The 56,543-nt window shown below is 64.1% G+C and carries 54 protein-coding genes and 1 pseudogene (2 of these 55 cut by a window edge); 21 read left to right on the top strand and 34 right to left on the bottom strand.

The features are described from left to right. A protein-coding gene (locus SO140_RS17070; RefSeq protein WP_498542869.1) for a lytic transglycosylase domain-containing protein crosses the window boundary here: on the top strand, positions 1 to 454 show its 3' end. It extends 1,745 nt beyond the left edge of the window; only the last 454 of its 2,199 coding nucleotides appear in the window; its start codon lies beyond the left edge, outside the window; it ends in the stop codon at positions 452 to 454. Positions 455 to 648: 194 nt separating this feature from the next. Here the strand turns inward: SO140_RS17070 and SO140_RS17065 are convergent, their stop codons facing one another. Together SO140_RS17065 and SO140_RS17060 are read right to left on the bottom strand one after the other, a co-directional pair. Then, positions 649 to 1,026, bottom strand: coding sequence for a hypothetical protein (locus SO140_RS17065; RefSeq protein WP_498542868.1), 378 nt, complete (start codon positions 1,024 to 1,026; stop codon positions 649 to 651). Then, positions 1,023 to 1,217, bottom strand: a complete 195-nt coding sequence (locus tag SO140_RS17060) for a hypothetical protein (RefSeq protein ID WP_449383279.1) — start codon at positions 1,215 to 1,217, stop codon at positions 1,023 to 1,025. Before SO140_RS17060 ends, SO140_RS17065 begins: the two co-directional genes overlap by 4 nt. Before the next feature lie 68 nt (positions 1,218 to 1,285). Between SO140_RS17060 and SO140_RS17055 the strand changes: the two genes are divergently transcribed. From SO140_RS17055 to SO140_RS17040, 4 genes are all read left to right on the top strand, one after another. Then, entirely contained in the window at positions 1,286 to 1,585 is a 300-nt protein-coding gene (locus SO140_RS17055) for a hypothetical protein (protein ID WP_449383278.1), read from the top strand. Positions 1,586 to 2,525: 940 nt separating this feature from the next. Beyond that, entirely contained in the window at positions 2,526 to 4,790 is a 2,265-nt protein-coding gene (locus SO140_RS17050) for a PAS domain S-box protein (RefSeq protein WP_449382346.1), read from the top strand. Continuing rightward, complete coding sequence (locus SO140_RS17045; protein ID WP_498542867.1) at positions 4,787 to 5,458, top strand: response regulator transcription factor; 672 nt, start codon at positions 4,787 to 4,789, stop codon at positions 5,456 to 5,458. The genes SO140_RS17050 and SO140_RS17045 overlap by 4 nt, the downstream gene beginning before the upstream one ends. A gap of 82 nt (positions 5,459 to 5,540) precedes the next feature. After that, the gene (locus tag SO140_RS17040) at positions 5,541 to 5,927 is read left to right on the top strand and encodes a response regulator transcription factor (protein WP_449382341.1); all 387 of its coding nucleotides are present in this window, start codon (positions 5,541 to 5,543) and stop codon (positions 5,925 to 5,927) included. A 146-nt stretch (positions 5,928 to 6,073) separates the two neighbouring features. On the opposite strand, the gene SO140_RS17035 is transcribed toward SO140_RS17040, so the two are convergent. The 17 genes from SO140_RS17035 to eno all read right to left on the bottom strand — a co-directional run bounded on the left by SO140_RS17035 (position 6,074) and on the right by eno (position 23,941). Next, positions 6,074 to 7,045: a tripartite tricarboxylate transporter substrate binding protein BugD gene (locus SO140_RS17035; RefSeq protein ID WP_498542866.1), complete on the bottom strand. Its 972-nt coding sequence runs from the start codon at positions 7,043 to 7,045 to the stop codon at positions 6,074 to 6,076. A gap of 70 nt (positions 7,046 to 7,115) precedes the next feature. Further along, on the bottom strand, positions 7,116 to 8,357 hold the full coding sequence (locus tag SO140_RS17030) for a threonine synthase (protein WP_498542865.1): 1,242 nt from the start codon (positions 8,355 to 8,357) through the stop codon (positions 7,116 to 7,118). A 128-nt stretch (positions 8,358 to 8,485) separates the two neighbouring features. After that, positions 8,486 to 9,907 (bottom strand): dihydrolipoyl dehydrogenase, encoded by a 1,422-nt coding sequence (gene lpdA, locus SO140_RS17025; RefSeq protein WP_498542864.1) that lies wholly within the window; start codon positions 9,905 to 9,907, stop codon positions 8,486 to 8,488. A 129-nt stretch (positions 9,908 to 10,036) separates the two neighbouring features. Further along, on the bottom strand, positions 10,037 to 11,374 hold the full coding sequence (locus SO140_RS17020) for a pyruvate dehydrogenase complex dihydrolipoamide acetyltransferase (RefSeq protein ID WP_498542863.1): 1,338 nt from the start codon (positions 11,372 to 11,374) through the stop codon (positions 10,037 to 10,039). 66 nt (positions 11,375 to 11,440) lie between these two features. Further along, positions 11,441 to 11,641: a hypothetical protein gene (locus tag SO140_RS17015; protein ID WP_449382336.1), complete on the bottom strand. Its 201-nt coding sequence runs from the start codon at positions 11,639 to 11,641 to the stop codon at positions 11,441 to 11,443. A gap of 2 nt (positions 11,642 to 11,643) precedes the next feature. Beyond that, on the bottom strand, positions 11,644 to 11,949 hold the full coding sequence (locus tag SO140_RS17010) for a DUF5076 domain-containing protein (protein WP_449382335.1): 306 nt from the start codon (positions 11,947 to 11,949) through the stop codon (positions 11,644 to 11,646). Between the two features lie 3 nt (positions 11,950 to 11,952). Further along, positions 11,953 to 13,338 (bottom strand): pyruvate dehydrogenase complex E1 component subunit beta, encoded by a 1,386-nt coding sequence (locus tag SO140_RS17005; protein ID WP_498542862.1) that lies wholly within the window; start codon positions 13,336 to 13,338, stop codon positions 11,953 to 11,955. 29 nt (positions 13,339 to 13,367) lie between these two features. Further along, the gene (gene pdhA / locus SO140_RS17000) at positions 13,368 to 14,390 is read right to left on the bottom strand and encodes a pyruvate dehydrogenase (acetyl-transferring) E1 component subunit alpha (RefSeq protein ID WP_449382333.1); all 1,023 of its coding nucleotides are present in this window, start codon (positions 14,388 to 14,390) and stop codon (positions 13,368 to 13,370) included. Between the two features lie 169 nt (positions 14,391 to 14,559). Beyond that, positions 14,560 to 15,033, bottom strand: a complete 474-nt coding sequence (locus tag SO140_RS16995; RefSeq protein WP_498542861.1) for a glycerophosphodiester phosphodiesterase family protein — start codon at positions 15,031 to 15,033, stop codon at positions 14,560 to 14,562. Further along, positions 14,954 to 15,949: a glycerophosphodiester phosphodiesterase family protein gene (locus tag SO140_RS16990; RefSeq protein ID WP_498542860.1), complete on the bottom strand. Its 996-nt coding sequence runs from the start codon at positions 15,947 to 15,949 to the stop codon at positions 14,954 to 14,956. The genes SO140_RS16995 and SO140_RS16990 overlap by 80 nt, the downstream gene beginning before the upstream one ends. A 138-nt stretch (positions 15,950 to 16,087) precedes the next feature. After that, complete coding sequence (gene adh / locus SO140_RS16985) at positions 16,088 to 17,605, bottom strand: aldehyde dehydrogenase (protein ID WP_498542859.1); 1,518 nt, start codon at positions 17,603 to 17,605, stop codon at positions 16,088 to 16,090. A 311-nt stretch (positions 17,606 to 17,916) separates the two neighbouring features. After that, positions 17,917 to 18,876, bottom strand: a complete 960-nt coding sequence (locus tag SO140_RS16980) for a helix-turn-helix domain-containing protein (protein ID WP_498542858.1) — start codon at positions 18,874 to 18,876, stop codon at positions 17,917 to 17,919. Between the two features lie 209 nt (positions 18,877 to 19,085). Then, on the bottom strand, positions 19,086 to 19,403 hold the full coding sequence (locus SO140_RS16975) for an FtsB family cell division protein (RefSeq protein ID WP_458150303.1): 318 nt from the start codon (positions 19,401 to 19,403) through the stop codon (positions 19,086 to 19,088). A gap of 241 nt (positions 19,404 to 19,644) precedes the next feature. Beyond that, positions 19,645 to 20,196 carry an NADPH-dependent FMN reductase gene (locus SO140_RS16970; RefSeq protein WP_449382329.1) on the bottom strand — a complete coding sequence of 184 codons (552 nt, stop codon included), beginning with the start codon at positions 20,194 to 20,196 and terminating at the stop codon, positions 19,645 to 19,647. Between the two features lie 183 nt (positions 20,197 to 20,379). Continuing rightward, a complete protein-coding gene (locus tag SO140_RS16965; RefSeq protein WP_449382328.1) occupies positions 20,380 to 21,378 on the bottom strand; it encodes an MBL fold metallo-hydrolase in 999 nt (332 codons plus the stop codon). Between the two features lie 112 nt (positions 21,379 to 21,490). Further along, positions 21,491 to 22,630 (bottom strand): zinc-binding dehydrogenase, encoded by a 1,140-nt coding sequence (locus SO140_RS16960; RefSeq protein WP_498542857.1) that lies wholly within the window; start codon positions 22,628 to 22,630, stop codon positions 21,491 to 21,493. A 27-nt stretch (positions 22,631 to 22,657) separates the two neighbouring features. Beyond that, positions 22,658 to 23,941, bottom strand: a complete 1,284-nt coding sequence (eno, locus tag SO140_RS16955; RefSeq protein ID WP_498542856.1) for a phosphopyruvate hydratase — start codon at positions 23,939 to 23,941, stop codon at positions 22,658 to 22,660. Positions 23,942 to 24,115: 174 nt separating this feature from the next. Between eno and SO140_RS16950 the strand changes: the two genes are divergently transcribed. Together SO140_RS16950 and queF are read left to right on the top strand one after the other, a co-directional pair. After that, positions 24,116 to 25,093, top strand: coding sequence for a Vgb family protein (locus tag SO140_RS16950; protein WP_498542855.1), 978 nt, complete (start codon positions 24,116 to 24,118; stop codon positions 25,091 to 25,093). Between the two features lie 49 nt (positions 25,094 to 25,142). Next, on the top strand, positions 25,143 to 25,595 hold the full coding sequence (gene queF / locus SO140_RS16945; protein WP_498542854.1) for a preQ(1) synthase: 453 nt from the start codon (positions 25,143 to 25,145) through the stop codon (positions 25,593 to 25,595). Here the strand turns inward: queF and SO140_RS16940 are convergent. The 7 genes from SO140_RS16940 to tpiA all read right to left on the bottom strand — a co-directional run bounded on the left by SO140_RS16940 (position 25,592) and on the right by tpiA (position 31,742). Beyond that, positions 25,592 to 25,996 carry a TfoX/Sxy family protein gene (locus SO140_RS16940; RefSeq protein ID WP_498542853.1) on the bottom strand — a complete coding sequence of 135 codons (405 nt, stop codon included), beginning with the start codon at positions 25,994 to 25,996 and terminating at the stop codon, positions 25,592 to 25,594. The two genes, queF and SO140_RS16940, sit on opposite strands and share 4 nt — an antisense overlap. Before the next feature lie 46 nt (positions 25,997 to 26,042). Beyond that, complete coding sequence (locus tag SO140_RS16935) at positions 26,043 to 27,251, bottom strand: MFS transporter (RefSeq protein ID WP_498542852.1); 1,209 nt, start codon at positions 27,249 to 27,251, stop codon at positions 26,043 to 26,045. Continuing rightward, positions 27,251 to 28,099: a 3-deoxy-8-phosphooctulonate synthase gene (gene kdsA, locus SO140_RS16930; RefSeq protein ID WP_498542851.1), complete on the bottom strand. Its 849-nt coding sequence runs from the start codon at positions 28,097 to 28,099 to the stop codon at positions 27,251 to 27,253. Before kdsA ends, SO140_RS16935 begins: the two co-directional genes overlap by 1 nt. Before the next feature lie 114 nt (positions 28,100 to 28,213). Beyond that, positions 28,214 to 28,540, bottom strand: coding sequence for an NIPSNAP family protein (locus SO140_RS16925; RefSeq protein ID WP_449382320.1), 327 nt, complete (start codon positions 28,538 to 28,540; stop codon positions 28,214 to 28,216). An 81-nt stretch (positions 28,541 to 28,621) separates the two neighbouring features. After that, complete coding sequence (gene pyrG, locus SO140_RS16920; RefSeq protein ID WP_498542850.1) at positions 28,622 to 30,253, bottom strand: CTP synthase; 1,632 nt, start codon at positions 30,251 to 30,253, stop codon at positions 28,622 to 28,624. Positions 30,254 to 30,419: 166 nt separating this feature from the next. Further along, positions 30,420 to 30,809: a preprotein translocase subunit SecG gene (secG, locus tag SO140_RS16915; RefSeq protein WP_449382318.1), complete on the bottom strand. Its 390-nt coding sequence runs from the start codon at positions 30,807 to 30,809 to the stop codon at positions 30,420 to 30,422. 177 nt (positions 30,810 to 30,986) lie between these two features. Beyond that, positions 30,987 to 31,742, bottom strand: a complete 756-nt coding sequence (tpiA, locus tag SO140_RS16910; protein WP_498542849.1) for a triose-phosphate isomerase — start codon at positions 31,740 to 31,742, stop codon at positions 30,987 to 30,989. 210 nt (positions 31,743 to 31,952) lie between these two features. Between tpiA and SO140_RS16905 the strand changes: the two genes are divergently transcribed. Genes SO140_RS16905 through moaC form a run of 4 tightly spaced genes read left to right on the top strand, consistent with a single transcriptional unit; the run spans position 31,953 to position 36,219 of the window. After that, positions 31,953 to 33,851: a peptidylprolyl isomerase gene (locus tag SO140_RS16905; protein ID WP_498542848.1), complete on the top strand. Its 1,899-nt coding sequence runs from the start codon at positions 31,953 to 31,955 to the stop codon at positions 33,849 to 33,851. A gap of 17 nt (positions 33,852 to 33,868) precedes the next feature. Further along, a complete protein-coding gene (gene trpD, locus SO140_RS16900; protein ID WP_498542847.1) occupies positions 33,869 to 34,882 on the top strand; it encodes an anthranilate phosphoribosyltransferase in 1,014 nt (337 codons plus the stop codon). Positions 34,883 to 34,889: 7 nt separating this feature from the next. Further along, positions 34,890 to 35,708: an indole-3-glycerol phosphate synthase TrpC gene (gene trpC / locus SO140_RS16895; RefSeq protein WP_498542846.1), complete on the top strand. Its 819-nt coding sequence runs from the start codon at positions 34,890 to 34,892 to the stop codon at positions 35,706 to 35,708. 1 nt (position 35,709) lies between these two features. After that, positions 35,710 to 36,219 (top strand): cyclic pyranopterin monophosphate synthase MoaC, encoded by a 510-nt coding sequence (gene moaC / locus SO140_RS16890; RefSeq protein WP_498542845.1) that lies wholly within the window; start codon positions 35,710 to 35,712, stop codon positions 36,217 to 36,219. A gap of 225 nt (positions 36,220 to 36,444) precedes the next feature. Here the strand turns inward: moaC and SO140_RS16885 are convergent, their stop codons facing one another. Further along, positions 36,445 to 37,038: a CGNR zinc finger domain-containing protein gene (locus SO140_RS16885; protein WP_498542844.1), complete on the bottom strand. Its 594-nt coding sequence runs from the start codon at positions 37,036 to 37,038 to the stop codon at positions 36,445 to 36,447. 96 nt (positions 37,039 to 37,134) lie between these two features. On the opposite strand from SO140_RS16885, the gene SO140_RS16880 reads away from it, so the two are divergent. Further along, positions 37,135 to 38,388, top strand: a complete 1,254-nt coding sequence (locus SO140_RS16880; RefSeq protein ID WP_498542843.1) for an MFS transporter — start codon at positions 37,135 to 37,137, stop codon at positions 38,386 to 38,388. Here SO140_RS16880 and SO140_RS16875 read toward each other — a convergent pair. Further along, the gene (locus tag SO140_RS16875; RefSeq protein ID WP_449382311.1) at positions 38,369 to 38,533 is read right to left on the bottom strand and encodes a Flp family type IVb pilin; all 165 of its coding nucleotides are present in this window, start codon (positions 38,531 to 38,533) and stop codon (positions 38,369 to 38,371) included. The two genes, SO140_RS16880 and SO140_RS16875, sit on opposite strands and share 20 nt — an antisense overlap. Positions 38,534 to 38,851: 318 nt before the next feature. On the opposite strand from SO140_RS16875, the gene SO140_RS16870 reads away from it, so the two are divergent. Further along, entirely contained in the window at positions 38,852 to 41,575 is a 2,724-nt protein-coding gene (locus SO140_RS16870) for a bifunctional diguanylate cyclase/phosphodiesterase (RefSeq protein WP_498542877.1), read from the top strand. 170 nt (positions 41,576 to 41,745) lie between these two features. Here SO140_RS16870 and SO140_RS16865 read toward each other — a convergent pair whose 3' ends face one another. After that, positions 41,746 to 43,083: a S41 family peptidase gene (locus SO140_RS16865; protein ID WP_498542842.1), complete on the bottom strand. Its 1,338-nt coding sequence runs from the start codon at positions 43,081 to 43,083 to the stop codon at positions 41,746 to 41,748. 295 nt (positions 43,084 to 43,378) lie between these two features. Here SO140_RS16865 and SO140_RS16860 point away from each other — a divergent pair, with 295 nt between their 5' ends. The 3 genes from SO140_RS16860 to SO140_RS16850 all read left to right on the top strand — a co-directional run bounded on the left by SO140_RS16860 (position 43,379) and on the right by SO140_RS16850 (position 45,515). Further along, complete coding sequence (locus SO140_RS16860; protein WP_449382308.1) at positions 43,379 to 44,512, top strand: alpha-hydroxy acid oxidase; 1,134 nt, start codon at positions 43,379 to 43,381, stop codon at positions 44,510 to 44,512. A 9-nt stretch (positions 44,513 to 44,521) separates the two neighbouring features. Then, the gene (locus SO140_RS16855; RefSeq protein WP_498542841.1) at positions 44,522 to 45,148 is read left to right on the top strand and encodes an HAD-IA family hydrolase; all 627 of its coding nucleotides are present in this window, start codon (positions 44,522 to 44,524) and stop codon (positions 45,146 to 45,148) included. Between the two features lie 133 nt (positions 45,149 to 45,281). After that, positions 45,282 to 45,515, top strand: coding sequence for a hypothetical protein (locus SO140_RS16850; RefSeq protein ID WP_449382306.1), 234 nt, complete (start codon positions 45,282 to 45,284; stop codon positions 45,513 to 45,515). A gap of 101 nt (positions 45,516 to 45,616) precedes the next feature. On the opposite strand, the gene SO140_RS16845 is transcribed toward SO140_RS16850, so the two are convergent. After that, a complete protein-coding gene (locus SO140_RS16845) occupies positions 45,617 to 45,793 on the bottom strand; it encodes a hypothetical protein (protein WP_449382305.1) in 177 nt (58 codons plus the stop codon). Between the two features lie 227 nt (positions 45,794 to 46,020). On the opposite strand from SO140_RS16845, the gene SO140_RS16840 reads away from it, so the two are divergent. From SO140_RS16840 to SO140_RS16830, 3 genes are all read left to right on the top strand, one after another. Then, positions 46,021 to 47,232 (top strand): molybdopterin molybdotransferase MoeA, encoded by a 1,212-nt coding sequence (locus tag SO140_RS16840; RefSeq protein WP_449382304.1) that lies wholly within the window; start codon positions 46,021 to 46,023, stop codon positions 47,230 to 47,232. 175 nt (positions 47,233 to 47,407) lie between these two features. Then, a complete protein-coding gene (lexA, locus tag SO140_RS16835; protein ID WP_449382303.1) occupies positions 47,408 to 48,106 on the top strand; it encodes a transcriptional repressor LexA in 699 nt (232 codons plus the stop codon). Between the two features lie 623 nt (positions 48,107 to 48,729). Beyond that, positions 48,730 to 49,167 (top strand): hypothetical protein, encoded by a 438-nt coding sequence (locus SO140_RS16830; protein WP_027522621.1) that lies wholly within the window; start codon positions 48,730 to 48,732, stop codon positions 49,165 to 49,167. 8 nt (positions 49,168 to 49,175) lie between these two features. On the opposite strand, the pseudogene SO140_RS16825 reads toward SO140_RS16830, so the two are convergent. The 4 genes and pseudogenes from SO140_RS16825 to SO140_RS16810 form a co-directional block, all read right to left on the bottom strand. Beyond that, positions 49,176 to 51,454 (bottom strand): annotated as a pseudogene (locus SO140_RS16825) (ComEC/Rec2 family competence protein). A gap of 93 nt (positions 51,455 to 51,547) precedes the next feature. Then, the gene (locus SO140_RS16820) at positions 51,548 to 51,781 is read right to left on the bottom strand and encodes a DUF2171 domain-containing protein (protein WP_027550707.1); all 234 of its coding nucleotides are present in this window, start codon (positions 51,779 to 51,781) and stop codon (positions 51,548 to 51,550) included. A 117-nt stretch (positions 51,782 to 51,898) separates the two neighbouring features. Then, positions 51,899 to 52,291 (bottom strand): YybH family protein, encoded by a 393-nt coding sequence (locus SO140_RS16815; protein WP_498542840.1) that lies wholly within the window; start codon positions 52,289 to 52,291, stop codon positions 51,899 to 51,901. A 29-nt stretch (positions 52,292 to 52,320) separates the two neighbouring features. Further along, a complete protein-coding gene (locus SO140_RS16810) occupies positions 52,321 to 54,000 on the bottom strand; it encodes a glutamine--tRNA ligase/YqeY domain fusion protein (RefSeq protein ID WP_474803498.1) in 1,680 nt (559 codons plus the stop codon). A gap of 155 nt (positions 54,001 to 54,155) precedes the next feature. On the opposite strand from SO140_RS16810, the gene gltX reads away from it, so the two are divergent. Then, positions 54,156 to 55,580 carry a glutamate--tRNA ligase gene (gltX, locus tag SO140_RS16805; RefSeq protein ID WP_449381627.1) on the top strand — a complete coding sequence of 475 codons (1,425 nt, stop codon included), beginning with the start codon at positions 54,156 to 54,158 and terminating at the stop codon, positions 55,578 to 55,580. Between the two features lie 142 nt (positions 55,581 to 55,722). Then, a protein-coding gene (gene gltA, locus SO140_RS16800; protein ID WP_449381628.1) for a citrate synthase crosses the window boundary here: on the top strand, positions 55,723 to 56,543 show its 5' portion. 481 nt of this gene lie beyond the right edge of the window; only the first 821 of its 1,302 coding nucleotides appear in the window; its start codon is at positions 55,723 to 55,725; the stop codon falls past the right edge of the window.

Raw genomic sequence — 56,543 nt, 5'->3', positions numbered from 1 at the left:
CGCGGTCGGGCTGATGCAGGTCACGCCGGAGGCAGGGCGCGACACCGCCAAGCGGTTCGGCGTCAGCTACGACTGGGATCGCATGGTCTCCGATCCCGTCTACAACACCCAAATGGGTGCGGCCGAGCTCAGCGCGCTACTGTCGGAATACCGCGGCAACCAGATCATGACCTTCGCCGGCTACAATGCCGGCCGTGGCCGGGTCAGGGACTGGGTGCAGGCGCACGGCGATCCCCGCGACCCCAAGATCGATCCGGTCGACTGGGTCGAGCGCATTCCGCTGTCCGAGACGCGGAACTATGTCCAGCGCGTGATGGAGAACGTCCTGGTTTACCGTGCCCGGTTCGAGAACGCCGGCGCGGTGGCAGCGAAGTCCGACGGGCGCGTGGTGACGCAGGAGGTCCGCGCAAGACCTGCAGCGGCAACGCCTGCGAGCTTCACCGGCGCGGATTGACTCTCGGATTGAGCCCTGCCTTGGATCGACTTTGATTGACTTTTGGAGCCGTGGGTGGGCTAGCGAAGCGTGACCCACCACGATGTGGAGGGGGCGTGGTGGTTACGCCATCTGCTAACCCACCCTCGCTGGTCGACGCCTCCGGGGCTGGACGAGGCGCCTCTCAGGTCTGGTGACTGCGGCCCCACGCGGGCTCAATTGCGTGGCTCGCTATCACCTCCTTCCATCGCCATCAGGTCGTGAGCGCCCAAACATGCGTCGGTCAATACTCGCGAGAAAGTCCACATCTGTATCGTAGAGCTCCAGCACGACACCGCCCCCAGGACTGCGAGGACTTCGACGACGCGACTGGCGACGGTCGCGATGTTTTCGGTGGCCCGCGTCCCTGTGAGACCGGGCATCGACCATTCCATCATCAGCGTCGCAAGCTCGTTTTGGCGGTAGCAATCATGGTCACAGTACCGGCGCTGCGTTCGCGCATGCCGGATATAGCCCGATTGGAGCGGCTGCGAGCAGGTGCTGCACGCGGCCTCGCGCGACGGCGGCTCGTGATTGACCACCACGAACTTCATGAGGCCGCCCTCGCGCGCTCCTGCCGCTCCGCCCCGGCCTCACGAAGCAGCGCGTAGCATTCATAGTCGCAATAGGGCAGACGTGTTCCGATCTCGCGCAGATAGCTGCCGCGGATGCGCTCGCAGCACTGCAAGCACCAGGTTTGCCGGAACGGCGTCCTATCGTTCACCAAGACGAAGGCGAACCTCATGTGGCACCTCCCAATGCGAAGCAGTAGACAGTATCCAGCGGAGAAAGCGCGGGAGGCGGCGCGCAAAGATGGTTGCGGCCATCCGGGTTGTCCCTGTTCCGCTCTACCTTCTGGGCAGGGACCGGGATGTATTTGCCGTCTTCCCGGCGGCGAGCGTAAAGCTTGCCGTCTTCGTACCTGATGTCGGTCGGGTAGCAGTCTGCGTTGTTGCAGCAGCTGAGCGCCGGGTTATCCGGCATGTGCCAGGTCGAATAGAACTTTTCGTGCAGAGCCTGATCCTGAGGAGGATGCTGGCGATGGGCCGCACCTTGCCCTACCTCCTGCGCCCGGACCGCCGCAGTGAGGCCAAGGAGGAGAACGCCCGATAAGAGAAGCTTGCACGATGGGTTCACACGCAGCCTCATGGATCAGAATTGCTGAACGGCCAACCTCTCCGGCTAAAACTTACGCCACTTGAGCTCGAAACAACCAACGGCGGTCGCGTTCGCTGCGCGCACGGAAACGATCGAGGCACTTCTTGGAACAAAGCGCGGTTCGCCAGGAATAGTATCGGATCAAGCCAAACTGCCTGTTGCAGACGGCACAGCTCTGGTCTGAAAGACGGCGGTCAGACTGCTCGCACTCAGACTGCTCGGACTTGTCGCACATTGTTCTCTCCCTCGTTCGTCGACCTGCTCCCTTCTCTGGACAGCAGACGCGTAATGGATCGCGGGAATCGCCGTTTCGTTATTGCGGCACGCACAGATGAAGCGCGGCGTAAGCGTCGTTGCGGTCCGCCAGATCCTGCGGAACGTACGGGCAGCGAACGCAGAGTTTCACTCTCATGGCGACATCCCGAGCAACGCAGCCGCTTGGCCTTTCGTCCTGCGTCCGTCGGTGAGACCGCTTGAACCCTGCGCCTGAGACCCGGTTCTTTCGCGATCGCCGCCAGCGGCAGCACCATCGACCTTTCCCGATCGGTCATGAGGCTAGTCCGTCAGCCACAACATTCTCAATTGTACGGAGGTAAATGACCGACATGACTAGGGATGGGCGAGCTATACCTAGGTTTGTCCCGTAGTCGCCCGGGGTTTGCGCCAATGCTCTTCGCAACGAGACGGCGCACGATGCGCCGGCTGCACGGCTTCCGCGAATCGCTGGCCAGCATAACCGCGCTTCGTTCGCGGCGGGCCGCATAGCGAGCCGCAGGTCCGAAGGCGACACGTCGTGCCCTTGCCATCGACCCGACTTTGGTCGGGGGGAATTGCCGACGTTGTTGCAACGTGGTCTACTTGCATTCACCGCAGAGATGACCCGAGACTGTCTGCGATGAAGCCTGGCCAGATAGCACAAATCTGGAAGTCAGCAGCGCAATTCGTCTTCGGTTGCGTTGTGCTGGCGCTGGTGACCGCGGCCTGTTTCTTCCTCCAGGTCGGGCTCGCCGCGACCGCGTTCTGCTATCTCGTGGTGATCCTGCTGTTCGCAGTCATGGACAGCTTCCTTGCCTCCGCTCTCCTCACTCTCCTCGCCGTTGCCGCGCTCGACTTTTTCTCCGCCCCGCCCCTCTTTGATTTCCGCATCTCCGATCCGCAGGATCGCCTGGTGATCGCTCCGTTCCTTTTCGCGTGCCTGATCGGGTCGGGATTGATCCAGCGGGCCCTCAGCGAACGGCGGACCGGCCGCTTCAGGCCGATCGTCAAATCCAGCAATGCCGATCTGCACGAGGCTATGACGCAATGGCAGCAGGTCTTCGAGCACAACCCGGTCATGTATTTCATGGTCGATCCTGCCGGAACCGTGGTGAACGTGAACACGTTCGGCGCTGCGCAACTGGGCTATACGGTAGCGGAGCTGATCGGCCAATCGGTGCTGGGTGTGTTCTTCGAGGAAGACCGCGGCTTCGTCCGCCAATGCGTTGCGCTGTGCCTTGGGACCGTCGGTCAGTCACATACCTGGGAAATTCGGAAGGTGCGCAAGGACGGCTCGGTCCTGTGGGTACGCGAGAACGCCAAGGCCATGCCGCAGGCTGGTGGCAAGCAGATCGTGCTGGTCGCCTGCGAGAACATCACCGAGCGCAAGGAAGCGGAGAATGCGCTGCGACAGAGCGAGGCTTACCTCTCGCAGGCGCAGGAATTGAGCCACACCGGCAGCTTCGGCTGGAAGGCCGCGACCAGCGAGATCACCTGGTCGAAGGAGACATATCGCATCTTCCAATGCGACGAGGCTGAGAAGCCCACGATCCCCTTCATGCTCCAGCGTATCCATCCGGACGACAGGCTCGCGGTGCGACGAACCACAGGGCGCGCGATGCGCGAGGGTTGCGATTACGACCACGAATACCGGCTCGTGATGCCCGACGGCGCCGTGAAATATGTTCGCGCGGTGGCCCGCGCCCTGCGAGACGCCGGTGGTAGCGTCGAGTTCGTTGGCTCGGTGAGCGATGTCACCCCGGCCAAGGAGGCAGAACGGCGACTCCGCGAAAGCGAGCAGCGCTTCCGCGACTATGCCGAAACCGCGTCCGACTGGTTCTGGGAGACAGGGCCCGACCATCGCGTCACCCGCGTCTCCGAACATCTCGAAACGGCCGGCATGGCCCCTTTCTGGGCGGTCGGGCTCAGACGTTGGGACATTGCTCCCGATGCCGCGCTCCAACCGGAGAAGTGGCAACAGCATCGGGCGGCACTTGACGCACACGCTCCGTTTCGCGACCTCGTGTACCGGAGCAAGGACCGGAACGGACAGCCGACCTATGTTCGCACCAGCGGCAAGCCGTTCTTCGACGCCAACGGCAATTTCCTCGGCTATCGTGGCGTCTGCACCGATGTGACCGCGGCCATCCGCGCCGACCAGGCCGAACAGGCGCTCCGCAAGGCGCAGACCGAGCTTGCCCATGTGACGCGCGTCACGACGCTCGGCGAGCTGACCGCCTCGATTGCTCACGAACTCAATCAGCCCCTCGCCGCCGTGATGGCCAATGCCGACGCGTGCATCGGCTGGCTGCAGCGTAGTCCCCCCGATCTGAAAGGGGCGCGCCGCTCGGTGGAATGGATCATCGAGGATGGCAACCGCGCCAGCGAGGTGATCCGTCACGTCCGAGCACTTGCCAAGAGAACCGACATCGAGATGGTTCCTCTCGACGTCAACGGGGTCGTTCGCGAGGCGGTCGCGCTCGTTCAGCGCGAGATGGCCAGCCACGCCGTATCGGTGCGAATGGAGTTGAGATCAGCACTACCCAACATTTTCGGCGACCGAATCCAGTTACAACAGGTGCTGATCAACCTGATCATGAATGGGATCGAAGCGATGGAAGGCGTCAAGGACCACCCGCGTGAGCTGTTGATCCGCTCCGGTCCGGATAAAAATGGATCAGTGCTGGTAAGCGTTACGGACCGTGGCGTCGGCATCTCTGCCGATGCGATTGATCGGATGTTCACACCGTTCTTCACCACCAAATCCAGCGGCCTGGGCATGGGCCTCTCGATCTGCCGCTCCATCGTCGAGGCACACGGCGGACGACTGTCGGTCTCGCCCAATGAGGGGTGCGGCGCGACGTTTCAGATCACCCTGCCCTTGCATCGGGAGGAAGCGTCGTGACCGATCGCCCCGCGCCCTCCTTGCCGCAGGCCGATAGCAATGAGCCGATAGTCCTGGTCGTCGACGATGACCCGTCGGTGCGCCGGGCGCTCATCAATCTCTTTGAATCGGTCGGCCTCAGGGCTGCTGCATTCGGCTCGGCGCAGGAGATCCTGCAAAGCAAACCGCCGGAGGTCCCCAGCTGTCTGGTGCTGGATATCCGCCTGCCGGGACTGAGCGGCCTCGACCTGCAGGCCGATCTCGCTAAGGCAAACATCCACACACCCATCATCTTCATCACCGGCCATGGCGATATACCCATGACCGTCCGGGCCATGAAGAGTGGCGCGGTCGACTTTCTGACAAAGCCGGTGCGCGACCAGGACATGCTGGACGCGGTCCAGGCCGCGATCGAGCGCGACCGCAAGCGCCGCGAGATTGAGAAAACGGTGTCGAACGTCAGGTCCCGCTTCGAGTCGCTCACCCCGCGGGAACGGGACGTGCTGTCCCTGGTCGCGTCTGGCTTGATGAACAAGCACGTGGCCGCCGAACTCGGATTGGCCGAAATCACCGTCAAGATCTATCGCGGCCAGATCATGCGGAAGATGGGTGCCAAGTCGCTGGCCGAGCTGGTGAAAATGAACGAGGCGCTCGGGATTCAGAATGCCAAGCGGGACGAACAAACCTAAGTATGAGTTCCAAATCTCGCTTGATGGGCCCACCTTGACTCCCGGCCGGCGCGCGGCGGCAGGCAGCTCGGGAGCGGACATCTTGTCAGCGCCTTCAGTGATTTCGGTGCTCGACGATGATCCCTATGTGCGGGCCGCGATCGACAATCTTCTGGCGTCGCGCGGATACGTTGTCCACACATTCGCCTCGGCCGAAGAGTTCCTGGGCTCGACCGATCTGAACGGCGCCAGTTGCGTGATCGCGGACGTGCAGATGCCGGTCATGTCCGGCATCGACCTGTTGACGCAGATGCGTACCCGGGGCTCGGCCACGCCGTTCATATTCATTACGGCCTTTCCGGATGAGAGCGTGCGCGCACGTGCGCTGAGGGCCGGCGCACTCTGCTTCCTTGGTAAGCCGTTCGTCGCCTCGGAGCTGATGCAATGCCTGGAGATGGCGCTCGGAGGACGGGCCGACGCCACGGCGTGATCTCTATCCTCATGGTGAGGAGGCCGCGAAGCGGCGTCTCGAACCATGAAGGCCCCCGCTGTCGCCAGCGGCCATCCTTCGAGACGGGCGCTCTGCGCCCTCCTCAGGATGAGGTCGGAACGTCAGGCAGCACGCTCAAGCCCGCCTCAATCCACCTTGATGTCGGCCGCCTTGATGATCGGCCACCACTTGGCGATCTCGGCCTTCTGCCGCACGCCGAGCGCTTCGGGGGTGAGCTGGTCCTGAGGCGGCATTTCGAGGCCGAGATTTTCCATCTGCTTCTTCACGGCGGCATCGCCGAGCGTCTCCACCACCGCGGCGTTGAGCCTGGATATGATCTCCTGCGGCGTGCCCTTGGGCACCCAAAGGCCTGACCACAGCGTCATCTGAAAGCCCTTCAATCCGGCCTCATCGGCGGTGAGGATTTCGGGCGCGGACGCCAGGCGCTTGTTGTCGCTGATCGCGTAGGCACGGATGGTGCCGGCGCGAACCTGGTTGATGGAGTTGGAGGTCTGGTCGACGATGATGTCGATCTGGCCGGCGACGAGGTCGTTCAGCGCCGGCCCCGTGCCGCGATAGGGTACATATTGCAGCTTGATGCCGGAAACGCTCTCGAAATAGACGCCGGCGATGTGGCTGCCGGAGCCCGCACCGGCCGTGCCTGCGGTCGCGGGCTCCGGGCGAGACTTCAGCCAGGCGAGCAGTTCCTTCAGCGATGTTGCCGGCACGGCGTTCTTGCTGACGACGATCATGGGATTGCTAGGTAGCAGCACCACCGGCTCGAGATCGGCGACGAGATCATAAGGAAGCTTGTAGACAGCGCCATTGGCCACGTGCGTACCAAGATGGCCGAAGGAGATGGTGTAGCCGTCAGGAGCCGAATGCACGGCGCGTCCCACCCCGATCGAGCCTCCGGCCCCGGTGACGTTCTCGACCACCACCGCCTGGCCGAGGCTCGCCCGCATGCGCTCGGCGAGCACGCGCGCCATCGCATCCGACGGCCCCCCGGCCGCGAACGGCACGATGATGGTGATCGGACGTGAGGGATAGGTGTCGGCGCGCGTGGCGCCGGTCGCGCTAAGGATTGCGAACAGAGCGGCCCAGATCATCTTTCGCATCTGCGTCTTCCTACAGCGTCTCTTTTCACCTCTTCCCGCTTGCGGGGAGAGGGAGAACTACGAGCCCGCGCTAGAACTGCGAGAAGTCGATCGGCTTGTGGCGGTCGAGCGTGCGGGTGACCGGCGGCAGCGGATATTTCAGGCCGGTCGCACAGTTGAACAGCATAACGCGATCGTTCTTGGTGACGCGGCCGTCTGCGAGGCTCTGCTTGTAGGCGGCGTAGGTCGCGGCACCCTCGGGACACAACAGCAACCCCTCCTCACGCGCGACCTCGCTCAGCGCCGACGAGATCTTGTCGTCATCGACCGCAATAGCAAAGCCCTTGCTCTCGCGCACGGCGCGCAGGATCAGGAAATCGCCGATCGCCTGCGGCACGCGAATTCCCGAGGCGATCGTGTGGGCATCCTCCCAGCGCGCTGCGTGCTCGGTGCCCTCCTCATAGGCCCGCACCATGGGCGCGCAGCCGGACGCCTGCACCGCAACCATGCGCGGGCGCTTCGATCCGATGAAGCCGATCTTCTCGAGCTCATCAAACGCCTTCCACATGCCGATCAGGCCGGTGCCGCCGCCGGTCGGATAGAAGATCACGTCGGGCACGTCCCAGCCGAGTTGCTCGGCGAGTTCCAGCCCCATCGTCTTCTTGCCCTCGATCCGGTACGGCTCCTTCAGCGTCGAGGTATCGAACCAGCCGACCTTCGCCTTGCCCTCGCCGACGATCTTGCCGCAATCGTCGATATAGCCGTTGACGCGATAGACGGTGGCGCCCTGCAATTCGATCTCGCTGACGTTCACCTCCGGCGTATCGGCGGGGCAGAAGATCGTGGTCTTGATGCCGCAGGAGGTCGCATAAGCAGCAAGCGCCGCGCCTGCATTGCCGTTGGTCGGCATCGCCATGTGCTTGATGCCGAGCGCCTTGCCCATCGACACCGCCATGACGAGGCCGCGCGCCTTGAACGAGCCGGTCGGAAGGCGGCCTTCATCTTTCACAATGATCTCGCCGCCGCCGAGCTTTTGCGTCAGTTTTGGCAGCCGGATCAGCGGCGTCGTCACCTCGCCGAGCGAGACGATGTCCTTGCACTTTCGTACCGGCAACAGTTCGCGGTAGCGCCACATGTCGGCGGGGCGCTGGCTCAGCGCCTCCTTGGTCAGCGCCTTCTTCACGCCCGCGAGGTCGTAGCGCACCAGCAATGGCTTGCCGGCTTTCGACAGATTGTGAACCTGGTCGGCCGGATACTGATCGCCCTCCATCGCGCATTCGAGATGCGTGACGAAGGTCGGGCGTTCGATGGTGAGGTTGTCGTTGTCTTTCATGGCTTATTTCTTTCTTCTTATGCCAATGGCCTCTCCGCGCCCGTCATTTCGAGCGAAGCGACGCAATCCAGACCGTTTCCGCGGATGAACTCTGGATTGCTTAGCTACGCTCGCAATGACGACAGCGGTCAGATGTTCAACACTCTTCCATACGCATCCAGCACGGCTTCCTTCATCATTTCCGACAGCGTCGGATGCGGGAAGACCGTGTGCATCAGTTCCTCTTCCGTCGTCTCGAGGTTCATCGCGACGACATAGCCCTGGATCAGCTCGGTGACCTCCGCGCCGATCATGTGGGCGCCGAGGAGCTGCCCGGTCTTCTTGTCGAAGATCACCTTGACGAGGCCCTGGTCCTCGCCGAGCGCGATCGCCTTACCGTTGCCGACGAAGGGGAAGCGGCCGACACGGATTTCGCGACCGCTCTCCTTGGCCTTGGCTTCGGTGAGGCCGACGGAGGCGACCTGCGGATGGCAATAGGTGCAGCCCGGGATCATGTTCTTGTCCATGGCGTGCGGATGCAGGCCCTTGATTGCCTCGACGCAGATCACTCCCTCATGCTCGGCCTTGTGAGCCAACATGGGCGGACCGGCAACGTCACCGATGGCGTAGATGCCAGGAACGTTGGTCTTGCCGTAGCCGTCGATGACGATGCAGCCGCGATCAGTTTTGACGCCGAGCTTTTCGAGGCCGAGATTCTCGATGTTGCCGACGACGCCGACGGCGGAGATCACGCGCTCGAACTCGGTCGTGACAGGGTTGCCCTTGCCGTCGTCGATGGTGGCGACGACGCTGTCGGCCTTTTTGTCGAGCTTCGTCACCTTGGTCGAGGACATGATCTTGATGCCCATCTTCTCGAAGCGCTTGCGTGCAAGGCCCGCGATCTCCGCGTCCTCGACAGGCAGAATCTGCGGCAGCACCTCGACTACGGTGACGTCGGACCCCATGGTGTGGAAGAAGGACGCGAACTCGATGCCGATGGCACCCGAGCCGACAACCAGCAGCGACTTCGGGATACGCTCCGGGATCATGGCCTCGAAATAGGTCCAGACCAGCTTCTTGTCGGGCTCGAGCCCCGGCAGCACGCGCGGCCGCGCGCCGGTCGCGATGATGATGTGCTTGGCCTGATAAGTCCCCTCGCCCAGCGAACCCTTCGGCCCTTCGACGTCGGACTTCTTCACAGTGACTTTGCCGGGCGCATCGATCGAGGCGGCGCCCCAGATGACGCTGACCTTGTTCTTCTTCATCAGGAATCCGACGCCGTCGTTCAGCCGCTTCGAGACGCCGCGCGAGCGCTGCACCACCGCCTTCGGATCGAACGAGACCTTTTCCGCCGACAGGCCGTAATCCTTGGCGTGCTGCATGTAGTGGTAGATCTCGGCCGAGCGCAGCAGCGCCTTGGTCGGGATGCAGCCCCAGTTCAGGCAGATGCCACCGAGATAGGACTTTTCGACGATCGCGGTCTTGAGGCCGAGCTGCGCGGCGCGGATCGCGGTGACATAGCCGCCGGGGCCGGAGCCGATGATGATGACGTCGAAGGATGTGTCGGCCATTGCGGCTCCCATTCAACTGGACTTCGTAGGGTGGGCAAAGCGACGCGTGCCCACCGCCTTCCAACGCTATGAAAAGGTGGGCACGGCGCGTTGCGCCTTTGCCCACCCTACGTATTCACCGGTCGCGGCTCACACCATCATCATGACGGGATTTTCGATCAGCTGCTTGAACGCGCCGATCAGCTCGGCGCCGAGCGCGCCATCGATGGCGCGGTGGTCGCAGGACAGCGTCACGCTCATCATCTGTGCGATCTCGATCTTGCCGCCCCGCACGACAGGCCGCTCCTCGCTGGTGCCGACCGCAAGGATCGTCGCATGCGGCGGGTTGATCACCGCGGTGAAGTCCTTGATGCCGAACATGCCGAGGTTCGATACCGCGGTGGTGCCGCCCTGGTACTCTTCCGGCTTCAGCTTGCGCGACCGCGCGCGGGTCGCAAAATCCTTCATCTCGTTGGAGATGGTGGACAGCGTCTTGGTCTCTGCCTTGCGGATGATCGGCGTGATCAGGCCGCCGGGCATTGCCACCGCGACACCGACGTCGGAATGGTGGTGCTTGACCATGCCGGATTCGGTCCAGCTCACATTGCAGTTCGGGATCTTCTGCAGCGCGACCGCCATCGCCTTGATGACGAAATCGTTGACCGAGATCTTGTAGAGCGGCTTCTTCTCCTTGTCCTTTGGAGCTGCCGCGTTGATCTCCTCGCGCGCGACCAGAAGCTTGCCGATATCGCAGTCGATCGTGAGATAGAAGTGTGGGACGTTCTGGATCGACGCGGTCAGGCGCTGCGCGATGGTGCGGCGCATGCCGTCATGCGGGACGATGTCGTAGGAGCCCGGCTCGAACAGCGCCAGGATCTGCTTGTCCGACATGGTCGGCGCGATTGACGGTCCAGCGGACGGCGCCGCTGCCGGCGCCTTCAGGCCCTTGCCGGACTTGGCCTGCTCGACGTCGCGCGCGACGACACGTCCGTGCGGGCCGGTGCCGGTGACCATCGCGATCTGGATCCCCGCATCCTTGGCAAGACGGCGCGCCAGCGGCGAGGAGAACACGCGGCCGCCTTGGCCGTTGGTTTGCGCAGCCGGTGCCGCAGGAGCAGCAGCAGGAGGCGGTGCCGCCGTCGACGGAGCCGGTGCGGGGGCTGGGGCGGCAGCCGGTGCTTCCGCGGCTTTCGGCGGCGCAGCCGACGCGGCGGGCTTGGCAGCGCCCGCGGCCTTCACGTCCTCGCCCTCGCCGGCAAGCACGGCGATGACATCGTTCACGGGGACGTCCTGCGTGCCTTCGGGCACCAGGATCTTGGCGATCGTGCCTTCGTCGATCGCCTCGACCTCCATCGTGGCCTTGTCGGTCTCGATCTCGGCGATGACGTCGCCGGATTTGACCTTGTCGCCCTCTTTCTTCAGCCACTTGGCGAGGTTGCCCTTCTCCATCGTTGGCGAGAGAGCGGGCATCAGGATGTTGATGGGCATGCTGACCTCACGAAGAACTTCTCAAAACGTCGTCTCCCGACCCACCGGAAGACGAACAGACCAGGATTAGTTACCGATGTCGCCCTGCCACAGGCGCTCATTGGCGGGATTGGAACGCCACGTTTTCATCATGGCGATGGAGCGGTCGTCGGCAAGATCGATCCAGGGGATGCCGAGCTTGTCGAGAATATTTTTGGAGCCAGGGAAGGCCTCGGCCTCGCCGATCGCCTCCAGCATGACATCGCAGTGATGGGATTCGATCGCCACGCTCAGTGCCCCTTCTGACCGCGCGGCGTCGTGGTGCCGAGATCGGTCGGACGCTCGATCTCGGCCTCGAACATGTCGAGGATCCGGCCGAGCGCATCCTCCTCGCTCATCTCGCTCTCGCGCGCGTAGGCGCGCGCGGCATGACGAGCGAGATCGACGAGCAAGAGGCCCCACATGTCAGGCTCCTCGAAGGCACGCTGGAACGCCATCGACAGCCCGCCGTCGAGCACGAACACGCGCAAAATCTCGATCGCGTCCTCGCGTCCAATCACGTCAGGCGGAAGTGGCTGTTCCTTGGGCCCTGCCATGGTCTACCTGTAGCAGACGGCTTTGGCGGCCTCGACCACTTCGGCTGCCGAGGGCAGCGCGAGCTTCTCCAGGTTCGCTGCGTAGGGCATCGGCACGTCCTTACCCGAAACGCGTGTCACCGGCGCGTCCAGGTAGTCGAAGGCGTGCTCCATGATGCGCGCTGCGATCTCGGCGCCGACGCCGCTCTGGGCCCAACCCTCCTCCACCGTGACGGCACGGCCGGTCTTCTTCACGGAGTTGATGAAGGTCTCGGTGTCCATCGGCCGCAGCGTGCGCAGGTCGATCACCTCGGCCTCGATGCCGTCCTTGGCGAGCTCTTCGGCGGCCTTCAGCGCATAGGTCATACCGTTCGACCACGAGATGATCGTGACGTGGCTGCCGGAGCGCACGATGCGCGCCTTGCCGATCGGGATCACGTAGTCGTCGAGCTTCGGCACTTCGCCGGTGTGGCCATAGAGAACTTCGTTCTCGAGGAAGATCACCGGATTGGGATCGCGGATCGCGGCCTTGAGCAGGCCCTTGGCATCCGCGGCCGAATACGGCGCGATCACCTTGAGGCCCGGAATGTGCGAGTACCAGGAGGAGTAATCCTGGCTATGCTGGGCGGCGACGCGCGCGGCGGCACCGTTGGGACCGCGGAACACGATCGAGCAACCCATCTGGCCGCCGGACATATAGAGCGTCTTGGCGGCGGAGTTGATGATCTGGTCCATCGCCTGCATGGCGAAGTTGAAGGTCATGAACTCGACGATCGGCTTCAACCCGGCCATCGCGGCGCCGACGCCGATGCCGGCAAAGCCATGCTCGGTGATCGGTGTGTCGATGACGCGCTTGGCGCCGAATTCCTGCAAGAGGCCCTGCGTGATCTTGTAGGCGCCCTGATATTCCGCAACCTCTTCGCCCATCACGAAGACGTCGCCGTCACGCCGCATCTCCTCGGCCATGGCATCGCGCAAGGCTTCGCGGACGGTCTGCTTCACCATCTCAGTGCCGGCGGGCACCTCGGGATCGGGCTCGGCAACAGCTTGCGGCGCGGAAGGCGCCGCTGATTTCGGCGCAGGCGCCTCGGCCTTAGCCGCGGCGGGCGGCGCGGACTCGGCGGCCTTGGCAGGCGCGGGCGCCTTCGCCAGATCAGCGGCGCTCTCGCCATCGGCAAGAATCGTCGCGATCGGCGTATTCACGGCGACATCCGCCGTGCCTTCGGGGATCAGGATCTTGCCGAGCGTACCCTCATCGGTCGCCTCGACCTCCATGGTCGCCTTGTCGGTCTCGATCTCGGCAATCACGTCGCCCGACTTGATCGTCTCGCCCTCTTTTTTCAGCCATTTGGCGAGGTTGCCCTTTTCCATCGTGGGCGACAGCGCGGGCATCAGCACTTGAATTGGCATATCGACTCCAAAAGAAAGCTTGCGCGCTATTAGCGGTAAACGTCGGTCCAGAGCTCGGACACATCCGGCTCGGGATCATGCTGGGCAAAGTCGGCGGAGGCATTGACGATGTCGCGGACCTCGGCGTCGATCGCCTTGAGGTCCTGCTCGCTCACCTTGGCGGCCAGGAGGCGGTTGCGCACCTGCTCGATCGGGTCCTGATCGTGACGGACCTTCTCGACCTCCTCGCGCGTACGGTATTTTGCAGGGTCCGACATCGAGTGGCCGCGGTAGCGGTAGGTTTGCATCTCCAGGATCACCGGGCCCTTGCCGGCGCGGCACCATGCGACCGCCTCGTCAGCCGCAGCCTTCACCGCACGGACATCCATGCCGTCGACCTGATGACCGGGGATGTTGAAGGACAGGCCGCGCTTGGAGAAATCCTGCTGCGCCGAGGCGCGCGACACCGCCGTGCCCATGGCGTAGCGGTTGTTCTCGATGACGAAGATCACCGGCAGCTTCCAGAGCTCCGCCATGTTGAAGCTCTCATAAACCTGGCCCTGGTTCGCCGCTCCATCGCCGAAATAGGTAATGGCGACGTTGTCGTTGCCGCGATAGTGGTTGGCGAAAGCGAGCCCCGCACCGAGCGAGACCTGGGCGCCGACGATGCCGTGGCCGCCGTAAAACTTCTTCTCCACGCTGAACATGTGCATGGAGCCGCCCTTGCCCTTGGAATAGCCGCCGCGGCGTCCGGTGAGCTCGGCCATGACGCCCTTGGCCTCCATGCCGGTGGCGAGCATATGGCCGTGGTCGCGATAGCCGGTGATGACCTGGTCGCCGTCCTTCAGCGCCATCTGCATGCCGACCACCACGGCCTCCTGGCCGATATAGAGGTGGCAGAAGCCGCCGATCGCACCCATGCCATAGAGCTGGCCGGCCTTCTCCTCGAATCGCCGGATCAGGAGCATGTCGCGGAGCGCCTTGAGCTCCTGCTCTCTGGTGAATTCCGGGGGCGAGCCGCCGTTGGTCTTGTCCTGCGCTGCGCTTGCGGCGGCTTTCTTGGGTGCGGCCATAGGAATTCCGGGTCAGAGAAAACTAAGCCCTCTCTAACCTAACTCAATCGCGCGCGAAAGCACCGCGGCGACATCGCGCGATATTCATTATGCCGCACTGCAACGTGACCGAAATATTGCAAAATCTTTGGCGCCGATCGGGCAACAATTGCTCCCCCCGGGCTCTGCCTCACCAGCCGAGCTCACGCAGATAGGCCGCGCGGGCGTCAACTCCGGTATGCGTGAAATCGGTAAAGACCCCATCCACGCCGAGACGAAAGAACTTGAGATATTCGAGGCTTGCGTCGCCGTGATAGTCGCCAGCCAGATACTTCTTCTCGTTTCGGAAAGTGAAGACGTGCACGAACAGGCCGAGCTTGTGCGCGTCGGCAACGAGGCTGGTCGCTTCCTGCGTCGAAGCCTCCGGCGTCGATCCCTTGTAGGGCGAGCCATCGGCGTTGCTGTCCTTCCACGGCGAAATCTTGAGCGGCACGATATATGGCTTCCACGGACCGATGCCGTCGGCATAGGTCTTGATCTCCGCAAGGCCCTCAGGGGTCACCATCGCATCGTACAAGCGCGCGTCACCCGACACCGTCCAGTCGAACGGACGCGAATTGGTGATGTTGTTGTTGAGGACCTTGCCGGCCTTTGAAGTCGACACCGTTGCCATCGATGAGCTGGACCTGCCGCGTCTCCAGGCCATGGCTGCGCATATATTTCAGGCTACCGGGCTCGAAGCTCTGGACGAAGATGGGGGCGTCCTTCGAGTTGAGACCGTTGTCCTTGATGATCTTGATCAGGGCATCCTCGAGCGGATGGCTGCCGGGCGCACCACAGCCATTGGCGATCGCCTGCGCATTGTTCCAGGTCGGATTCTTGGTTTCCGGATAGACGGTGATGGTACGCCCCGTCTCCTTGCTCTTGGCCTTGGCGATGTCGATGATGTCCTGGAAGCTGATGATCGGGAACTTGCCGTTGAAAACCTTCGGCCTTTCGTTGGCCGCATCATAGGTGGTGCCGGCAATCCAGTCCTTCAGCTCGGCCATCGTGAAATCGGTGATCGACCAGTCATTGGTATGGTCTTCGCCGTCCACGATCAGCGATTTCAGCACCGATTTGGGGTCGGCCGGATCGGTGAGATCCGTGAGGTAGTCAGCAGGCGTGCTGGGGGAAGATGGGGCCTTGACGCGCACGCCGGGGACCGTGCGCTTGCGGGCCGCAACCGCCGGATTGGTCTTCGCCACCTCGGCAACGTTGGTATTGTCGTTCAGCCAGGGATTGTGACGTGCGACCAGGATACAATCCTTGGTCAGGTGCAGGTCCTCCTCGAGCGCGTCGGTTCCGAGGGCTGCTGCAAGGTCATACGATGCCTCGGTCTCTTCAGGCACCAGCCCCGGTAGGCCGCGATGCCCGAGGATCAGTGGCGGCTTGCCGTCGAGCGTCGGAACGGGCTTGGCGCCGGCTGGCGCCGAGCCGGCCTGTGCGAGGGCCATCGAGGGCGGGAGGAACGCCAAAGCGGCCGCACCGAGCAACATCGCGCCAACATGCATCTTCCGCGTTGAACGAACGTTCTTCATGGCCAAGCCTCCGTCTTTTGCCTGGCATCGCTTCGAATGCCGAAAGGGCCGAGCTGAATAGCTCGGCCCTTCGTCTTGTCTCAATTCTCTGACAGGCAGATGACGGAAGCGGCGCCGCATGGCGCCGCCTCGTCTCGATCAGAAGAAGCCGAGCTTCTTCGGGCTGTAGCTGACCAGGAGGTTCTTGGTCTGCTGATAGTGATCGAGCATCATCTTGTGGGTCTCACGGCCGACACCTGATTGCTTGTAGCCGCCGAACGCCGCATGTGCGGGATAGGCGTGGTAGCAGTTGGTCCAGACCCGGCCTGCCTGGATGGCGCGGCCGAAGCGGTAGCAGCGATTGGCATCGCGGCTCCAGACACCGGCCCCCAAGCCATAGAGCGTATCGTTGGCGATCGCGAGCGCCTCGTCATCCGTCTTGAAGGTCGTGACCGACACGACGGGGCCGAAGATCTCCTCCTGGAAGATCCGCATCTTGTTGTGGCCCTGGAACACCGTCGGCTGGACGTAGTAGCCGCCCGAAAGATCGCCGCCGAGGCTGGCGCGGCCACCGCCAGCTAGGACCTTCGCCCCTTCCTTCTTGCCGATGTCGATATAGGAAAGAATTTTCTCCAACTGCTCGCCCGAGGCCTGGGCACCGATCATGGTGTCCGCGGCACGAGGATCGCCCTGCTTGATGGCGGCGACGCGCTTCAGCGCCCGCTCCATGAAGCGGTCGTAGATGTCCTCATGAACCAGCGCACGGCTTGGACAGGTGCAGACCTCGCCCTGGTTCAGCGCGAACATCACGAAGCCCTCGATCGCCTTGTCGAAGAAATCGTCGTCTTCCGCGGTGACGTCCTTGAAGAAGATGTTCGGCGATTTGCCGCCGAGCTCGAGCGTAACGGGAATGAGGTTCTGGGCGGCATATTGCATGATCAGCCGGCCCGTCGTGGTCTCGCCTGTGAAGGCGATCTTGGCGATGCGTGGGCTGGACGCGAGCGGCTTGCCGGCCTCGAGGCCAAAGCCGTTGACGATGTTGAGCACGCCGGGCGGCAACAGGTCGCCTACGATCTCGGCCCAGACCATGATCGAGGCTGGCGTCTGCTCGGCCGGTTTCAGCACCACGCAATTGCCGGCGGCAAGCGCAGGCGCGAGCTTCCAGCACGCCATCAGCAACGGGAAGTTCCAGGGGATGATCTGACCGACGACGCCGAGCGGCTCGTGGAAATGATAGGCGATGGTGTCGTGATCGATCTCGCCGATCGAGCCTTCCTGGGCACGAACGACGCCAGCGAAATAGCGAAAGTGATCGATCGCGAGCGGCAGGTCGGCGGCGCGGGTTTCGCGGATCGGCTTGCCGTTGTCCCAGGTCTCGGCGATTGCGAGCCGCTCGAGGTTCTCTTCCATGCGGTCGGCGATCCGGTTCAAGATCGCGGCGCGCTCGGCAACGCTCGTGCTGCCCCAGGCAGCCTTGGCAGCATGCGCCGCATCGAGCGCTGCTTCGACGTCCTGGTGATCGGAGCGCGCGATCTTGCAGACGACCTGCCCGTTCACGGGCGAGGCGTTGTCAAAATACTTGCCGGATTGTGGGGCGACGAATTTGCCGCCGATGAAATTGTCGTACTTCGCGGCGAAAGGCACTTGTGCGGCGTTGACGAATTCAACCTTGTTCATGTTCACTCCCGATGTTGCTGTTTGCACGATCGTCGTGTGTTCACGACTTGCGCAGACGATGAAGCGGGAGGCGTCTTCTGTCAGCCCGGGGCGAAGCGATGACGGAGGCGACCTGTCGCAGTTCTGCGACAGGAGATGCAGTCGCACATGATGCAGCCACACATACCGACCTCATCCTGAGGGGCGCGTCCTAGCGCGCGTCTCGAAGGATGGCCGCGGGCGACAATCGGGCCTGCATGGTTCGAGAGGCCTGCTTCGCAGGCTCCTCACCATGAGGAATTCAGCTATGAATGCGGGGACGAAATCGCAGCTCAGTGCTTCAGTTCGAAGCGCTTGAGCTTTCGGTGCAGCGTGGCGCGACTGACACCGAGGGCCTTGGCGGCCGCGGAAACGTTGCCGCCCGCGCGCAACAGCGCCCGCTGCAATACCGCGCGCTGGCCACCGGCGAGGTGGTCGCGCGCTGCATCGCCACCGAGAAGATCGGCTGCGGGCACCGGCTGCAACGGGCGGCCGGGCGCGATCCCAAGTCCGACCCGGGCGGACCTTGTCGCGCCTATCACGAGATCATCCGCATCGACCGCGACGAGACCGCCGCAATGGCCGTCGGCTGACGGCGTCAGCACGATGCGGGCATGGGCAAAGGCTTTACGGAATAAGTCGGCCTCGATGCGTTTTGCCGCCTCGCCCACGGCAAGCGCGATCAGGTTGGCGAAGGCGTCGGTGCGGTCGGCACGGCAGGAGGAGACGTCGAGCACGCCGGCCAGCATCCCGTCATGATCGTAGATCGGAACAGCGGTGCAGCTCAGAAGCGTGTTGCGCGTGAAGAAATGTTGGTCGCGGTCGATGGTCAGAGGCCGCTGCTCGACGAGGCAGGTGCCGATGCCGTTGGTGCCCTCGTGCTCCTCGCTCCAGAGCGCGCCGGTCCACAGGCCCCAGGATTGGAACGTGGAATCGTCGGCCGGCGTGCCACGGCGATCGACCGGGGTGCCCTCGCGGTCGGCAAGCAGCACGCAGCAGCCGGCAGCGCCGACCGCCTGATAGAGCCGGTCCATCGCACCTTGAGCGGCCGACAGCAGCGGCGCGACGCGACCGCGCGCATGGTATAGCTCGGCCTCGGTGAGGCGGATCGGCGGCCTGCGGCCCGAGGGATCGAGATGATGCAATCGCGAGGAACGGCACCACGAGGCCACGAGCGCGGAGCGTGCCGCCTGGCCTGACGCGATGGCGGCCTCGACGCGAGCCGCGTGATGCGGGTGCATTTGCCCATTCATCACTGTTTCCTCCGGATGGCAGTGTAGATTCTGCCGGCGCAGTCCGATTGATCTGCGTCAATCCTCAAGTGCAGCGTGCAAGAAGGCATGAACCTCCGGCACTGCAGTCGTCAAGGCGAGAGCGCGCCCCACAATTACGACCTTCGACATAGGCGGCCGGCCCTGCTGAGGATCAGCAGAAGCTTCGATCTCGAGAATGTGCGGACGAACTAGTTCGAATTGTTCATCCGCACGAGGTCGTGCGGATTGACGAACTGGAGCTGGAATCGCGCGCGCTCGTCCAGCATGTCGGGGTCGATCTTTTCCGAGCGCAACAGCGACACCCGCTGCTCGCCCTCGGCGCGCTCACGCTTCAGCCGCGCGAGCTCGCTCGTCAGCGCGATGATCTCCTGGTCGAGCTCCTGGCGGGCGTTGAGACCGTATTTGCCGGTGTAGGCGTTGATGCCGAAATAGCCGACGATCGCGGCCGCCATAGCGTAGAGAGCAAGGCCGGTCAGAATCGATTTCAGGCGCGCACGGGTGACCATGTCCGGCAAGATGGGACAGGTTGGTTAAGGGAGTGCTAATCCCCTGCCCAGCCCACCCGATGGTGTCTGTTGTCCACCCGGAGTGCGATCGGTCAAATTGGGCAGAATCTCACCGGGCGTCATGCCCGGCCTTGTGCCGGGCATCCACGTCTTCGTCGATCCAACAAGGCCGTGGATGGCCGGGACAAGCCCGGCCATGACGGAGAGTTGGACACGCGCTCGGAGTGTGGGGCCTAGTCGATCAGCCCTGGTGCTTGGCGACGTGCGCGGCGAAGGCGTCGATGTACTGCTGGAGTACGGTCTTCAGCGAGTCCTTGATCAGGTTGCCGGCGGGGTCGAAGGCATCGCCGACGGCGTTCAGATAGGTCTCGGGCTGCTGCAGGATCGGGCCCGCGATGCCCGGCAGGATATTCTGCAACGTTTTCGCAGCACTGACTCCGCCCTGCGGGCCCGGCGAGTTGGAGATGATGCCGACCGGCTTGCCGTTGAGCGAGCTCTTGCCATAGGGCCGCGAGGCAACGTCAATGGCGTTCTTCAGGACGCCCGGGATTGCGCGGTTGTATTCAGGAGTCACGAACAGAACGCCGTTCGACTTCTGGAGCTTTTCGCGGAAAGCCAGCCAGTCGGCAGGCGGCGCGCTCTCGAGGTCCTGGTTGAAGAACGAGATACCCGCCGGCGTGATGACCTCGAGCGTGAGGGATGCCGGCGCGAGCTTTGCGAGCGCGTTGGCGATCTTGAGCGAAAAGCTCTCCTTGCGCAGGCTGCCGGCGATCGTGACGATGTTGTAGGCCATGGTTGTCCTTGAACCTCTAAGCGGGAAACGAGCCCGCGCACTTAATCCGTCTCGGCGAGATGATGCAAGTGCATGAACCGTTTCGGTTTGGAAACGCTGGGTTTCGCAAAAGCGATCGGTCGTCCCAAAACAATCGGGCCGCCAAACGGCGGCCCGACCAACCGACGCGAAGAACTGAACCGATCAGATCGTCGGATTCCAGGCCGACGGGACCAGGCGATATTTGGCGCCGTCCTTCTCGACGTGGCCGACCGACGGGAAGGTGAAGTGGAAGCCGACCACCGTCGCCTTCTCCGCTACCGCCATGTCGTAGAACTTGTGGCGTGTCTGCTGCGCGAGAGCACCATCGGTGTCGAAGGCAACGTGCCAATCCGGATTGCGCAGGAACAGCTCGGGAATGTTGGTGACGTCGGACTGGATCAGAACCTTGGCATTGCCCGACGCGACGGCGAATGAGGTGTGCCCGGGCGTATGGCCGGGCGTTCCGATCGAGGTGATGCCGGGCGCAACCTCCTTGCCCCAATCATACTTCGTCACCTTGGATTCAAGACCGGCAAAGGTCTTCTTCACGTTGGCGAAGTAGTTCTTCATCATTTCGTTGGACTGGGCCTTGGCGGCGTTCTCGTCGCTCGTCCAGAAGTCCCATTCCTTGGCCGGCACCATCAACTCTGCATTCGGGAAGGCCACAGCTCCGTCCGCGAGCCGAACGCCGTTGGTGTGGTCGGGATGAAGGTGAGAGAACAGCACGACATCGATGCTCTTCGGGTCGACGCCTGCGGCCGCAAGGTTCTGAAGAGTCCGGCCGACCGCACCCTTGCTCGCCTCGAAATTCGCAACACCGTTACCGGTGTCGATCAGCACCAGCTTGCTGCCGGTGTTGATGAGCTGCGGGTTGAACGGGATCGTGACCATGCCCTTCGGCATGTAGGCGGCGTCGGCGGCGGCGAGCGCCTCCTCCTTCGGAACGTTGGTGACGAACTTGTCGGGCATCGGGAAGGTGCGCGCCCCGTCATTGATCGAGGTGCATTCGTAGGAACCGACCTTGTAGCGATAGAAGCCCGGCGCCTGGGCTCCGCTTTGCGGCACTGCCGCATTGGCTGGCGTGGTTCCCAGGCGCGACAAGCTCGCCGCGCCAATGGCGGCGGCGCCGGCAAGCAGGTGACGGCGGTTGAGTTCGGTCATGGGAATGTCCCCTTCTGAGCGTTGCGGTTTTTTCCGCTTTCAATTGCGGCGGGAATGTTCTCCCGCCTCGCTCAGAAGGCAAGACCTTCTTTGGTCACGCTCGCGTCGGCTTTCACGCAAATTTATTTGGGTTGATGAGGAATTTTTCGCCGGTCGCCCGTTTGGCGTACACCGCAATGTTGGCCGGATCGAGGACCTCAGGAAGCGACACGACCTTGGTGTAGTGGCTGGCGAACGTCGTCTTCAATTCGCTCGCGACACGCTGGCGCAGCCGCCCGATCTCGGCCGGCCCGATCTTCTGGAGGAACGGGGTCAGCAGCCAGCCGCCGACGCCCCAGGCCATGCCGAAGCCGGGCGGCAGCTCGATCGGCCGCGTGTCGAGCATGCCGTAAACATAGACCTGCTTGTGCACGCTGGAACCGTAGCGGCTGTACTCCTTGGCTGTCTTGTTGATCGCAACTTCCATGCACCTCAGGATGTTGCCGGCGAGCCTGCCGCCGCTGATGGCATCGAAGGCGATGGTGGCGCCGGTCTCGACCAGCGCATTGGTGAGATCCTCGAGGAAGCTCGGCGCGGTGGAATCGACGACGTGCTTGGCGCCGATCTTGTGCAGGATGTCGGCCTGCTCCTTGCTGCGCACGATGTTGACGAGCGAGATGCCGTCCTTGATGCAGATCTTGTTCAGCATCTGCCCGAGATTGGAGGCGGCCGCCGTGTGCACCAGCGCCTTGTGGCCCTCGCGCCGCATCGTCTCGGTCATGCTGAGCGCGGTGAGCGGGTTGACGAACCAGGACGCGCCCTCCGCCGCAGTCGTCCCCTCAGGCAGCGGCTGGCAGTCCCTCGCCTTCAAGGTCCGGTACTGCGCGTACATCGCGCCGCCGATCATCGAGACCGTCTTGCCCATCAGCGCTTTCGCGGCGTCAGACGAGCCGGTCCTGATGACGATGCCGGCGCCCTCATTGCCAACCGGCAACGATTGGTCGAGCCGCGCCCCCATAGCCTGCATCGCGGCGTCAGGCACCTTGGCGGTGATGACCGGAGCATCCTTCGTGCCGGACGCCTTCGCGGTGCTCATGTCGGCGGCGCCGACGAGGAGGCCGAGATCCGACGGGTTGATCGGGGTCGCCTCGATGCGGACGACGACCTCGTCCTCGGCAGGCTCGGGGGTCGGCACGTCGACGAGCGAGATCTCGAGCTCGCCGCTTTTCTTGATCAGCGAACGCAACTGAAGTCCGTTTCTGCCATCGCTCATGTCGACCTCCCTTTTTCGGTTCGTTGACTACGCCAGCGCCTTCAGCGCCGCCTTGCCGGGATAGACGGCCTGCTTGCCGAGCTGCTGCTCAATGCGCAGGAGCTGATTGTATTTGGCGGTGCGATCCGAGCGCGCAAGGGAGCCGGTTTTGATCTGGCCGCAATTGGTGGCGACCGCGAGATCGGCGATGGTGGAATCCTCGGTCTCGCCGGAGCGGTGCGACATGACGGAGGTGTAGCCAGCCTTGTGCGCCATCTCGACGGCGGCGAGCGTCTCGGTCAGCGTGCCGATCTGGTTGACCTTGATCAGGATCGAGTTGGCGCGGCCCGCCTTGATGCCCTCGGACAGTCGCTTGACGTTGGTGACGAACAGATCGTCGCCGACGAGCTGGCACTTCTTGCCGATCAGATCGGTGAGCTCCTTCCAGCCGTCCATGTCGTCCTCCGACATGCCGTCCTCGATGGTGACGATCGGATAGCGCGACACGAGGTCGGCGAGATATTTGGCCTGCTCGGAGATCGAGCGGGTCTTGCCCTCGCCTTCATAGACGTACTTGCCGTTCTTGAAGAACTCGGTCGAGGCGCAGTCGAGCCCGAGCACGACGTCGGAGCCCGCCTTGAAGCCGGCCTTGCCGATCGCGTTCATGACGAATTCGAGCGCGGCGTCCGCCGACGGCAGGTTCGGCGCGAAGCCGCCCTCGTCGCCGACATTGGTGTTGTGGCCGGCCTTCTTCAGTTCGGACTTCAGCGTGTGGAATACTTCCGCGCCGTAGCGCAGACCTTCGGCGAAGCTCGTGGCGCCGACCGGCAGGATCATGAATTCCTGGAAGTCGATCGGGTTGTCGGCGTGCACGCCGCCATTGATGATGTTCATCATCGGGACCGGCAGGACCCGAGCAGAAGTGCCGCCGACGTAACGATAGAGCGGCATGTCGAGTGATTGCGCGGCAGCCTTGGCGCAGGCCAGCGAGACGCCGAGGATGGCGTTGGCGCCGAGACGGCTCTTGTTCGGCGTGCCGTCGAGATCGATCATGACCTGGTCGATCTGGACCTGGTGCTCGACATCCATGCCGCTGAGCGCCTCATAGATCTCGCCATTGACGGCGCCGACCGCCTTCGAGACGCCCTTGCCGAGATAGCGAGCCTTGTCGCCATCGCGCAGCTCCACCGCCTCATGGGCGCCGGTCGAGGCGCCCGAGGGCACCGCGGCGCGGCCGAGCGAGCCGTCTTCCAATACGACGTCGACCTCGACGGTCGGATTGCCCCGGCTATCGAGAATTTCGCGGCCGATGATGTCGACAATGGCGGTCATGATGCGCTTCCGTTCGTTAGAGCTGTCAGTTCGCGGGGGCGTATTACACGGAGCGCAAGCAAATGTGAACGCTTGGGCGCTCGCCTTCGACTGACGCTTGAAGAGCAGCGGACTAAGCTTGACGCCACTTGATCTGCGCGTCCAACCTCCATCTGAAACAGTCGGGGTAACGCCATGAATCGCCGCCAGTTTCTCGCCTCCGGCGCCGCCGTCCTCGCAATCCGCCCAGCTTTTGCGCAAGAGGGCCCGTTCCGCACGAAATATTTCCCGATCAGCCCCGGCATCGGCCTGCACGACCTCACGCCCGCCCCCGACGGCACGATCTGGTTCACCGCGCAAGGCAAGGGCATGCTCGGCAAGCTCGATCCCAGGGACGGATCGTTCAAAACCGTGAACCTCGGCCAGGGTGCAGCCCCGCATGGCGTGACCATCGGCCCGGATGGCGCGCCGTGGATCACCGAGGGCGGCCAGAACGCGATCGCCCGGGTCGACCCGGACGATCTCAAGGTCACGCTGTTCCGCCTGCCCGAAAAGTTCGCTTACGCCAATCTCAACACCGGCGTGTTCGACAAGGCCGGCACCTACTGGTTCACCGGGCAGTCCGGCTATTACGGCCGGCTCGTGCCGAAATCCGGCGAGATGACGGTGTTCAAGGCGCCGAAGGGCGTCGGGCCTTATGGCATCACCGTGACGCCCAAGGGCGACGTCTGGTACGCCTCGCTTGCCGGCAGCTACATCGCGAAGATCGATCTTGCGACCGGCAACGCCAGCGTAGTGCAGCCGCCGACGCCGAATGCCGGTTCGCGGCGCGTCTGGTCGGATTCGAAGAGCCGGATCTGGGTCAGCGAGTGGAACACCGGGCACGTATCCGTGCACGATCCCGCCGACGGTTCGTGGAAGACCTGGAAGCTGCCGGGCGAGCATCCCCGCGCCTATGCGGTTTTCGTCGATGACAAGGACAAGGTCTGGCTCACCGATTTCTCGGCCAATGCGATCGTCCGCTTCGATCCCGCGACCGAGAAGTTTAACGTCTTCGCCAGTGACAAGCCAAACGCCAACGTTCGCCAGCTCGACGGCCGGCCGGGTGAGCTGTGGGGCTGCGAGTCCGGCAACGACCGGATCGTCATGATCCAGACGGTTGCCACTGGTTGACGGCGACGACAATTGCGTCCATCTCGACGTCCGAAAAGGACGATAGACGATGGCGAAAAAACCTCTCCAGCTCGGCCGCGCGGTCGAATGGCCGCACACACCCGAAGAAGCCCAGCTCGACCGCGTGCCCAACCCGCAAAAAGGCACCGACTATCTGGTACGCTTCACCGTGCCGGAATTCACCTCGATCTGCCCGGTCACGGGACAGCCGGATTTCGCGCATCTCGTGATCGACTACGCACCGGGCCAGTGGCTGCTGGAGTCGAAGTCACTCAAACTTTATGTCGCGAGCTTCCGCAATCACGGCGCCTTCCACGAGGACTGCACCGTGATGATCGGCAAGCGCATCGCATCCGAGATCAAGCCGAAATGGATCCGGATCGGCGGCTACTGGTATCCCCGCGGCGGCATCCCGATCGACGTGTTCTGGCAGACCGGCCGCGTGCCAAAGGGCCTGTGGGTGCCCGAGCAAGGCGTTGCGCCGTATCGCGGGCGGGGTTAGCGGTTGGTCGGCCGCGTTTTCCGCGGCTTCGGTTTTGATGTCCCCTTGGGCGCCGCGTGCTCTCGCTTCAAAGCGACCCGACGCGCCGCCTCCAGCGCAGATCGCGCCCACGTAACGAGTTCGTCGGGATCGTCGAATAGCCGCTCCGGCGCCCGCCAGAAAGCGAGATCGACGGTGCCGCCCTTCTTCTCGTAATTCAGCGGTGGAAACGCTTCCGCCTCCTTCAGAGCATTGCGGTTGCCATCATCGACGCGGAAGTAAAGCGTATCGTCTCTTACCATCCCCAGCATGACGCCATCGCAGAAGACGCCTGTCTTGCCGAACATGCGCCGCACCGTGATGCGTCCGAGTGGCGCGAGCTGCTCGCGCAGAAACTCTATGAAGCTATAGCTGGCAACCATGCTGCTCCCTCAGGGGAGTGCTATGTTAGCGCCGCAATGCGCCCAATCAAACGCGCGCATCCGCCGGCGCGCGCTGCCTGAGCAGCCGGGCGCAGACCAGGCCCAGCACCACCATGATCCCGGCGCTCGCAAACAGCGTCGTCCCCTTGCCGCCATGTGCGAGCCCGAAGCCATAGGCGATCGGCCCCACCGTCTGGCCCATGAAGAAGAAGAACGAGTGCAGCGACAGTGCGGTGGCGCGCGCTTCGACCGAAAGCTCGCTGGCAAACACCTGAAGGCAGCCATGGGCCATGTAGAAGCCCCAGCCCATCACCACGAGGTTGAGCGTCTGGATTTCCCAGCGCGGACCGAACGCGACGGCGACGAGCTGCGAGGCCACCAGCACGGTGCCCGCGATCATCATGCCCTTGACGCCAAGCCGCGGCAGAAGGCGCGACACCGTCATGGTGTAGAACAACCCGCCGACCGCAAAGCCCGCGATGACGATGCCGGCAACGGACAGCGAGGTCTCGCCGAGGTCGAACAGGAACGAGGCGATGTATGGAAACAGGCCGAGCACGCAGCAACCTTCGATGAACACGGCCGAGTAGCACACCGGCGCGTTCGGATTGGTGAAGATGGTGCGATAGCCGGTCTTCAGCGCTGAGAGGCTGGTCTTCGGTGGATGCTTGATCTTGGCGCCGCGGAAGCCGGCCGCGACCGCGACCGAAGCCACGATGACCAGCAGCCCTAACACGGCGAGCACACCGCGCCAGCCGAGGAAGTCGCCGATCAGGCCGGAGGCAGAGGCGCCCAGGAGATTGCCGGTCATGGCGCCGGCAAGCGTTCGGCCGATCGCGATCTGCCGCTTTTCAGGTCCGACGAGTTCGCTGGTCAGGCTGAGCGCAATCGGAAACACGCCGCCGGAACCGATGCCGGCCAGGATGCGGGTGGCAAACAGCAGCGAGAACGAGGTCGAGAGCGCGCCGAGAATACTGGCAACACCCAGCACCGTAAGGCAGCCGATCATCAGCCGCGTCTTGCCGAAGAGATCGGCGGCGGCGCCGATCAATGGCTGGATGATCGCGAAAGTAAAGGCGAAGACCGCGGAGAAGCCCGCGGCGGTCGCGATGCTGACCTGAAAATCCTCGGCGATATGCGGCAGCACCGGATCGAGCGCCCGGGCCGAAAGCGCCGCAGCAAAGCTCGCCCCCGAGATGACGTAGAGCGCGGGCGGCAAGCCGTGATCGTGCGGCCGCGCCTGCCCTTGCGGCATCAGCGCGGATTCTTTGCGAGCGCGTCGAACGCCATCAGCGTGCGGATGAGTCCTTCGAACTCGCGCAGCGGCACCATGTTGGGTCCGTCCGACGGCGCACGGTCGGGATCGGGGTGCGTCTCGATGAACACGCCGGCGACGCCGACGGCAACGGCAGCGCGGGCCAGCACCGGCACGAACTCGCGCTCGCCGCCGGACGATGCGCCCTTCCCGCCCGGCTGCTGCACCGAATGCGTGGCATCGAAGATCACGGGCGCACCGGTGGTGCGCGCCAGGATCGGCAGCGCGCGCATATCGGAGACCAGCGTATTGTAGCCGAAGGAGGCGCCGCGCTCGGTGACGAGCACGTTGGGATTATTGGCGCTCGTGATCTTGGTCACGACATTGGCCATGTCCCAGGGTGCCAGAAACTGTCCCTTCTTGACGTTGACGACCTTGCCGGTGGCCGCGGCGGCCAGCAGGAGATCAGTCTGTCGGCACAGGAAGGCCGGGATTTGCAGGATGTCGACGGCCTGCGCGACATCGGCGCACTGCGCCGCCTCATGCACGTCGGTGAGAACCGGCAGGCCCAGCGAGGAACGGATCTCCGCGAAGATCGGCAGCGACTGCGCGAGGCCCAGCCCGCGCGCAGCCGACGCGCTCGTGCGGTTGGCCTTGTCGAAGGAGGTCTTGTAGACGAGGCCGATTTTCAAACGGGTTGCAATCTCCTTCAGAGCGGAGGCGACCTCCAGCGCATGCGCCCTGCTCTCGAGTTGGCACGGGCCGGCAATGATCGCGATCGGCAGATCATTACCGAACCTCACCGCCCCCAGATCAACCACCGCTGCTGCCGACTTGTCTGCGCTCAAGGCCAAATATCCCTGTTTCGGCGCGACCATAGCGGCGATAAGAGGCGGATCAACCCTATTCGGCCCGCCCCCTCGAATATCAGGGTTGCGAAGGCGGCGCGGCGAGGCCGACCGTCACTTCACCGCGGAAAAAGCGGTCGGCGCCAGGATCTGGCTGACGATATTGGCGACGATCTGGCCGTCTGCTTCCGTCTTGGCGCGCGCTTCGAGCCACTCCGGATCGGTCATGAATGCGGTCCATTTCGTCTCGCGATCTGCAAGCGAGTGCCAGGCCAGGAAATAGGTCAGCTCCTGGTTGGATTCGCCGATCAGCGTGGTGAAGAACCCGGCCTGCTTGATGCCGTGCTTCTCCCAGATTTTCAGCGTGATCGTGTCGAAGCGCTTGAGCAGCGCCGGCAGCCGGCCCGGCACGCAACGATACTGGCGCATTTCGTAGATCATTGGAGCTCACTCCCTGCATTGTTGTTCTTGCGGCAGGGAGTTGTCGCAACAATTTGCGCGCGCGTCAAAGGCTGGAGGTGCTTACACCAGCCGGCTCTGCTTCGCCGCCGCCTGAATGAAGGAGGCGAACAACGGATGCGGCTCGAAGGGCCGTGACTTCAGCTCGGGGTGGAACTGCACGCCGATGAACCAGGGGTGATCCTCGTATTCGACGATCTCCGGCAGCACGCCGTCGGGCGACAGGCCTGAGAACTTCAAACCGTGCTGCTCGAGGCGGTCCTTGTAGGCGGTGTTGACCTCGTAGCGGTGGCGATGGCGCTCGGAAATCTCGGTCGCACCGCCATAGATCTGCGAGACGCGGCTGCCGCGCGTGAGCGCTGCGGGATAGGCACCAAGCCGCATCGTGCCGCCGAGGTCTCCGGCCTGCGAGCGCTTCTCGAGCTCATTGCCGCGCAGCCATTCGGTCATCAGACCGACGAGCGGCTCCTTGGTCGGACCGAACTCGGTGGAGTTGGCCTCCTCGATGCCGACGAGATTTCGCGCAGCTTCGATCACCGCCATCTGCATGCCGAAGCAGATGCCGAAATAGGGCACGTCGCGCTCGCGCGCGAACTGCGCCGCCTTGATCTTGCCTTCGGCGCCGCGCTGGCCGAAGCCGCCGGGCACGAGGATTCCGTTGACGTGCTCGAGGAAGGGCGCGGGATCTTCCTTCTCGAAGATCTCGCTCTCGATCCAATCGAGATTGACCTTCACCTTGTTGGCGATGCCGCCGTGCGACAGTGCCTCGATCAGCGATTTATACGCATCCTTCATGCCGGTGTATTTGCCGACGATGGCGATAGTGACGTTGCCCTCGGGATTGCGGACACGCTCGTTGATCTGCTGCCAGCTTCGCAGCTCCGGTGGAATACGCGAGCCGATGCCGAAGGCGGCGAGCACTTCGTCGTCGAGGCCCGCGGCGTGATAGGCCTCGGGCACGGCGTAGATGTTGTCGACGTCGCGCGCCTCGATCACGGCGCTTTCGCGCACGTTGCAGAACAGCCCGAGCTTGCGGCGTTCTTCCTTCGGAATCTCGCGATCGGTGCGACAGAGCAGGATATCCGGCTGGATGCCGATCGAGCGCAGCTCCTTCACCGAATGCTGCGTCGGTTTCGTCTTGAGCTCGCCTGCGCTCGGTATGTACGGGAGCAGCGTGAGATGGATGTAGACGGCGTGATCGCGCGGCAGCTCGTTCCCAAGCTGGCGGATCGCTTCGAAGAACGGCAAACCTTCGATGTCGCCGACGGTGCCGCCGATCTCGACCAGCACGAAATCGTAGTCGTCATTGCCTGACAGCACGAACTCCTTGATGGCGTTCGTGACGTGCGGCACGACCTGGATCGTCGCGCCGAGATAATCGCCGCGGCGCTCCTTGGAGATGATGTCCTGATAGATGCGGCCCGTGGTGATGTTGTCGGCCTTGGTCGCCGGCCGCCCTGTGAAGCGCTCATAGTGACCGAGGTCGAGATCGGTCTCCGCGCCGTCATCGGTCACGAACACTTCGCCGTGCTGATACGGCGACATCGTTCCGGGATCGAGATTGAGATAGGGGTCGAGCTTGCGGAGGCGGACCTTGTAGCCCCGGGCTTGCAACAGAGCACCCAGTGCCGCTGAAGCCAAACCCTTGCCGAGCGAAGAAACCACGCCGCCGGTGATGAATATGTACCGCGCCATGGGACTTAACCTTTAATCCCCCGAACTCGATTCGCCAAAGCGATTCGCGTCCCGCCCCTAACAATTTGCGGGCCTGTGGGTGAGCCAGAACTGAGTGTGTTGCCAGAGCCTTGATGGGGATTGTTGATGCAGGACGCTAGGCGTCGTCCTGCATGGCCCCTCTGCTTTATTGCGAACGTGGCGCCTGCGGACCGGTGGGCGCCTGATTCTGCTGCTGCTCGTCCGCCTTCTTCAGCGTATCCAGGACGCCGCCCGAGGTCGGCGGCGCCACCGGAGCCGCACCACCGGCGGGCTGAGACTGCGACGCGGGCTGGCCAATAATCGAAGACGGCTTACGGTCGTACCCCGCATACCAGGACAGGAAGAGGCTGGTCAGGAAAAAACCGGCGGCCAGGATCGCGGTCGTGCGCGATAAGAGATTCGCGGTGCCGCGGCTCGACATGAAGCCTGCGCCTCCACCCATGCCGAGGCCGCCGCCTTCCGACTTCTGCAGCAGCACGGCGCCGATCATCACGGCGACGATCATGAGATGGATAACGATCACAACGGTCTGCATGGTACCCTTCCGTCACAAGCGGGTAGCGCCGGTGCCGGCAGCCATCGCGCTTTGCGGGTTTTCCTGAAGTTGCGCGGTGTTACACGATCAGGACCGGCATTGCCACCCCCGATCGGTCCGGACTCCGCGTTGAGCCGCCTTGCGCTTTGCCGCTTAGCTAAGGACAACCCTTGTTAGCTAAGGGCAGCCTTGGGCAATCGCAAGGAAATCGGCCGCCTTGAGGCTGGCACCGCCGACCAGCGCGCCGTTGACGTTTTTCACCGCCATCAGCTCGGCCGCGTTCGACGGCTTGACCGAGCCGCCATAGAGGATGCGCATCTTCGCCCCCTCGTCCCTGAACCGGGAGATCAGCAGTTCCCGGATAAAGCCATGAATCTGCTCGACATCCTTGGCCGTGGGGGTCAGGCCCGTGCCGATCGCCCAGACCGGCTCATAGGCCACGACCAGATTGTCCGCTTTTGAGCCGTCCGGAAGCGACAGGTTGAGCTGGCCGCGCAGGACATCCAGGGTCTGTCCGGCATCACGTTGGCCCTGCGTCTCGCCGACGCAGACGATCGCGATTACCCCTGCCCGCCAGGCCGCCTCGGCCTTCTGCCGCACCAATTCATCGCTCTCGCCGTGGTCGGCGCGGCGCTCGGAATGACCGACGATGATGGCGGAAGCGCCCGCATCCATCAGCATTTCCGCCGCGATATCGCCCGTATGGGCACCGGAGGCCTTAGGGTGGCAATCCTGCGCACCGACGGCGACCTTCTTGCCGACCGCCTTGGCGGCAAAGGCCGCAATCAGCGTCGCCGGCGGACACACCAGGAGATCCGCCTTGGCGGCGACCTCTGCCGCGCCGGTGAGCATGGCGTCGAATTCGGCAGCGGAGGCCTTGAGGCCGTTCATCTTCCAGTTTCCGGCAATCAGCGGTCGGATGGCGTCTGTCATGTGCATATTCCAGCGAAATGAGGTCTGGCATGCGCTAGCAGACCGGGCGTCCCAGTTCCAGAGACCCGCCCTGTTAACACAGCTTAAGGGAGCGGCAGGTTGCGGGGGGAAAGCCGCCACTTTATGATGCCATATCAATTCGGTGATGCGCTTTTGCGGAATCTGCTTTAAGGCGCGCCCGGTTCCCTCCTGCCAAACAAGTTGGACGCGATGCTTCGAGGAATGCGCAAGGCCTCATCAAACTGGCTCGGCAAGACGATTATGGCCGTGGTGATGGGTGTATTGATCATCAGTTTCGGCATTTGGGGCATCGCCGACATTTTCCGCGGCTTTGGGCAGTCGACGGTGGCCAAGGTCGGCCACACCGAGATTTCGCTGAACGAATTCCGGCAGATCTATACCGACCGCATGCAGCAGATCGGCCGTCAATTCGGCCGCCCGCTGACGCCTGAGCAGGCGCGCGCCTTCGGCCTTGACCGCCAGGTGCTCCAGCAGGCGATCGCGGAAGCCGCCCTCGATGAAGAGGCCCGCCGGCTCGGGCTCGGCGTGTCGGACGACGAGATCCGCCGCATGATCATGAACGACCCGAACTTCAAGGGCGCCGCCGGCAATTTCGATGCGCAACGCTTCCAGGCCATGATCCGCAATTTCGGCTACAGCGAGCAGCGCTACACTGCCGAGCAGCGCAAGGTGTCGCTGCGCCGACAGATCACCGGCACGATTGGCGCGGGCCTCGAGCCGCCCAAGACCATGATCGATGCGCTGAGCCGCTATCAGAACGAGCAGCGCTCCATCGAATTCGTCAAGCTCGACGCGGCGCAAGCCGGCACGATCGACCCGCCCTCGCCCGAGGCGCTCGCCGCCTATTTCGAGGATCACAAGGTCCAGTTCCGCGCGCCCGAATACCGCAAGATCTCCTTCGTCGTGATCTCGCCGGAGGAAATCGGCAAGTGGACCGACGTCTCCGACGACGACGCCAAGAAGGTGTTCGAGCAGCGCAAGGACCGGCTCGGCACGCCGGAGAAGCGCCACGTGCACCAGCTCGTGTTCCCGACGGTCGAGGAGGCGCAAGCCGCGCGCACCCGGCTCGCGGGCGGAACGTCGTTCGAGGATCTCGCCAAGGAGCGCGGGCTCAGCGCGGCGGACGGCGATCTCGGCCTCGTCACCAAATCCGCGATCCTCGATCCGGCCGTGGCTGACGCCGCCTTTGCGCTGCCCGCGGGTGAGATCAGCCAGCCAGTGCAGGGCCGTTTTGGCGTGGCGCTGGTCAAGGTCGACAAGATCGAACCGGGCGCTGAGGCCAACTACGCCAACCTCGCCGGCGACATCAAACGGGAAATCGCGGCCGAGCGCGCCCGCGCCAAGGTCGGGGAATTGCGCGACAAGATGGAAGACGAGCGCGGCGGCGGCTCCAGCGTCATCGAGGCGGCGCAGAAGCTCGGGCTTGCTGCGGTGACCATCGAGGCTGTCGACCGCTCCGGCCGGACGCCCAGCGGCCAGCCGGCCGCCAACATCCCGCAAGGGCTCGACGTGGTGTCGCAAGCCTTCAACAGCGATGTCGGCGTCGACAACGATCCGATCTCCTTCCGCGGCGGCTATGTCTGGTACGACGTGCTCGGCATCACGCCGTCGCGCGAGCGCAGCCTCGACGAGGTCCGCGACCAGGTCGAGGCGCGCTGGCGTCAAGACCAGATCACGGCCAAGCTGCGGGCCAAGGCCACCGAGATCGTGCAGAAGGTCGAACAGGGAGCCAAGCTCGCGGACGAAGCCGCAGCCATCAACGCCAAGGTCGAGACCGCCTCGGGCGTCAAGCGCGAGGACACGCCCGCCGGTGTGCCGTCGAGCCTGGTCGCGGCCGCATTCCGTACCGCCAAGGATGGCGTCGGCCAGACCCCAGGTGCAGGCGGCGAGGTCATCATCTTCCGCGTGACCGACATCGTCGATCCGCCGGTGGATCTCGCATCCGAGGGTATTGCCAAGTTGAAGGAGAGCCTCGACCGTTCGCTCACCGACGAGCAAGTGGCATCCTACGTCAACAAGCTTGAAACCGACATCGGAACCACCATTAATCAGGCCGCCTTCGCGCAGGTGACGGGCGCGAACCAGTAATCAGTTGAAAGCACGCGATGGACGACCTGAAATCGATCATTGGAAAAGTGGCGACCGGCGCCAGCCTGTCGCGTGACGAAGCCGCCTCAGCCTTCGATGCCATGATGTCCGGCGAGGCCACGCCCTCGCAGATGGGCGGGCTTCTGATGGCGCTGCGTGTGCGCGGCGAAACCGTGGACGAGATCACCGGCGCGGTCTCGGCGATGCGCTCCAAGATGCTGCGCGTGGACGCTCCCGCGGATGCCGTCGACATCGTCGGCACCGGCGGCGACGGCTCGGGCTCGGTCAATGTCTCGACCTGCGCGTCATTCATCGTCTCGGGCGCCGGTGTGCCGGTCGCAAAGCATGGCAACCGCGCGCTGTCGTCGCGCTCGGGCGCAGCCGATGTGCTGGCCTCGCTCGGCGTGAAGATCGATCTCAAGCCCGAGGACGTCGGCCGCTGCGTGCGGGAGTGCGGCATCGGCTTCATGTTCGCACCCGCGCACCATCCTGCGATGAAGAACGTCGGCCCGACCCGCGTCGAGCTCGCCACCCGCACCATCTTCAACCTGCTCGGCCCGCTGTCCAATCCGGCCGGCGTGAAGCGGCAGATGGTCGGCGTGTTCTCCCGGCAATGGGTGCAGCCGCTGGCGCAGGTGCTGAAGAATCTCGGCTCCGACTCGGTCTGGGTGGTGCACGGCTCCGACGGGCTCGACGAGATCACCCTCACCGGCCCGACCTTCGTCAGCTCGCTGCACAAGGGCGAGATCAAGACCTTTGAGATCACCCCGGAGGACGCGGGCCTTCCGCGCTGCGAAGCCGTTGGCTTGAAGGGCGGCGACGCCGACGCCAACGCGATCGCGTTACAAAACGTGCTCGACGGCAAGCCCAGCGCCTATCGCGATGTCGCGCTGGTCAACGCGGCTGCCGCGCTGGTGGTGGCCGGCCACGCCAAGGACGTCAAGGAAGGTGTTGCGCTCGGCGCCAAGTCGATCGACAGCGGCGCGGCGGCGGCGCGGCTAAAACACCTGATCGCGGTTTCCAATAGCTGAGCCTCGCATGTCGGACATCCTGACCAAGATCGAGGCGTATAAGCGCGAGGAGATCGCAGCAGCCAAGCGCGCACAGCCGCTGGCCGCCCTGGAAGCCAAGGCCAAGATCGCACCTGCACCGCGCGGTTTTCTGCGCGCGATCCGTAACAGGCTCGCCAATGGCGACTATGCGCTGATCGCCGAGGTCAAGAAGGCGTCCCCCTCCAAGGGGCTGATCCGTCCCGATTTCGATCCGCCCCTGCTCGCCAAGGCCTACGAGGCCGGCGGCGCTGCTTGCCTCTCAGTACTGACGGATACGCCCTCCTTCCAGGGTCATATCGACTTCATGGTCGCGGCGCGCGCCGCGACCTCGCTGCCGGTGCTGCGCAAGGATTTTCTGTTCGACACCTATCAGGTGGTCGAGGCCCGCGCCCATGGCGCCGATTGCATCCTGATCATCATGGCGGCGCTCGACGATACGGTGGCAAAGGATATCGAGGACGCCGCGCTGTCCCTCGACATGGACGTCCTGATCGAGATCCACGACGCGAGCGAGCTCGACCGCGCGCTGAAACTGCGCTCACCGATGATCGGGGTCAACAATCGCAACTTGCGGACCTTCGAAACCACGCTTGCGACCAGCGAGACGCTGGCTCCGCTGATCCCGCGGGAACGGCTGATGGTCGGCGAAAGCGGCATCTTCACACCCGCGGACCTTGCCCGCCTCGAGCGCGTGGGGATGTCGACCTTCCTCGTCGGCGAAAGCCTGATGCGGCAAGCCGACGTGACGGCTGCCACCCGCGCGCTCCTGTCGCGCGAGGCCACGCACGCCCCGGGCACGCGCTGAGATGGCGCGTTCACCGTCCAGGATCAAAGCCAAGGCAACTCCCGCCCTCACCCATATCGGCGCCTCCGGCGAGGCGCGGATGGTGGACGTGTCGGAGAAGCCCGCGACCGAGCGGCTCGCCGTCGCGGAGGGGCGCGTCGTCATGACCAGGGCGACGCTCGATCTGATACGCTCAGGCAACGCCAAGAAGGGCGACGTGCTCGGCACCGCGCGCATCGCCGGCATCATGGCGGCCAAGCGCACCTCGGAGCTGATCCCGCTCTGCCATCCCCTCGCGCTCTCGAAGGTCACCGTCGACATCGAGCCCGATGACAAGCTGCCCGGTTGCCTCGTCCGCGCCGCCGTGAAGGTCACTGGTCCCACCGGCGTCGAGATGGAGGCGTTGACCGCCGTCTCGGTCGCCTGTCTCACGATCTACGATATGATCAAGGCAGTGGAGCGCGGCGTGCGCATCGAGGGCATCCACCTCGTCGAGAAGAAGGGCGGCAAGTCCGGCCACTACCGGGTCTGAGCACGCGGCCTGCACCAAAGCGGAAAATGAGTTTTGGTACAATCGGTAGAAGTTCCACCTCTCCCGTAGGGAGAGGTCGGATCGCATCGAAAGATGCGATCCGGGTGAGGGGTTACGGCCTCACTGAATGCTGCGGCCCCTCACCCGGATTGCTTCGCAATCCGACCTCTCCCCGCTGAGGAGAGGTGAACCCCGAACGACGAGCCACACGCTATCTCGCCCGCACTACCGGGCCTCGCGCTGGCGCTCGCGATAGGCGCGCGTCTTCATCCGGTTGCCGCATAGCGTCGACATGCACCAGCGCCGCGTGGACGGTTTCGACCGGTCGTAGAACACGCGGCGACATTCCTCCGACGCGCACATCTTCAGCCGGTCCAGCGTGCCTGCAAGCGTGCCGTCGTAAAGCTCGATGGCGATGGCCGACAGGCCCGCAAGGGCATCCTGACGCACCGCTGCGAGCGTTGCGCCGCGGCCCGCACGCGCCTCGACCCGCAACGGAAATGGCTCGAGCGCGCCATCGAGCGCGGCAAGGACATCCTTATTCCTGCGCCGCTCGGCCGGCTCGCATTGCAAATAGGCGCGTAGCGCCCCGCGCAGCCGCAGCGCGGCCTGGAACATCGCAGGCGTGATCTTCGCGCCGTCCTCGCCCATGCCGTGCTCCCCCAACCACGCCGCGAGCTCCTTCGGGCCCGAGAGCGCATCGCTCTGCGGATGCTGCACGCCGAAATGCACGAAGTGGCGGCCGTCGAGCGAATTGGCGAAGTCGTAGAGGGCGGCCAACTCGTCGGGAACCTTGAATTTCCGGGACTGCTTCGACATGGACACCAGTAAATCATTTTTACCGGTTGACGGCAACAAACACCTGTATAAATCGTTTACCGGTGTCAATTGTCGCATCACACCATGGAGGCCGAGATGGCAGACACGACGACATTCACCCGCCCCCGCATTTTCTACGGCTGGCTCGTCGTCGCCGCGGCCTTCGCGGTGACGTTCGTCGGTTTCGGCTCCGCCTACACGTTCAGCGCGTTCCTGGAACCGCTCCAACGAGACTTCGGCGCCTCGCGCGGCTCGGTTTCGCTGGTGTTCTCGATTGCGGGCTTTCTGTATTTCGCCCTCGGGGTCGTCAGCGGTCCGCTCGCCGACCGCTTTGGCGCGCGTTCCCTGGCCGTGACGGGCATGATTGTGGTCGCCGCAGGCCTTGCGGCCGCAAGCGCGGCGCGATCGCTCACCGAGGTCTATCTCGCCTACGGTCTCGGAATAGGCCTCGGCGTCGGCTGCGCCTACGTCCCCGCGATCGGCGCGGTACAGCGCTGGTTCGTCAAACGCCGCGGATTTGCTTCCGGACTGGCAGTCAGCGGCATCGGGCTCGGCACGCTGGCGATGCCGCCGATCGCTTCGCTGCTGATCGCGACATTCGGCTGGCGCGGGGCCTATCTGGTGCTCGCTGCTGTCGCCATCGTGCTGGGTGGCGGGATTTCATTGCTGCTCGAGAACGATCCACACGACCGTGGCCTCGGCCCGGACGGCGCCCCACCTGAGGCAGCACGCACGATCGGAACCGGAGGCGCCTCGGTGCTGGAGGCCGTGCGCTCCGCGCGGTTCGCCGGCCTGTACCTGTCGTGTCTGGTCTGCTCGTTCGGCGCTTTCGTCCCCTTCGTCCATCTCGTGCCCTACGCACGCGATCACGGCGTTGCGACCTCGTCCGCCGTGCTGCTGCTTGGCACGATCGGCGTCGGCAGCACCGCCGGGCGCTTCCTGCTCGGCGGCCTCGCCGACCGGATCGGCCGTGACCGGTCGCTGATCATGGTCCTGCTCGGCATGGCGCTCGCCATGGCGATCTGGGCGGTCTCGGCGAGTGCCTTCGCGCTCGCCGGCTTCGCCTTCGTGTATGGTGTGTTCTACGGCGGTTGGGTCGCGGTGCTCCCCGCCGTCGTGATGGACCATTTCGGCGGGCGCAACGTCAGCGGGATCATCGGCATTCTCTACACCAGCGTCGCGTTCGGCACGCTGATCGGGCCGAGCGCCGCGGGCTTCGCCTACGACGCCACCCACAGCTACACGCTGTCGATCCTGATCAGCGCCGCCGCGAACGTCGTCGCGGCGCTGATCGTGGCGGCGCCCCTGTTGCGGTGCGCAACGCGGACGATCAGCGCAGCGAAGCGCTGATCGATCCGAACTTGCTGTTGAGCTTGCTGCCGAGGCCGTTGACGACGGTGATGATGGCAAGCGCGATGCCGGCGGCGATCAGGCCGTATTCGATCGCGGTGGCGCCGGATTCGTCGGCAATGAACTTCTGCAACTTCGACTTCATGATTCTGTTATCCTGTCCTCTCCATGGGATGACGAAACCACTCGCAAGCAGCGTGCCAGAGCGCGCGCGAGCGCCGCCAGCATGTTAGATGGTTAAGTTTCGGTTGACGCGAGCGCGGCCGGCAAGAATTGACCGCTCATATGCACGGCATCGGCAATATCTGCTGGCTTTGCTCACGGCGCTGCGCTCCGGGACTCTCGCGCCGATTTACCCTCCGTTAACCGCGCTTCCTAACGTCGCCTCCACATCGTTCCCGTAAACCAGCGGGTGTTTCCGGGCTCAAGAACTGATCCTGGCGTGTGCACGGCAGCGTTTCAGATCATGACGGGTTTCGGCAGTCGCCTCCTTGATCAAACGGCATTGATCCGTAGCGGACCGATCCGCTGGCTGGTGGTCGGCGGCATGCTGCTGATTGCGGCGATCGTGATCGGCGCGACGCTGATGGCCCAGAACTTCCGCGAACGGGCGCTGCGCAACAGTGCGCGCGAGCTGGATAACACGGCGCTGCTCCTCGCTCATCATTTCGACCAGCAGCTCCAGGATTTCGAGGTCATCCAGAAAGACCTGATCACGAATATGCGCGCCAGCGGGATTGCGAGCGTCGAAGACTACCGCAGGCGCCTGTCCACGCAGGACATCCATCGGACGCTCCGCTCCAAGATGGAGGCGCTGTCCTACGTCGGCGGCGTCAATATCTTCGACGCCGACGGCGAGCTGATCAACTCCTCGCTCGTCTGGCCTCCGCCGAAGGTCAATGTCGCCGACCGGGCTTATTTCCGAACTCTCAAATCCGATCCGCGCTCGCCGGACATGCTGGTCCAACCCGTCCATAGCCGGGTCTCCGGCATGTGGACGATCCTGATCCTCCGCAAGGTCTCTGGCCCGAACGGCGAGTTCCTGGGCGTGGTCGGGCGCGGCATCGAGCCTGCCGGCTTCGAGAAATTCTTCGCCTCCGTCGCACTCGGCGAAGGCGCGACGATCTCGATGCTTCACCGCGACGGCACGCTGCTCGCCCGCTACCCCCATGTCGACGAAGCCATGGGCCAGAACTTCAAGATCGGTTCCGAAGCGCAGCGGAAGATGTTCGACCTCGACCACTTCACCGGCCGCTTCACAAGCACGGTCGACGGTGACGACCGCCTGATCTCGTCGCACGCCCTGCCCCATTTCCCGATCGTGATGGTCGCGACCAACACGAGAACGGCGGCGCTCGCGGACTGGCGCGAGCAGATCGGACTCCTGGTCTTGATCGCCTTTGCATCGGCGCTCGCCATCACCGGCTTGCTGATTGCCGTGGTTCGCAAACTGTCGGCACAGCACCGTCTTTCACGGGAACGGCTGACGCTGGAGAAGCAGCGGCTCGACCGCGCCGTCAACAATATGACGCAGGGGCTCCTGCTATTCGACGACTCGCGACGGCTGATCGTCTGCAACCAGCGCTATCTCGAGATGTACGGCCTCTCGGCCGACGTCGTGAAGCCCGGTTGCAGCTTCCACGACATCATCGCGCACCGCAAGGCGACCGGCTCGTTCGCCGGCGACGTCGACCGCTATGTCGCGCGCGTACTGCGCGACATCCACATCCGCAATTCCATGGTCATCGACACATCCGACGGCCGCTCGATCCAGATCGTCAACGAGCCTCTCGCCGACGGCGGGTGGGTTGCGACGCATGAGGACATCACCGAGCGCCGCCGCACCGAGGAGCGCATCACGCATCTTGCGCATTATGACGCGCTGACCGACCTGCCCAACCGCGCCATGTTCCACGAGCATCTGCGGGACGTCCTGGGTGCTATGGCCGACGGCGAGCTGATCGCCGTGCATTACATCGACATCGACGAATTCAAGGGCGTCAATGACGCGCTCGGCCATCTCGTCGGCGACGAGTTGCTGAAATCGATCGCCGCGCATCTGAACCGCTGCGCCGGCGAGACCGAATTCGTCGCCCGTCTCGGCGGCGACGAATTCGCGATCGTGCAGAGCGCCGTGACCTCGCCTGATCACGTCACCGATCTCGTGGCGCGGGTGTTCGCCGCCATCCGCGAGCCGTTCGACTGCATGGGCCACCATATCACCACCGACGCTTCGATCGGCATTGCGCTGGCGCCTGACCATGGCACCGAGCTCGATCAGATCCTGAAGAATGCGGATCTGGCGATGTACGCTGCCAAGGCGGCCGGCCGCCGCACCTATCGCTTCTTCGAGCCGGAGATGGATGCCAAAGTCCGCGAGCGGCGACAGCTCGAGACCGATCTCAGGCATGCGATTGCCCATGGCGGGCTCGAGGTGTTCTACCAGCCCTGCCTCAGCCTGAAGGACGAGACCATCACGGGCTGCGAGGCCCTGGTGCGCTGGCGCCATCCCGAGCGCGGCATGGTCTCGCCCGCCGAGTTCATCCCGATCGCGGAGGACACCGGCCTCATCAACGAGATCGGCGAGTGGGTGCTCACGACGGCGTGCCGGGATGCTGCGACCTGGCCGGACGACATCCGCCTTGCGGTCAACGTCTCGCCTGTGCAGTTCAAGAGCGGCACGCTGGCGCTGAAGATCATGGCAGCGCTGGCCGCCTCCAACCTGCCGGCGAGCCGGCTCGAGCTCGAGATCACCGAGGCCGTGCTGATCCGCGACGACGACACCGCGCTCGCCATCCTGCATCAGCTCCGCGCCATCGGCGTACGCATCGCGCTCGACGATTTCGGCACGGGCTACTCGTCACTGAGCTACCTGCACCGCTTCCCGTTCGACAAGATCAAGATCGATCGCTGCTTCGTCGAGGACATCGCCGGCCCCGACGGCTCCTCCAGCATCGTGCAGGCCGTGGTCAATCTCGCCGCCGCGCGGCGCATGACGACGACCGCGGAAGGTGTGGAGACGGAGGAGCAGCAGCGCCTGCTCCGCTCGCTCGGTTGCAGTGAAATGCAGGGCTATCTGTTCAGCGCCGCGAAGCCAGTCGACAAGGTGCAGGAGCTGTTTACGCTCCACCGCAGCCGGCTTGCCCAGAGGCCCGGCCACGAAAGCCGCCGCCGCGAAGCGGGCTAGGCGCCAGGCCTTCGCATCGTAATTCGTAGGGTGGGCAAAGCGACTTGTCCGCCGTAGCTCGAAGAGCGAAGGCGGAAGCGTGCCCACCTCGTGCCTCGCCGCGGATACAGAAGCGGTGGGCACGTCGCTGACGCTCCTTTGCCCACCCTACCGCATCTCGGCCTAAGGCCTCAGTTCGGCACCGCCGTCTTTTGTGCCGGCTTCGCGGCCGCGGCATTCACGGTCACGCCGTGCAGGAAGTCGAAGGCGGCATGCAAGGCCTTGTCGTCCTTCTCTTCCGGCGGCACGTAGGATTGCGAGCCGGTCTGCTCGCTGCCGTCGGCTGCGGAGAGATGGCCGCGCATTTGGGATTCGGCCATCGTGTCGACACGCCCCTTCAGCTCCGCCGGGACGTCCTGAAGGATCTCGATGTCGGGCGCGATGCCCTGCGCCTGGATCGAGCGGCCCGACGGCGTGTAGTAGCGCGCGGTGGTCAGCGCCAACGCGCCGCTGCCGGAGCCGAGCGGGATGATCGTCTGCACCGAGCCCTTGCCGAACGATCGCGTGCCGATCAGTGTGGCGCGCTTGTGATCATGCAGCGCGCCGGCCACGATCTCGGACGCAGAAGCCGAACCGCCATTGATCAGCACCACCAGCGGCTTGCCCTTGGTGAGGTCGCCACCATGCGCGGTAAAGCGCTGCGTCTCTTCCGGGTTCCGGCCGCGGGTCGACACCACCTCGCCGCGGGCGAGGAAGGCGCTCGACACCGAGACCGCCTGGTCGAGCAACCCGCCCGGATTGTTGCGGAGATCGACGACGTAGCCTGCGAGCTTCTCCTGCGGAATCTCCTTGGAGATCGACGTAATCGCCTTGCGCAGTCCGTCGGTGGTCTGCTCGTTGAACGAGGTGAGGCGGATATAGCCGATATCGCCGCCCTCGGTGTGGAACCGGACCGGGCGCACATGGATGATCTCACGCGTGATCGCGACGTCGAGCGGCGCGTCGGCGCCCTTGCGCACGATGGTGAGCTTGGTCTTGGTGTCGACCGGGCCCTTCATCTTGTTGACGGCCTGCTCGAGCGTCATCCCCATCACCGCCTCGCCATCGATCTTGCTGATGAGATCGCCGGACAGGAGGCCGGCCTTGGAGGCCGGCGTGTCGTCGATGGGCGCCACGACCTTGACGAGGCCCTCCTCCATCGTGACCTCGATGCCGAGCCCGCCGAACTCGCCGGAGGTGGTCTCCTGCATCTCGGTCCAGGCCTTGTCGTTCATGTAGCGTGAATGCGGATCGAGCGAGGTGACCATGCCGTTGATGGCACCTTCGATCAGCTTGGAATTGTCGGGCTTCTCGACGTAGCTCGCCTTGACGCGCTCGAAAACTTCGCCGAACAGGTTCAGTTGCGAATAGGCATCGTCCGCGCCCGCCGCCGCTCTCGCCACCCATTGCCCGCCTTGCGGAGAGGTTGCCAGCAGAGTCAAACACGCGCCGGTCAGCGCGCCGAGGGGGAACAGCAGGGTTTTCCGCATGGATCGATTGGCCTTTTCGCTGGCGGTTGGGAGCCGCCATGCAAATGGCGATCCAGCCGGTGTCTCACAATACCATTCTGGTTTCTTCAAGGCCGGTCCGCCACGTTGGCTTGCATCCGGCAAAAAACCCTTCGTCCCAGCCTAAACTTTTGGCAACGTTCCTCGGCCGGTTCGCGCCGGGGGCGGAATCGACCCGTCCGGCCAGCGCGTTCAAGCTATGCGATTTTGGGATGGTTTTGGCGCGCCGAACCGGTTAGGCGATGGAATAAGGCTTCAAATTCTCGGGAGGATAACAATGAACGACGCGCCCCGTATCCGGCCCCAACGAAACGTCGAACTGGGTGCCAGCGACGAGCCGTTCCAGAACCTGCACGAATTCATTCGCAAGGCGCGCTCCAACCTCAACCAGAACGCCTGGGACTATATCGTCGGCGCCGCCGAGACGGAGACCACGATGCGCCGCAACCGCATGGCGCTGGACGAGATCGCCTTCCGCCCGCGCGTGCTGCGCGACATGCGCAATGTCGATGGTTCCGTCGAGCAGTTCGGCCGCAAGATGCGCCTGCCGGTCGTACTGGCGCCGGTCGGCGCGCTCGAAATCTTCGATCCGCACGGCGCAGCCTCCGTTGCACGCGGGGCCGGCGCCTTCGGTGCAGCGCATATGCTGAGCTCGGTGTCGGATCCGGGCCTCGAGAAGACCGCAGAAGCAGCTCCCGATGCGCTGCGCTTCTACCAGCTCTATGTCCGCGGCGATGACGCCTTCGTCGAGGATGTCGTCGCCCGCGCGGTGAAAAGCACCTACGCCGCGTTCTGCCTGACGGTCGACACCGCCCATTACAGCCGTCGCGAACGCGACATCGCCAAGCGCTATGTTCGCGAGAGCCGGCTGCGCGCCACCGGCGGCGACTACCAGAAGGGCCTGGAGTGGCGGACCGTGAAGCTGATCAAGGACAAGTTCAAGATCCCGCTCATCATCAAGGGAATCGCGACTGCAGAGGACGCGCACATCGCCCTCGATCACGGCGTCGAGTGGATCTACGTCTCCAACCATGGCGGTCGCCAGCTTGATCATGGCCGCGGCGCCATGCACGTATTGCCGGAGATCGTCGATGCCGTGAAGGGACGCGCGAAGATCATGGTTGACGGCGGATTCTGCCGCGGCACCGATATCGTCAAGGCGCTCGCCATGGGCGCGGACCTCGTCGGCATCGGGCGCCTGCAGTGCTGGGCGTTGGCCGCGGCCGGCGAATCCGGCATCACACGGATGTTGGAGCTACTCGAAGACGAAGTGTTGCGCTGTCTCGGGCTGCTGGGGGCCACCTCGTTTGCCGAGGTGAACGCATCCTGCCTGCATCCGGCGACCGCCACCAACGTACCAAGCGTGTTCAGCGCGTTTCCGCTGCTGGATATCGAGCCTTATCGTTACTGAAAGGATGCAATGACCTCCCTCCTCTCTCCCGGCAGCGCGGATGCGCTCCTGTTCGACCTCGGTCGCGTCGTGCTCGACATCGATTTCTCCAAGGCGATCGCCTGCTGGGCGGGACATGCCGGCTGCGAACCGCAATCGATCGTGACGCGCTATGTCCGCGATGAGGCCTATCGGCTGCACGAGATGGGCAAGATCAGCGACGAGGTCTATTTCGACTCGCTGCGCCGCTCGCTCGGGATCGAAATCTCCGACGCGCAGTTCCTGGAGGGGTGGAACGCGATCTTCGCGGGCGAGATGCCCGACATCGCAAACCTGCTGCCGCGCGCCGCACAACACGTGCCGCTCTACGCCTTCTCCAACACCAACCGGCCGCATGTGGACTATTTCTCGAAGGAGTATGCCGACGTGCTCGGCCATTTCCGCGAGATGTACCTGTCCTCCAGCATCGGCCTGCGCAAACCCGATGCGGAAGCCTTCGACCATGTCGTCGCCGCGATCGGCGTGCCGGCGAGGCGAATCGTGTTCTTCGACGATCTCTCCGAAAACATCGAAGGCGCGCGGGCACGAGGGCTGACCGCGGTTCACGTCACGTCGCCTCACGACGTCGGCGAGGCGCTGAAGGCGCTGGGATTCTAAGCACCCATTGCTGCGGTCGCTCAGCGTTCGGTTCCGGCCATCACGGGGAACTTTTTCAGCAAATTGTGGAACCAACTCACTCTGTGCATTTTTAGACAGAGTTCCCGGAACGGATCAACGCGTCGGGAGTCGTATGTCCGTTGGGATTTTCTACAACGGATGCGTGATCGTGTTGGGCAAGTCTTACTTCAACAAGCAAGCCTCGATCCTTCTCAAGTTCGCCAAGTCAACGTCGAATTCGCAGCTGTCCGCGAAGCTGGTCAGCAAGGCGGCGGATCTCAAATCGCAGGGCGACCCCCTGCCCGAGATGGATCACAGCCTGAAGGCGCCCGACGTCGATCCGGACAATGAAACGGGAGCCACCTGATGCTAGCCGTGAGCCTGGTTGTCGCCGTGGCATGCTTGGCCACCGTCATCCCGGTCCTTCTCGTCATCGAGACGATCGCGCGGCGTCCACGCTAGGCGCATTCAACTGCGCTTGGGTTGAGGCCGATCGAGACGCTGCCGTTGCGCGCGCATGCGGCTCGTCTTCTCCTTGAGCGCCTCGATCTCCTCGTCCAGCTTTGCGCTCTTCGATTTCGGCGGCTCATCGCCGCGCAGCTTCTCGAGCGCTTTCTCAACCGATAGCTTTGAAGTCTCTGCCATCAGGGTTCTCCCGGATGTCTCCTGACGCACCTGCGTGCGATGGCGCGCGGCAATTCTGAGCTGGAAGCGGAAAGGCGCGATATTGTCCTAAAGGGCATCCCTGCCGTTCCGGTGCTGGAGGGACAATTCATCTCCGCCTTCGTGATCGCCCCCTTTTGCCTCGAAGCCTGCACTCGGCTAGAACGCAACGCGACCTGTCCTTCGATTTGCTCAGCAGGAGTTTGCCCGTGGCCCTGATGCCGGTGTCCGACGCGCTTGCCGCAGTGCTTGCCGGCGTAGAGCCGGTGGCCGAGGAGATGGTTGCGCTGGATGCGGCCTACCATCGCGTGCTGGCGCGCGATGTCGCCGCGCGGCGTACGCAGCCGCCGCAGGCGATGTCGGCGATGGATGGCTATGCGGTGCGCGCCGCCGACGCGGCGACGGTGGACGCAGAGCTCACCGTGATCGGCGAGGTCGCGGCCGGCCGGCCATTTGCGGGAGCGGTTGGCGCGGGCCAGGCCGTGCGGATCTTCACTGGCGGCGTGGTGCCCGATGGCGCGGACGCGGTGGTAATCCAGGAGGACACGGTCGCAAACGGCAGGCGCGTCACGATCAAGGAGGCCGCGATCGCTGGACGGCACATCCGTCCTGCTGGCGTCGATTTCTTCGAGGGCGACGTGCTCCTGCGACAGGGAGCCAGACTCACCGAACGCGACCTCTCACTGGCCGCCGGCATGAACCATCCGGAGCTTGCCGTGCGTCGCCGGCCGAGGGTCGCGATTCTCGCGACCGGCGACGAGTTGGTGATGCCGGGCGCAACGCCCGGCGCGGGCCAGATCGTCTTCTCCAACGGCTACGCCCTGCACGCGCTGGCGCGGGCCGAGGGCGCCGAAACGGTCGATCTCGGCATTGCCGCCGATACGGTTGCGGCGACCACCGCCGGGATCCGCCGGGCCCGCGAGAGCGGCGCCGACATCCTCATCACGACCGGCGGTGCGTCGGTCGGCGACCACGATCTGGTCAGGCCAGCGCTCCAGGCCGAAGGCTTCGAGATGGCGTTCTGGAAGATCGCGATGCGGCCGGGCAAGCCGATGATGCACGGCCATCTCGGCGCGATGCGGGTGATCGGCCTGCCCGGCAATCCGGTCTCGTCCTATGTCTGCGGCTTCCTGTTCATGGTGCCGTTGATTCGCGCGCTTGCTGGCCGCTCGCGCGTTCATCACCGCCGCGAGCGCGCCGTGCTCGGGCGCGACGTCGGGCCCAACGACGTCCGCGAGGACTATTTGCGCGCACGGCTCGAGGAGCGCGAGGACGGCACGCTGGTGGCCGTTCCCGTCAACCACCAGGACTCCTCGCTGCTTGCGAATCTTGCTACCGCACAAGCACTTCTCGTGCGCGCGCCGTTCGCGCCAAAGGCCGAAGCAGGCACGCCTTGCGAGGTGTTGCGGCTGCCCTTGTGAGTGCAATCTGATTCGCGCGTGATGCGAACTTCGCCGCGTTCACACAAAATTAAGTGGTTGCGGAACACATATCGAACATATAGTGTCCGTTCATGATTTGTTTCGAGCATCTAGCGGCTTCTGCTGAATCTGGCGTCTCGGAATCGAACGACATCAACCGGGGGATTTGGTCGAGATGTTAACGCGCAAACAATACGAGCTTCTGCGGTTCATCAGTGAGCGCCTCAAGGAAAGCGGTGTGCCGCCCTCCTTCGATGAGATGAAGGACGCGCTCGATCTGCGCTCGAAGTCCGGCATTCACCGCCTGATCACCGCGCTGGAAGAGCGCGGCTTCATCCGTCGCCTGCCTAACCGCGCGCGCGCCATCGAGGTCATCAAGCTGCCCGAGCTTCAAGCCGCAGGCGCCGGCCGCCGCGGCTTCACGCCGAGCGTCATCGAAGGCAATCTCGGCAAGGTGCGGAGCGCCAGCGCGTCTGTCGACGACGGCGAGCGTCCGGTCGCCGTGCCCGTGATGGGACGGATCGCGGCCGGCACGCCGATCGAGGCGTTGCAGACCCGCAGCCACACCATCAGCGTGCCTCCGGACATGCTCGGCTCGGGCGAGCACTATGCGCTCGAAGTGCGCGGCGATTCGATGGTCGATGCCGGCATCCTGGATGGCGACATGGCGCTGATCCAGCGCAACGAGACCGCTGACACCGGCGACATCGTGGTGGCGCTGATCGACGACGAGGAAGCGACGCTCAAGCGTTTCCGCCGGCGCGGCGCGTCGATCGCGCTGGAGCCCGCCAACACCGCCTATGAGGTGCGCATCCTGCCGCCGAACCGGGTGAAGATTCAGGGCAAGCTGATCGGGCTGTATCGGAAGTACTGATTGCCCAGCAGAAAGTACCGATTGCCCGGCAGATTGCCAGCCATCGCACGGCGATACGGGCGGACGGATCGTCCGCTCCAGCAAAATAGCGTTGTCGCTTCCACTGTGATTATCCCTACACCTGCACAGAGCTAATCCTCAAGCATGGCAGGCGCGAATGCGCTGTGCGGGCTGCAGAGGACAAAACCCATGCGGCAGGTGATTTTAGGCGTGATCTCGGCAGCCTTGATCGCGGGATCGGCACCTGCGAGCGATGCAGCGCAACACCACGCCGCCCGAAAGGCCACGCCGCCCGAAAGGCAGAGCACGCGGCGGCAACCAGCGCGCCATTCCGCAATTCCAACAATGCGATCGCACCTGCGCCGCAGGCGAGCTGGCCCTCTTCAGGGTACTCCGCTGCCGGCGCTGATGGAAGCTCGCGTGAGTGAATGATGTGAACCAAGATAGAGTCTCGGCGAGAGGCTTTGTTCCTCGTTTGCCGGGAAAGATAATGTGATCGGGCGATGCGCAGACGGGCCGCAGATTTGCCCACAAACGCGATACACTCGTAGGCTTCCAACTCTGGTAGAGGCCTGCGCCTCCGGGGGGGCGCGGACCTGCTATCTCGCATGAGGAGCACTCCGATGTGTGACTACAGCCTACATGCCGTTGCGACCCGCCCCGCTCAAGTCGGCGAGACGATCGTCACGACAACCTTCCGCGGCACCTCGACGCGTGGATTTGCGTCGGAGCGTGATCTCTCGGTTGCCGTCTGCCTCCTGCCAGGCACCGAGCTCGCCTTCGCCGACAACGTCCGCTACGACAATCGCTGGATCTGGACGCGCACCGTCAATTCCCGCGTCGGCAAGTTCGGTAAGGTCGATCCGCACATTCCCGATCGTCATCATGATGCGATCGAATTCCCCGACGGCAACTACGTGCTGGTAACGCAGCTCGTCGAGGGACAGCGTGCCACGGTTCTGCAATTGCCGGTGACGCAGCCGCTCGGCGAGAAGACAGAGCAGCCCGCCGTCGAGCAGCACACGACCACGACGCCCACGACACGCCTGCCGATCGGCTGACGCGTCTTTCAATCCTCGGCCTGCAGGTCGGCCTCCGATGGCGTAGCATCCTTGCTGCGTGGAGTAGCCGGCCGCGGTGCGAGGCTGAGCTCGAAATCGCTATCGCCGGCCCCGGCCGGCGACCAGGGGCGGTTTGCGCTCCTTGCTTTCACCGTTTGCAGCGTGAAACCGTCGCCATCGCGCGATAGCGCGAGTGCGCCCTGCGTCTTCAGACGCTCGCGATCCACGACCATCGCCGCGCAACCGGCTGCTGCAGGCTTCGCCGTCACCACCAGCGCGGCGCGGCTGCAATCGTCCGCCAGCGCGTCGATACGCAACGAGAGCGCGACCAGGCGACCATCGGCGAGCGGCGTCACGCAACCGCCTTCGTCGCATGAGACGCCATCGGCGAGCGACGCATCAGTCGCGCCGCGCGGATCAGCATCAGATGCAAGCCACTCCTTGAGAAGAAAATTGTCCTTGCCGGTTCGGATCAGGTGCAGTTGGCCGCCCTTGCCGCGCACCGCGATGCTGTGGCCGTCGCCTGCGATCAGGATGTCGGGCTGGCGCACGTGCAGCGCCCAACCGATTGCGAGCGTCAGCACGACGGCGCCCACCCAGCGCAGCGGCGTGCGCAACAGGCCCATCAAACGAGACCAATGCTGGCGGCAGTCAACGGGCCGGTCCCGAAGGCGGTGATGCGGCCGACGGCGCCAGGCAACGCCGCGACCCAGCGCGTCACAACGACCATCCAGTCGATGCCGATCCCCATCAGCCACCAGAATACGCCATCAAGCCCGAACGGCGCTGCGATCAGCCCCAAAAGTCCGGCCGGCATCACCAGCGCCGAGACCACCGGCATCGCCGCGAGATTGGCGAGCACGCCGTAGGGCGTGACGCGATGAAAATGGAAGGCGGCATAGGGCGTCGTCGCGAGCCCCGCGATCAGCGAGGCCATCAGCAGCATGACGAGCTCGCGGCCGCCTCACAGCGCGATGCGCGCAGTGACGGAGTGATCGGGCGAGGCCAACAGGTTCGGCATGCCGATCTGCACCAGCCCGACGAGACCAAGCGTCGCCGCGAACGACATCTGGAAGCTCGGATGCACCAACGCCTCCGGCGCGACAGCGAGCACGATCATCGCGGCCACCGCGAGCGTGCGGAAAGTGATGGCGCGACGATCGACCATCACCGCGATCAGCACCACCGCCGTCATGAAGAACGATCTTTGTGTTGCGACCTCCGCGCCGGACAGCAGCAGGTAGAACGCGGCAGCCACCAGTGCTGCCGCAGCGGACCATTTTTTGATCGGATAGCCCACTGCAAATCCCGGGATCAGCGCCAGCAGCGCGCGTACCGCAAAGAACACGACGCCGGCGACGACCGCCATGTGATAGCCGGAGATCGACAGCACGTGCCCGAGGCCGGAGATGAACATCGCATCGTTGACGGGCTCGGTGATTGCGTCGCGCCGCCCGGTGAGCAACGCGGTGGCAATCGCGCGATTGTCGCCGTCGAGCGTGGCGCGGATGCGCGCGTCGATCGCATCCCGCAGGCCTTGCATGGTGGCGGCATAGCGCAGCCGCCAACCTCCGGCTTCCGGTGGAGCGGCGACCGTGATCGCGCCCATCGCAAAGCCGGAAGCGCCGATGCCCTGAAAGAACATGTCGCGGGAGAAATCGTAGCTGCCGGGACGCAGCGGCGCGAGCGGCGGCATCAGCCGCGCCTTGAGTTGCACGAAGCTGCCGACCTCGGGCGCTGTGCCCTTGCGCACCGACAGCCGCACACGCTCGAGCTGGATGTCGCCGCGCGGCGCCTCCATCGCAGTCACCCGCAGCACGAAACGGTCGGTGCGCTCGCGGATATCGCGCGTCTCGACGAAGCCGGACAGCGCCACCGAATAGAGTGGCTTGGCCAGCACGGTGTGCGCGATGCGCGCGGTCTTCCAGGTCGCCGTAGCAAAGCCCGCGGCGATCGCTGCGATCATGATGGCGGGTGCGAACAACCGGCTCCGCCGCAGCAGCACGGCACCCGCCATGAGCACCAGCGCCGTGATCGCGGCGACCGCGAGCACGGGTTCGTGGTCGGCGCAAAATAGAGGGCAATCCCGGCACCGAAGGCCACGGGCACCCACGGCAGCAGCCGACCGGCGCCAGCTTCCGCCTTGGCCCATCCGCGCAACGTCCCGGCCAACGACGACCAACGCGCCAAAGCCTGCCGGCACAAGCCCGCCGGCCGAAGCGGCACGGCCCGCTGGCCATGTCCCGGCGATCCCCTGAGAGCGGTGTGGCCGGGAAGGCTCCGCCATTCCTGCACCTTACGATACGCGACGGGTGCGGAGGCTACCGGAAGGTGCAGGGACGCGAATAGCGGAACGGAAAGGGAACCAGCCGAAGGGCGGCTACTTTTCCTCTTCCATCGTTACGGCCACCGCCGCCTTGGCGGAGAGCCGCACCTTGTTGCCCTCGACATCGGCAACCAGGCCCTTGTCGATGAAATGATGATGGCCCTTGTGGCTGCCCTCGCCGCTATCCTTCCTGGTCAGCTTGATGCGGTTGCCCTCGACGCGGTCGACGGTGCCGATATGAACGCCGTCGGCGCCGATCACTTCCATGTGCTCTGCGATGTTTTGCATGATGGCGAATCCTTGTTGATCCCACACAACGCGTGGGCAACCTTTCCGTTCACTTCCCCCGTCATTCCGGGGCGCGACGAAGTCGCGAGCCCGGAATGACGACCAAATGTGACGGCGCTATTGCTGGATCAGCGGCGTTCGCGACGACACATGGTGGCTCGCGATTTTCCAGTCGCCGTCCTCGCGGACGAGAACCCACGTGATCTTGACTGACAACGGCGGAATTTCCTCGCCCAAATCGAACGAGGCAATGCCGGCCATGTTGATCACGTCAGGCGCGACATGGGCCGACGCAATGTCCGAAAACGTGACACGCGGCGCCCGCCACCGCGGCAGGCCGTCGAAATAGGCCGCCACGCCCTCTCTGCCGCGATAGAGCGTTGGATTCGAGCCCAGAAAGAAGGCACTCTTGGAGTAGAGCGACGACAGCGCGGTAGCATCTAGCCTTGCGAAGCCGGCGGACCATTTCGCGATGATGGCGGAAACGATGGTGTCGGCTTCTTCTTGCATGCGACCACTCAGCTCTCATCAGGCCTTTCTCAGCTCTTGGCGACTTCCTTGGCAAAGGTGTCGCGCAATCCGATCGTCCGCGAAAACACCGGCTTGCCCGGCGTCGAATCCTTGTCGCGCACGAAGTAGCCCTGCCGCTCGAACTGCATCGGCTCGGTCGCATTGCTCTCGGCAACCGATACCTCGATCCGCGCATCGGGAAGGATCTCCAGCGACTGCGGGTTGAGATCGGCGACAAAATTGGCAGCGTTCGGGCTCGGGTTCGAGAAGAGCTGGTTGTAGACGCGGATCTCGGCGGGCACGGACTGCGCCGCCGGCAGCCAGTGCATGGTCGCCTTGACCTTGCGGCCGTCAGGCGCGTTGCCGCCCTTGGTCAGCGGATCATAGGTACAGCGAAGCTCGACCACCTCGCCGGCATCGTTCTTGATCACGCCGGTGCACTTGATGAAATAGGCATAGCGCAGCCGCACCTCGTTGCCCGGCGACAGGCGGAAGAACTTCTTCGGCGGGTTTTCCATGAAGTCGTCGCGCTCGATATAGATCTCCCGGGAGAACGCGATCTTGCGCGTGCCGGCCGACGGATCGTCCGGATGGTTGATCGCCTCGAGCTCCTCGACCTGCCCTTCCGGATAGTTCTCGATCACGACCTTCAGCGGTCGCAGCACCGCCATGCGCCGCTGCGCCGTGCGGTTCAACTCCTCGCGAATGCAGAATTCGAGCATGCCGACGTCGACCACGCTGTTGGCTTTCGCCACACCGATGCGCTTGACGAATTCGCGAAGTGCGGCCGGCGGCACGCCGCGGCGGCGCAGGCCCGCCATGGTCGGCATGCGCGGATCGTCCCAGCCCGCGACATGACCGTCGCGCACGAGCTGGGTCAGCACGCGTTTCGACAGGACCGTGTAGGTCAGGTTCAGCCGCGCGAACTCGTACTGGTGCGGCTCGGAGGGCACCGGCAGCTTCTCGATGAACCAGTCGTAGAGCGGACGGTGGTCCTCGAACTCCAGCGTGCAGATCGAATGGGTGATGCTCTCGATTGCATCCGACTGGCCGTGCGCATAGTCGTAGCTCGGATAAATGCACCACTTGTCACCTGTGCGCGGATGATGCGCATGCAGGATGCGGTACATCACGGGATCGCGCAGGTTGATGTTCGGCGAGGCCATGTCGATCTTGGCCCGCAACACGCGCGCTCCGTTCGGGAATTCGCCGGCCTTCATGCGGCGGAACAGATCGAGGTTCTCATCCACCGAGCGGTCGCGGAACGGCGAATTCTTGCCGGGCTCGGTCAGCGTGCCGCGGGTAAGCCGGATCTCATCCTGGGTCTGGTCGTCGACATAGGCGAGCCCGTCGCGGATCAGCTTCTCCGCCCATTCGTAGAGGCGGTCAAAATAGTCCGAGGCATAGAACAGGTTGTTGCCCCAGTCGAAGCCGAGCCAGTGCACGTCGGCCTGGATGGAGTCGATATATTCCTGCTCTTCCTTGACCGGATTGGTGTCGTCGAAGCGCAAGTGGCAGCGGCCGCGAAATTCCTCGGCGATGCCGAAATTGAGCGCAATCGACTTGGCATGGCCGATGTGCAAGTAGCCGTTCGGCTCCGGCGGGAACCGGGTCACGACCTCCTTGTACCTGGCCGCATCGAGATCGGCCTGGACAATGTCACGAATGAAATCGCGCCCCGCCTCAGTTGCCACCGGTTCTGTCGTCATTCCGAAAATCCTGTCGGGAAATCAGCGGTCCTTCTGCCAGTTTCGGGAGGCCGAGCCAAGCCCTCAGCCCGGTCCGATGCGGTCCGCCGGCAGGCTTTAGTTATGCACCGTTCCTGCTATACACCACCGCCTCCAATGCATAGGCCGTTCCACACATGACCGATTCCGTCGTCACGCGCTTCGCCCCCTCGCCGACCGGCTTCCTCCATATCGGGGGCGCCCGCACGGCTCTGTTCAACTGGCTCTTTGCGAAGAAGCACGGCGGCAAGATGCTGCTCCGGATCGAGGATACCGACCGCGAACGCTCAACCGAGGCGGCGATCGGCGCCATCCTCGACGGACTGAAATGGCTGGAGCTCGGTTGGGATGGCGAGGTGATCTACCAGTTCAGCCGCGCCGCCCGCCACCGCGAGGTGGCCGAACAGCTGCTCGCCGACGGCAAGGCCTATCACTGCTACGCCACCGCCGACGAGCTCGCCGCGATGCGAGAGAGGGCGCGCGCGGAGGGCCGCACCCGCCTCTATGACGGCATGTGGCGCGACCGCGATCCGGCAACCGCGCCCGCGAACGTCAAGCCGACGATCCGGCTGCGCGCACCGCAGACCGGCGAGACCGTGATCGAGGACCAGGTGCAGGGTCGCGTGGTCTGGCAGAACGAGAACCTCGACGACCTCGTCCTGCTCCGCGGCGATGGTACGCCGACCTACATGCTCGCGGTGGTGGTCGACGACCACGACATGGGCGTCACCCATGTGATCCGCGGAGATGATCACCTCATCAACGCCGCGCGCCAGAAGCAGATCTACGACGCGATGGGCTGGGCGTTGCCGAGCATGTCACACATCCCGCTGATCCATGGCCCGGATGGCTCAAAACTTTCCAAGCGTCACGGTGCGCTCGGCGTCGATGCCTACCGCGCCATGGGCTATCTGCCGGCCGCGCTACGCAATTACCTCGTTCGCCTCGGCTGGAGCCATGGCGACCAGGAGATCTTCTCGACCGAGGAGATGATCGCCGCGTTCGACCTCGCCAGCGTCGGCCGCGCCGCCGCGCGTTTCGACTTTGCCAAGCTCGAGAACCTCAACGGCCACTACATTCGTAACGCGGACGATCAATCGCTCGTGAAGATGTTCGAGGACGTACTCGATTACGTCCCGGGGAAGGCCGAGCTCAAGGCCAAGCTGAACGATGCCACGCGCGCGCAGCTCCTGAAGGCCATGCCGAGCCTGAAGGAGCGCGCCAAGACGCTGATCGAGCTGATCGACGGCGCCTATTTCATCTTCGCGGACCGACCGCTGGAGCTCGATCCCAAGGCGGCAGCCCTGCTGACGCCGGAGAACCGGGCGCTGATCGGCCGGCTTCATTCCGCGCTGGAGAATGTCGAGAGCTGGAGCGCGGTCACCGCGGAAGCCGCGCTGCGCGCTTTTGCCGAGGAAAATAGTCTCAAGCTCGGCGCGGTCGCCCAGCCGCTGCGGGCGGCGCTGACGGGACGGTCCACCTCGCCCGGTATTTTCGAGGTTTTGGACGTTCTGGGACGCCAGGAAAGCCTGGGCCGCCTGAAGGATCAGTCTACGACGTAAGTCCTGTGCGGTGCCCATCTTGCAGCGCACACAGCAATAATATACCCATCTCACCCGTACCTTCTGGAATATCCGGCTTGCCCCGCCATCTGATGGGGGACGATCAGGTCCGGCCCGTTTCACAATTCATCGGGGACTTACGATGGACGCAAAATCCACAAAAACAGCAACGCTGACGGTCGGAAACAAGAACTACGATCTCCCGATCCTGAGCGGCAGCGTCGGGCCTGACGTCGTCGATATCGGCAAGCTATACGGACAATCGGGCCTCTTCACGTACGATCCGGGCTTTACCTCGACCGCGAGCTGCCAGTCCAAGATCACCTATATCGACGGCGACGCCGGCGTGTTGGAATACCGCGGCTATCCGATCGAGCAACTCGCCGAGCACGGCGACTTCCTGGAGACCTGCTACCTCCTGCTCTACGGGGATCTGCCGACCGCGGCCCAGAAGAAGGATTTCGACTACCGAGTCACGCACCACACGATGGTGCACGAGCAGATGGCCCGCTTCTTCCAGGGCTTCCGCCGCGACGCCCATCCGATGGCGGTGATGGTGGCCTCCGTCGGCGCGCTCGCCGCGTTCTATCACGACTCCACGGACATCAACGATCCGAAGCAGCGCATGATCGCGTCGATGCGGATGATCGCGAAGATCCCGACGCTCGCCGCCATGGCCTACAAATATTCGGTCGGCCAGCCGTTCGTGTATCCGAAGAACTCGCTGAAGTTCGCCGAGAACTTCCTGAACATGTGCTTCGCCGTGCCGTGCGAGGAGTACAAGGTCAATCCGGTGCTCGCGGACGCGCTGGAGAAGATCTTCATCCTGCACGCCGACCATGAGCAGAACGCCTCGACTTCCACGGTGCGTATCGCCGGCTCCTCCGGCGCCAATCCGTTCGCCTGCATCGCAGCGGGCATCGCCTGCCTCTGGGGTCCGGCCCATGGCGGCGCCAACGAAGC

Source organism: Bradyrhizobium sp. UFLA05-108, assembly GCF_059803455.1.
Note: the sequence above shows the minus strand (reverse complement) of the source record. Positions and strands in the feature narration are given on the sequence as shown.

Excerpts from the sequence above, each read along its gene's own strand:
- SO140_RS16820 (WP_027550707.1), bottom strand. The coding sequence starts at position 51,781 with ATGCAAAACATCGCAGAGCACATGGAAGTGATCGGCGCCGACGGCGTT.
- SO140_RS17060 (WP_449383279.1), bottom strand. The coding sequence starts at position 1,217 with ATGAGGTTCGCCTTCGTCTTGGTGAACGATAGGACGCCGTTCCGGCAA.
- SO140_RS17005 (WP_498542862.1), bottom strand. The coding sequence starts at position 13,338 with ATGCCAATTCAAGTGCTGATGCCCGCGCTGTCGCCCACGATGGAAAAG.
- trpD (WP_498542847.1), top strand. The coding sequence starts at position 33,869 with ATGGACGACCTGAAATCGATCATTGGAAAAGTGGCGACCGGCGCCAGC.
- SO140_RS16905 (WP_498542848.1), top strand. The coding sequence starts at position 31,953 with ATGCTTCGAGGAATGCGCAAGGCCTCATCAAACTGGCTCGGCAAGACG.
- pdhA (WP_449382333.1), bottom strand. The coding sequence starts at position 14,390 with ATGGCCGCACCCAAGAAAGCCGCCGCAAGCGCAGCGCAGGACAAGACC.
- gltX (WP_449381627.1), top strand. The coding sequence starts at position 54,156 with ATGACCGATTCCGTCGTCACGCGCTTCGCCCCCTCGCCGACCGGCTTC.
- SO140_RS17065 (WP_498542868.1), bottom strand. The coding sequence starts at position 1,026 with ATGAAGTTCGTGGTGGTCAATCACGAGCCGCCGTCGCGCGAGGCCGCG.
- SO140_RS17010 (WP_449382335.1), bottom strand. The coding sequence starts at position 11,949 with ATGGCAGGGCCCAAGGAACAGCCACTTCCGCCTGACGTGATTGGACGC.
- SO140_RS16885 (WP_498542844.1), bottom strand. The coding sequence starts at position 37,038 with ATGTCGAAGCAGTCCCGGAAATTCAAGGTTCCCGACGAGTTGGCCGCC.
- eno (WP_498542856.1), bottom strand. The coding sequence starts at position 23,941 with ATGACCGCCATTGTCGACATCATCGGCCGCGAAATTCTCGATAGCCGG.
- SO140_RS16815 (WP_498542840.1), bottom strand. The coding sequence starts at position 52,291 with ATGCAAGAAGAAGCCGACACCATCGTTTCCGCCATCATCGCGAAATGG.
- SO140_RS16940 (WP_498542853.1), bottom strand. The coding sequence starts at position 25,996 with ATGGTTGCCAGCTATAGCTTCATAGAGTTTCTGCGCGAGCAGCTCGCG.
- SO140_RS16830 (WP_027522621.1), top strand. The coding sequence starts at position 48,730 with ATGTGTGACTACAGCCTACATGCCGTTGCGACCCGCCCCGCTCAAGTC.
- SO140_RS17050 (WP_449382346.1), top strand. The coding sequence starts at position 2,526 with ATGAAGCCTGGCCAGATAGCACAAATCTGGAAGTCAGCAGCGCAATTC.
- SO140_RS16860 (WP_449382308.1), top strand. The coding sequence starts at position 43,379 with ATGAACGACGCGCCCCGTATCCGGCCCCAACGAAACGTCGAACTGGGT.
- SO140_RS16810 (WP_474803498.1), bottom strand. The coding sequence starts at position 54,000 with ATGACGACAGAACCGGTGGCAACTGAGGCGGGGCGCGATTTCATTCGT.
- SO140_RS16865 (WP_498542842.1), bottom strand. The coding sequence starts at position 43,083 with ATGCGGAAAACCCTGCTGTTCCCCCTCGGCGCGCTGACCGGCGCGTGT.
- pyrG (WP_498542850.1), bottom strand. The coding sequence starts at position 30,253 with ATGGCGCGGTACATATTCATCACCGGCGGCGTGGTTTCTTCGCTCGGC.
- queF (WP_498542854.1), top strand. The coding sequence starts at position 25,143 with ATGGCGAAAAAACCTCTCCAGCTCGGCCGCGCGGTCGAATGGCCGCAC.
- lexA (WP_449382303.1), top strand. The coding sequence starts at position 47,408 with ATGTTAACGCGCAAACAATACGAGCTTCTGCGGTTCATCAGTGAGCGC.
- SO140_RS16880 (WP_498542843.1), top strand. The coding sequence starts at position 37,135 with ATGGCAGACACGACGACATTCACCCGCCCCCGCATTTTCTACGGCTGG.
- lpdA (WP_498542864.1), bottom strand. The coding sequence starts at position 9,907 with ATGGCCGACACATCCTTCGACGTCATCATCATCGGCTCCGGCCCCGGC.
- SO140_RS16970 (WP_449382329.1), bottom strand. The coding sequence starts at position 20,196 with ATGGCCTACAACATCGTCACGATCGCCGGCAGCCTGCGCAAGGAGAGC.
- SO140_RS17035 (WP_498542866.1), bottom strand. The coding sequence starts at position 7,045 with ATGCGAAAGATGATCTGGGCCGCTCTGTTCGCAATCCTTAGCGCGACC.
- SO140_RS17055 (WP_449383278.1), top strand. The coding sequence starts at position 1,286 with ATGGTTGCGGCCATCCGGGTTGTCCCTGTTCCGCTCTACCTTCTGGGC.
- SO140_RS17020 (WP_498542863.1), bottom strand. The coding sequence starts at position 11,374 with ATGCCCATCAACATCCTGATGCCCGCTCTCTCGCCAACGATGGAGAAG.
- tpiA (WP_498542849.1), bottom strand. The coding sequence starts at position 31,742 with ATGACAGACGCCATCCGACCGCTGATTGCCGGAAACTGGAAGATGAAC.
- SO140_RS16990 (WP_498542860.1), bottom strand. The coding sequence starts at position 15,949 with ATGAAGAACGTTCGTTCAACGCGGAAGATGCATGTTGGCGCGATGTTG.
- SO140_RS16850 (WP_449382306.1), top strand. The coding sequence starts at position 45,282 with ATGTCCGTTGGGATTTTCTACAACGGATGCGTGATCGTGTTGGGCAAG.
- SO140_RS16925 (WP_449382320.1), bottom strand. The coding sequence starts at position 28,540 with ATGATCTACGAAATGCGCCAGTATCGTTGCGTGCCGGGCCGGCTGCCG.
- SO140_RS16935 (WP_498542852.1), bottom strand. The coding sequence starts at position 27,251 with ATGCCGCAAGGGCAGGCGCGGCCGCACGATCACGGCTTGCCGCCCGCG.
- trpC (WP_498542846.1), top strand. The coding sequence starts at position 34,890 with ATGTCGGACATCCTGACCAAGATCGAGGCGTATAAGCGCGAGGAGATC.
- SO140_RS16975 (WP_458150303.1), bottom strand. The coding sequence starts at position 19,403 with ATGGTCACCCGTGCGCGCCTGAAATCGATTCTGACCGGCCTTGCTCTC.
- SO140_RS16965 (WP_449382328.1), bottom strand. The coding sequence starts at position 21,378 with ATGACCGAACTCAACCGCCGTCACCTGCTTGCCGGCGCCGCCGCCATT.
- SO140_RS16980 (WP_498542858.1), bottom strand. The coding sequence starts at position 18,876 with ATGAATGGGCAAATGCACCCGCATCACGCGGCTCGCGTCGAGGCCGCC.
- secG (WP_449382318.1), bottom strand. The coding sequence starts at position 30,809 with ATGCAGACCGTTGTGATCGTTATCCATCTCATGATCGTCGCCGTGATG.
- SO140_RS16960 (WP_498542857.1), bottom strand. The coding sequence starts at position 22,630 with ATGAGCGATGGCAGAAACGGACTTCAGTTGCGTTCGCTGATCAAGAAA.
- SO140_RS16845 (WP_449382305.1), bottom strand. The coding sequence starts at position 45,793 with ATGGCAGAGACTTCAAAGCTATCGGTTGAGAAAGCGCTCGAGAAGCTG.
- SO140_RS17030 (WP_498542865.1), bottom strand. The coding sequence starts at position 8,357 with ATGAAAGACAACGACAACCTCACCATCGAACGCCCGACCTTCGTCACG.
- SO140_RS16950 (WP_498542855.1), top strand. The coding sequence starts at position 24,116 with ATGAATCGCCGCCAGTTTCTCGCCTCCGGCGCCGCCGTCCTCGCAATC.
- SO140_RS16875 (WP_449382311.1), bottom strand. The coding sequence starts at position 38,533 with ATGAAGTCGAAGTTGCAGAAGTTCATTGCCGACGAATCCGGCGCCACC.
- adh (WP_498542859.1), bottom strand. The coding sequence starts at position 17,605 with ATGAACAAGGTTGAATTCGTCAACGCCGCACAAGTGCCTTTCGCCGCG.
- SO140_RS16855 (WP_498542841.1), top strand. The coding sequence starts at position 44,522 with ATGACCTCCCTCCTCTCTCCCGGCAGCGCGGATGCGCTCCTGTTCGAC.
- moaC (WP_498542845.1), top strand. The coding sequence starts at position 35,710 with ATGGCGCGTTCACCGTCCAGGATCAAAGCCAAGGCAACTCCCGCCCTC.